The 57,671-nt window shown below is 52.9% G+C and carries 47 protein-coding genes, 1 pseudogene and 1 CRISPR repeat array (1 of these 49 running past the window's edge); of the genes and pseudogenes, 11 read left to right on the top strand and 37 right to left on the bottom strand.

Features of this window, described 5'->3' with window-relative positions; genetic code table 11:
• Positions 1-2,576: retention module-containing protein (locus tag M2374_RS07465; protein WP_259154343.1), on the bottom strand; the 2,576-nt coding region annotated here is incomplete at its 3' end.
• A 331-nt stretch (positions 2,577-2,907) separates the two neighbouring features.
• Here M2374_RS07465 and M2374_RS07470 point away from each other — a divergent pair.
• The 3 genes from M2374_RS07470 (at position 2,908) to M2374_RS07480 (ending at position 7,891) form a co-directional block, all read left to right on the top strand.
• Positions 2,908-4,251: a TolC family outer membrane protein gene (locus M2374_RS07470; protein WP_181688818.1), complete on the top strand. Its 1,344-nt coding sequence runs from the start codon at positions 2,908-2,910 to the stop codon at positions 4,249-4,251.
• A gap of 75 nt (positions 4,252-4,326) precedes the next feature.
• The gene (locus tag M2374_RS07475) at positions 4,327-6,531 is read left to right on the top strand and encodes a type I secretion system permease/ATPase (protein WP_174361386.1); all 2,205 of its coding nucleotides are present in this window, start codon (positions 4,327-4,329) and stop codon (positions 6,529-6,531) included.
• Complete coding sequence (locus M2374_RS07480) at positions 6,518-7,891, top strand: HlyD family type I secretion periplasmic adaptor subunit (RefSeq protein WP_096755933.1); 1,374 nt, start codon at positions 6,518-6,520, stop codon at positions 7,889-7,891. Before M2374_RS07475 ends, M2374_RS07480 begins: the two co-directional genes overlap by 14 nt.
• 41 nt (positions 7,892-7,932) lie before the next feature.
• Here the strand turns inward: M2374_RS07480 and M2374_RS07485 are convergent, their stop codons facing one another.
• Positions 7,933-8,538, bottom strand: coding sequence for a helix-turn-helix domain-containing protein (locus tag M2374_RS07485; protein WP_096755932.1), 606 nt, complete (start codon positions 8,536-8,538; stop codon positions 7,933-7,935).
• 503 nt (positions 8,539-9,041) lie between these two features.
• On the opposite strand from M2374_RS07485, the gene M2374_RS07490 reads away from it, so the two are divergent.
• From M2374_RS07490 to mutS, 3 genes are all read left to right on the top strand, one after another.
• Complete coding sequence (locus M2374_RS07490) at positions 9,042-9,830, top strand: winged helix-turn-helix domain-containing protein (RefSeq protein WP_174361387.1); 789 nt, start codon at positions 9,042-9,044, stop codon at positions 9,828-9,830.
• Complete coding sequence (locus M2374_RS07495) at positions 9,830-10,348, top strand: hypothetical protein (protein ID WP_181688817.1); 519 nt, start codon at positions 9,830-9,832, stop codon at positions 10,346-10,348. Before M2374_RS07490 ends, M2374_RS07495 begins: the two co-directional genes overlap by 1 nt.
• Before the next feature lie 206 nt (positions 10,349-10,554).
• Positions 10,555-13,122, top strand: a complete 2,568-nt coding sequence (gene mutS, locus M2374_RS07500; RefSeq protein WP_259154358.1) for a DNA mismatch repair protein MutS — start codon at positions 10,555-10,557, stop codon at positions 13,120-13,122.
• 93 nt (positions 13,123-13,215) lie between these two features.
• Here mutS and M2374_RS07505 read toward each other — a convergent pair whose 3' ends face one another.
• Genes M2374_RS07505 through M2374_RS07515 form a run of 3 tightly spaced genes read right to left on the bottom strand, consistent with a single transcriptional unit; the run spans position 13,216 to position 15,483 of the window.
• Positions 13,216-13,452 (bottom strand): non-oxidative hydroxyarylic acid decarboxylases subunit D, encoded by a 237-nt coding sequence (locus M2374_RS07505; RefSeq protein ID WP_096755928.1) that lies wholly within the window; start codon positions 13,450-13,452, stop codon positions 13,216-13,218.
• A gap of 10 nt (positions 13,453-13,462) precedes the next feature.
• A complete protein-coding gene (locus tag M2374_RS07510) occupies positions 13,463-14,890 on the bottom strand; it encodes a non-oxidative hydroxyarylic acid decarboxylases subunit C (RefSeq protein WP_181688801.1) in 1,428 nt (475 codons plus the stop codon).
• On the bottom strand, positions 14,890-15,483 hold the full coding sequence (locus tag M2374_RS07515) for a non-oxidative hydroxyarylic acid decarboxylases subunit B (RefSeq protein WP_117343153.1): 594 nt from the start codon (positions 15,481-15,483) through the stop codon (positions 14,890-14,892). Before M2374_RS07515 ends, M2374_RS07510 begins: the two co-directional genes overlap by 1 nt.
• Positions 15,484-15,643: 160 nt before the next feature.
• Between M2374_RS07515 and M2374_RS07520 the strand changes: the two genes are divergently transcribed.
• Positions 15,644-16,048 (top strand): MarR family winged helix-turn-helix transcriptional regulator, encoded by a 405-nt coding sequence (locus M2374_RS07520; protein ID WP_117343152.1) that lies wholly within the window; start codon positions 15,644-15,646, stop codon positions 16,046-16,048.
• Between the two features lie 72 nt (positions 16,049-16,120).
• Here M2374_RS07520 and rpoS read toward each other — a convergent pair whose 3' ends face one another.
• The 12 genes from rpoS to cysD all read right to left on the bottom strand — a co-directional run bounded on the left by rpoS (position 16,121) and on the right by cysD (position 26,041).
• Positions 16,121-17,113, bottom strand: a complete 993-nt coding sequence (gene rpoS / locus M2374_RS07525; protein WP_000081498.1) for an RNA polymerase sigma factor RpoS — start codon at positions 17,111-17,113, stop codon at positions 16,121-16,123.
• 63 nt (positions 17,114-17,176) lie between these two features.
• Positions 17,177-18,259, bottom strand: coding sequence for a murein hydrolase activator NlpD (gene nlpD, locus M2374_RS07530; protein WP_310471111.1), 1,083 nt, complete (start codon positions 18,257-18,259; stop codon positions 17,177-17,179).
• Between the two features lie 186 nt (positions 18,260-18,445).
• Positions 18,446-19,072 carry a protein-L-isoaspartate O-methyltransferase gene (gene pcm, locus M2374_RS07535; RefSeq protein WP_096755923.1) on the bottom strand — a complete coding sequence of 209 codons (627 nt, stop codon included), beginning with the start codon at positions 19,070-19,072 and terminating at the stop codon, positions 18,446-18,448.
• A complete protein-coding gene (gene surE / locus M2374_RS07540; protein WP_181688800.1) occupies positions 19,066-19,827 on the bottom strand; it encodes a 5'/3'-nucleotidase SurE in 762 nt (253 codons plus the stop codon). The genes pcm and surE overlap by 7 nt, the downstream gene beginning before the upstream one ends.
• Positions 19,808-20,857 carry a tRNA pseudouridine(13) synthase TruD gene (truD, locus tag M2374_RS07545; protein ID WP_181688799.1) on the bottom strand — a complete coding sequence of 350 codons (1,050 nt, stop codon included), beginning with the start codon at positions 20,855-20,857 and terminating at the stop codon, positions 19,808-19,810. Before truD ends, surE begins: the two co-directional genes overlap by 20 nt.
• Positions 20,854-21,333, bottom strand: coding sequence for a 2-C-methyl-D-erythritol 2,4-cyclodiphosphate synthase (ispF, locus tag M2374_RS07550; RefSeq protein ID WP_181688798.1), 480 nt, complete (start codon positions 21,331-21,333; stop codon positions 20,854-20,856). Before ispF ends, truD begins: the two co-directional genes overlap by 4 nt.
• Positions 21,334-21,472: 139 nt before the next feature.
• Positions 21,473-22,168, bottom strand: a complete 696-nt coding sequence (gene ispD, locus M2374_RS07555) for a 2-C-methyl-D-erythritol 4-phosphate cytidylyltransferase (protein ID WP_181688797.1) — start codon at positions 22,166-22,168, stop codon at positions 21,473-21,475.
• Between the two features lie 18 nt (positions 22,169-22,186).
• Positions 22,187-22,498, bottom strand: coding sequence for a cell division protein FtsB (ftsB, locus tag M2374_RS07560; RefSeq protein WP_003034163.1), 312 nt, complete (start codon positions 22,496-22,498; stop codon positions 22,187-22,189).
• Positions 22,499-22,717: 219 nt separating this feature from the next.
• The gene (locus tag M2374_RS07565; RefSeq protein ID WP_117343149.1) at positions 22,718-23,041 is read right to left on the bottom strand and encodes a DUF3561 family protein; all 324 of its coding nucleotides are present in this window, start codon (positions 23,039-23,041) and stop codon (positions 22,718-22,720) included.
• Positions 23,042-23,090: 49 nt separating this feature from the next.
• Positions 23,091-23,696: an adenylyl-sulfate kinase gene (gene cysC / locus M2374_RS07570; protein WP_115257610.1), complete on the bottom strand. Its 606-nt coding sequence runs from the start codon at positions 23,694-23,696 to the stop codon at positions 23,091-23,093.
• The gene (gene cysN / locus M2374_RS07575) at positions 23,696-25,123 is read right to left on the bottom strand and encodes a sulfate adenylyltransferase subunit CysN (RefSeq protein WP_135911492.1); all 1,428 of its coding nucleotides are present in this window, start codon (positions 25,121-25,123) and stop codon (positions 23,696-23,698) included. The genes cysC and cysN overlap by 1 nt, the downstream gene beginning before the upstream one ends.
• A 9-nt stretch (positions 25,124-25,132) precedes the next feature.
• A complete protein-coding gene (gene cysD, locus M2374_RS07580) occupies positions 25,133-26,041 on the bottom strand; it encodes a sulfate adenylyltransferase subunit CysD (RefSeq protein WP_003034152.1) in 909 nt (302 codons plus the stop codon).
• A gap of 254 nt (positions 26,042-26,295) precedes the next feature.
• Between cysD and M2374_RS07585 the strand changes: the two genes are divergently transcribed.
• Entirely contained in the window at positions 26,296-27,342 is a 1,047-nt protein-coding gene (locus M2374_RS07585; protein ID WP_181506627.1) for an aminopeptidase, read from the top strand.
• Between the two features lie 93 nt (positions 27,343-27,435).
• Positions 27,436-29,905: a CRISPR direct-repeat array (repeat unit 29 nt; unit sequence CGGTTTATCCCCGCTGACGCGGGGAACAC).
• A 96-nt stretch (positions 29,906-30,001) separates the two neighbouring features.
• On the opposite strand, the gene cas2e is transcribed toward M2374_RS07585, so the two are convergent.
• The 8 genes and pseudogenes from cas2e to cysJ form a co-directional block, all read right to left on the bottom strand.
• Positions 30,002-30,295 (bottom strand): type I-E CRISPR-associated endoribonuclease Cas2e, encoded by a 294-nt coding sequence (cas2e, locus tag M2374_RS07590; RefSeq protein WP_181506626.1) that lies wholly within the window; start codon positions 30,293-30,295, stop codon positions 30,002-30,004.
• On the bottom strand, positions 30,295-31,215 hold the full coding sequence (cas1e, locus tag M2374_RS07595) for a type I-E CRISPR-associated endonuclease Cas1e (protein ID WP_181517889.1): 921 nt from the start codon (positions 31,213-31,215) through the stop codon (positions 30,295-30,297). The genes cas2e and cas1e overlap by 1 nt, the downstream gene beginning before the upstream one ends.
• Complete coding sequence (cas6e, locus tag M2374_RS07600; protein ID WP_259154655.1) at positions 31,212-31,811, bottom strand: type I-E CRISPR-associated protein Cas6/Cse3/CasE; 600 nt, start codon at positions 31,809-31,811, stop codon at positions 31,212-31,214. The genes cas1e and cas6e overlap by 4 nt, the downstream gene beginning before the upstream one ends.
• Before the next feature lie 10 nt (positions 31,812-31,821).
• Positions 31,822-32,361: pseudogene (casA, locus tag M2374_RS07605) on the bottom strand (type I-E CRISPR-associated protein Cse1/CasA); the annotation flags it as partial.
• Between the two features lie 11 nt (positions 32,362-32,372).
• Positions 32,373-35,036 carry a CRISPR-associated helicase Cas3' gene (cas3, locus tag M2374_RS07610; protein WP_181688794.1) on the bottom strand — a complete coding sequence of 888 codons (2,664 nt, stop codon included), beginning with the start codon at positions 35,034-35,036 and terminating at the stop codon, positions 32,373-32,375.
• 230 nt (positions 35,037-35,266) lie between these two features.
• Positions 35,267-36,001 carry a phosphoadenosine phosphosulfate reductase gene (gene cysH, locus M2374_RS07615; protein WP_181688793.1) on the bottom strand — a complete coding sequence of 245 codons (735 nt, stop codon included), beginning with the start codon at positions 35,999-36,001 and terminating at the stop codon, positions 35,267-35,269.
• 83 nt (positions 36,002-36,084) lie between these two features.
• On the bottom strand, positions 36,085-37,797 hold the full coding sequence (gene cysI, locus M2374_RS07620; protein ID WP_115257607.1) for an assimilatory sulfite reductase (NADPH) hemoprotein subunit: 1,713 nt from the start codon (positions 37,795-37,797) through the stop codon (positions 36,085-36,087).
• Positions 37,797-39,596: an NADPH-dependent assimilatory sulfite reductase flavoprotein subunit gene (gene cysJ, locus M2374_RS07625; RefSeq protein ID WP_181688792.1), complete on the bottom strand. Its 1,800-nt coding sequence runs from the start codon at positions 39,594-39,596 to the stop codon at positions 37,797-37,799. The genes cysI and cysJ overlap by 1 nt, the downstream gene beginning before the upstream one ends.
• A gap of 305 nt (positions 39,597-39,901) precedes the next feature.
• Between cysJ and queD the strand changes: the two genes are divergently transcribed.
• On the top strand, positions 39,902-40,264 hold the full coding sequence (queD, locus tag M2374_RS07630) for a 6-carboxytetrahydropterin synthase QueD (protein WP_096755909.1): 363 nt from the start codon (positions 39,902-39,904) through the stop codon (positions 40,262-40,264).
• 94 nt (positions 40,265-40,358) lie between these two features.
• On the opposite strand, the gene queE is transcribed toward queD, so the two are convergent.
• From queE to M2374_RS07645, 3 genes are all read right to left on the bottom strand, one after another.
• The gene (queE, locus tag M2374_RS07635; protein WP_137400259.1) at positions 40,359-41,030 is read right to left on the bottom strand and encodes a 7-carboxy-7-deazaguanine synthase QueE; all 672 of its coding nucleotides are present in this window, start codon (positions 41,028-41,030) and stop codon (positions 40,359-40,361) included.
• A gap of 71 nt (positions 41,031-41,101) precedes the next feature.
• Positions 41,102-41,791 (bottom strand): N-acetylmannosamine-6-phosphate 2-epimerase, encoded by a 690-nt coding sequence (locus M2374_RS07640; RefSeq protein ID WP_135911489.1) that lies wholly within the window; start codon positions 41,789-41,791, stop codon positions 41,102-41,104.
• A complete protein-coding gene (locus tag M2374_RS07645) occupies positions 41,791-43,347 on the bottom strand; it encodes a PTS transporter subunit EIIC (protein WP_181491024.1) in 1,557 nt (518 codons plus the stop codon). The genes M2374_RS07640 and M2374_RS07645 overlap by 1 nt, the downstream gene beginning before the upstream one ends.
• A 165-nt stretch (positions 43,348-43,512) precedes the next feature.
• On the opposite strand from M2374_RS07645, the gene M2374_RS07650 reads away from it, so the two are divergent.
• Positions 43,513-44,337 (top strand): MurR/RpiR family transcriptional regulator, encoded by an 825-nt coding sequence (locus tag M2374_RS07650; RefSeq protein WP_115257600.1) that lies wholly within the window; start codon positions 43,513-43,515, stop codon positions 44,335-44,337.
• Between the two features lie 182 nt (positions 44,338-44,519).
• On the opposite strand, the gene M2374_RS07655 is transcribed toward M2374_RS07650, so the two are convergent.
• The 8 genes from M2374_RS07655 to rlmD form a co-directional block, all read right to left on the bottom strand.
• Positions 44,520-44,768 carry a hypothetical protein gene (locus tag M2374_RS07655; protein WP_249418296.1) on the bottom strand — a complete coding sequence of 83 codons (249 nt, stop codon included), beginning with the start codon at positions 44,766-44,768 and terminating at the stop codon, positions 44,520-44,522.
• A gap of 4 nt (positions 44,769-44,772) precedes the next feature.
• A complete protein-coding gene (locus M2374_RS07660; protein WP_181491023.1) occupies positions 44,773-45,558 on the bottom strand; it encodes a DUF4225 domain-containing protein in 786 nt (261 codons plus the stop codon).
• 12 nt (positions 45,559-45,570) lie between these two features.
• Positions 45,571-45,885, bottom strand: coding sequence for a hypothetical protein (locus M2374_RS07665; protein ID WP_181597036.1), 315 nt, complete (start codon positions 45,883-45,885; stop codon positions 45,571-45,573).
• Positions 45,886-46,086: 201 nt separating this feature from the next.
• Positions 46,087-47,385, bottom strand: a complete 1,299-nt coding sequence (gene eno / locus M2374_RS07670; protein WP_115257599.1) for a phosphopyruvate hydratase — start codon at positions 47,383-47,385, stop codon at positions 46,087-46,089.
• An 86-nt stretch (positions 47,386-47,471) separates the two neighbouring features.
• On the bottom strand, positions 47,472-49,109 hold the full coding sequence (gene pyrG, locus M2374_RS07675) for a glutamine hydrolyzing CTP synthase (protein WP_096755904.1): 1,638 nt from the start codon (positions 49,107-49,109) through the stop codon (positions 47,472-47,474).
• 224 nt (positions 49,110-49,333) lie between these two features.
• On the bottom strand, positions 49,334-50,125 hold the full coding sequence (gene mazG / locus M2374_RS07680; RefSeq protein WP_117343141.1) for a nucleoside triphosphate pyrophosphohydrolase: 792 nt from the start codon (positions 50,123-50,125) through the stop codon (positions 49,334-49,336).
• 95 nt (positions 50,126-50,220) lie between these two features.
• Complete coding sequence (gene relA / locus M2374_RS07685; RefSeq protein ID WP_115257597.1) at positions 50,221-52,455, bottom strand: GTP diphosphokinase; 2,235 nt, start codon at positions 52,453-52,455, stop codon at positions 50,221-50,223.
• A gap of 98 nt (positions 52,456-52,553) precedes the next feature.
• Positions 52,554-53,852, bottom strand: coding sequence for a 23S rRNA (uracil(1939)-C(5))-methyltransferase RlmD (gene rlmD, locus M2374_RS07690; protein WP_181491022.1), 1,299 nt, complete (start codon positions 53,850-53,852; stop codon positions 52,554-52,556).
• A gap of 57 nt (positions 53,853-53,909) precedes the next feature.
• Between rlmD and barA the strand changes: the two genes are divergently transcribed.
• Positions 53,910-56,666: a two-component sensor histidine kinase BarA gene (gene barA / locus M2374_RS07695; RefSeq protein WP_181491021.1), complete on the top strand. Its 2,757-nt coding sequence runs from the start codon at positions 53,910-53,912 to the stop codon at positions 56,664-56,666.
• A 42-nt stretch (positions 56,667-56,708) separates the two neighbouring features.
• Here barA and M2374_RS07700 read toward each other — a convergent pair whose 3' ends face one another.
• Positions 56,709-57,671, bottom strand: the 3' portion of a protein-coding gene (locus M2374_RS07700; protein ID WP_181688791.1) for a glycerate kinase. Its footprint extends 180 nt past the window's final position; only the last 963 of its 1,143 coding nucleotides appear in the window; the start codon falls outside the window, past its right edge; it ends in the stop codon at positions 56,709-56,711.

The following is a 57,671-nucleotide window of genomic DNA, read 5'->3' on the forward strand; positions in this document are numbered from 1 at the left end:
AGCGCCCCGTGTTCATCAGTCACCACCACGCCGTTGAAGGTCTGGCCGTTCACCTGCACCGCCACCGGGTCACCCGGCTGCGCATCCCCGGTCACCGCACCAGAAATCAGCGTCGGCATACGGGACTCGCTGCGGTTGACGATATTGTCATCCGCCACCGTATCAATACTGATGGCGTTTTCCGCCACGGTATCCAGCGTCACCGTGGTGTTCTGCACCGCCACCGCGGTGTTGCCTGCCGTATCGACGCCGGTGACGGTGACCTGCACGTCGTTGCGCCCTTCGTGGAGGGCTGAGGTCGGCACCGCCACGTGATAGCGCAGCGCCCCGTGTTCGTCGGTGACCACCACGCCGTTGAAGGTCTGGCCGTTCACCTGCACTGCCACCGGGTCACCCGGCTGCGCGTCCCCGGTTACCGCGCCAGAAATCAGCGTCGGCATCCGGGACTCGCTGCGGTTGACGGTGTTGTCATCTGCCACGGTGTCGATGCTGATGGCGTTTGCCGCCTGGGTATCCAGCGTCACCGTGGTGTTCTGCACCGCCACCGCGGTGTTGCCTGCCGTATCCACGCCGGTGACAGTGACCTGCACGTCGTTGCGGCCTTCGTGGAGGGCGGAGGTCGGCACCGCCACGTGATAGCGCAGCGCCCCGTGTTCGTCGGTCACCACCACACCGTTGAAGGTCTGGCCGTTCACCTGCACCGCCACCGGGTCACCCGGCTGCGCATCCCCGGTTACCGCGCCAGAAATCAGCGTCGGCATACGGGACTCACTGCGGTTGACGGTGTTGTCATCTGCCACGGTGTCGATGCTGATGGCATCCGCCGCCTGGGTATCCAGCGTCACCGTGGTGTTCTGCACCGCCACCGCGGTGTTGCCTGCCGTATCCACGCCGGTGACGGTGACCTGCACGTCGTTGCGGCCTTCGTGGAGGGCGGAGGTCGGTACCGCCACGTTATAGCGCAGCGCCCCGTGTTCATCGGTGACCACCACGCCGTTGAAGGTCTGGCCGTTCACCTGCACCGCCACCGGGTCACCCGGCTGCGCATCCCCGGTCACTGCGCCAGAAATCAGCGTCGGCATACGGGACTCACTGCGGTTGACAGTGTTGTCATCTGCCACGGTGTCGATGCTGATGGCGTTCGCCGCCACGGTGTCCAGCACCACGTTTTTGTGTGTGACGGCAGTCGCTTCGTTACCCACATCATCATGGCTAACCACCTTCACCTGCACATCATTGACGCCTTCTTTAAGCGTTCCCCTTGGCACCTCAATTTCGTACCGGAGTTGACCATGATCGTCGAAAACCGTGCCGTGGAATTCTTTTCCCTGAACAGTCAACGTCACCGGATCGCCCGCTTTGGCATCGCCACTGGCGACGCCGGTAATCAGCGTTGGCATGCGGTTTTCACTGGCGTTAACAACATCATCATTCGCCACTGTCTCGATGGTCACAGCATTCTGTGCCAGCAGATCGCTCTCGACATGATGCTCCGTAGAAACAGTCGTGGTATTCCCGGCATCATCGGTTGACGTTAACGTGGCGTGGAAAGTTGGGTCATTCAGCAACCCGTGAGTTAATACCGGGATGTTATACGTCAGCGGGCCATTGCCAGGATCGGTCACAATGCCGGTATATTCTTTGCCATCGACCAGTAAGGTCACGATATCGCCAGGTTTGGCGTCGCCGCCTACATGCCCATGGATGATGGTTTGCGTATGGAGAGATTCTTCGTAGTTAATCAGGTTGTCTGGCGTGACGTTATCTACCGTAATATCGATGCGTGGGCCGGTGATATCAATCAGCGCATTGTCGAAAGTTTGTGCCGTTCGACCCGACACATCGGTGGCCGTTGCCACCACGGTGACGTTCCCTGGCTGTAATCCACCCAGATCGGTATCGATAAACCAGTGACCGTTCCTCACAGGGACATCGACGGTGAATGTGTTTTTTTGGCTATCGGTGAAGGTCAGCGTGACGTGGTTCTGGTTACTGGTGCCGCTTAAATGCGTCCGGTGGAATTCATTCTTGTTAATGTAGCCGTCGTTGCCTGCAAACTCCGCAATAGTCACTTCTGGTGGGAAAAGACTGGCAGACCCGGACAGGATCCCCGCCACCGGCAGGTTGATATCGCCGTTTGGGCTACCCAGTCCCTTGGTGTCAAAACCCGCAGTAGGATCAACCACCTGCCCGGTCAGTTCAAGCTGAACCCGCGTGTGACCGCCACCGCCACCTTCCATCGGCACCGGTTCGTCGTTGCCCGCTGCGGTCGCGTCAAGTATCTGCGTCGGATCCGCACCATCGGCGATGGCTTTTTGTACGGCGGCAATATCCTGGGCATCATGATTCGGATTATGGCTTACCTGTATCCCGTGCTCTCCCCAGTGGCTATTACGCCCAATATCTACCGTCTGCCCGTTAGGTAGAGAGATACTGACCGCGCCGCCGGCACCGGTCACAATTTCTTCACCGAGAGAGATCCTGTCGCCTTCATGAACAAGTCGTTGTGTGCCATTGGCTTCAACAACATAGACCTGTCCAATAATTGCTTTGATCACACCGAGTAATTTGCTCACCGTAACCTCACTTAAATACCATCATTATTTTTATAAACTCGTTAATATATTAACGAACAAAAAACACATTCTTTTAATGTAAACATTAATATTCAATGTGGAAAAAAACACATTTTTTAGAATGCATATACATGAGACTTGACTGGCAAATGAATATAATAAAAAATAACCAAAAATAAAACACGATGTGACAAAACATATCTCTGAATAGCTGATTGCAAGCGTCAATTAAGATAATTCATATTTGTTAATTAATATAACGTGTTTGTGAAAATGGATGATGGCGACGACAACTGGATGTCATAACCGTGTGATATAAGGCATTCCTGTCATGAAGAAGTTTTTCGTTTTTCTGCTTTCATGGTTTTCAATAAATTCCGTGTATGCAGAAGACTTACACAATACCGTTAAAGACGCATTAGCTAATCACCCTGAAGTTAATGCGGCTATAAATAGTCGCTATTCAGCAGAAAAAGAACTCCGTGCGGCACAAGGTGGATATTTACCCGCATTGAATTTAAATGCCGAAACCGGGCGTAAAAATATTGATGATGCGACCACCCGTGCCGCAGGCAGCACAAACGGGCTGACTCAATCCCCCAATGGCGCGACGCTCAGCCTGGAGCAAAATGTGTTTAATGGTTTTGCCACCCATAGCGACGTTGCACGACAAAAAGCGACCGTTGATTCACGGGCATTTGGCGTGATGAACACCAGCGAAAGCACCGCTTACACGGTAATTCAGGCCTATTTTGATGTGCTGCAGCGCGAGGAGTTTGTTCGCCTGGCAGAAGATGATCTCGCTAACCACGAGCGCATTTACGACCAGATAAAACTGCGTACCGATCAGGGCGTGGGCCGCTCCGGCGACTTTATGCAAGCGGAAGCTCGTCTGGCGCAGGCACGGAACAATTTGCTCACCGAGCAAACCAACCTGGAAGACGCGAAGACCACGTTTGTCAGTGTAAGCGGTCAAGATCCTGAAGGGTTAAGCCTGCCGGAAAGCATTGACGCGCAGCTCCCGACCTCACTTGCCGACGCCAAAAACCGGATGGAAAACAACAACCCGTTACTGAAGTCTGCCAACGCCGACATCGAAGCCGCACATCAGCAGTATGAAGCGTCAAAATCGACCTTCTACCCGCGTGTCGACGTTGAGCTGTCTCGGGGTATCAGCAATAACACCGATACCACCCGCGCGCACACTGAAGAGTGGGAAGCGATGGTAAAGCTGCATTACAACCTGTACCAGGGCGGCAGCGACAAAGCCAACATGGAATCTCGCGCCTACCTGCATAAACAGGCTCAGGATGTGCGCAATAACACCCTGCGCCAGTTGAATCAGGAGCTGCGCCTGGCGTGGACTGCATTACAAAATGCGCGCGCCCAGCTGCCGTCGGCGAAAGAATATGCCGACCGAAGCGTGAAAGTTCGCACCGCCTATCAGGACCAATTTAGTCTGGGTGAACGTACGCTGCTGGATTTACTCGACAGTGAAAATGAAGTGTTCTCCTCTAAACGTCGTCTGGTTGAATTACGTTACCTGGCCATGACCAGCGGGTATCGAATTAGCGAACGCACCGGTGAATTAATGAGTATTCTAAAAATCGCACCGCCGCCATCGGGGCAACCTGTAGATACCGCAGCAGGAAATAACCTGCCGGAACTTCATTAATCATTATTTATACAAATAAACATCTGAGCTGCACACTTATTATTAGCATGCTATTTTTAAGTCGTGCAGTCAGAAATGGTTGCTAAAATGAGTGCACAAGCTGAATTATTAAATGAAGTCCCGGAGAATTCTGATAGCACAAATTCTCAATATCATGATCCCCGTAGCTATAATGACGACCCTTTATTAGATAGCTTACTCATTCTGTGTTCTTTGCACGGTAAACCCGCCAGTCGAGCAACATTAAGCAGCGGCCTGCCATTAGAAAACGATCGGCTCACACTGAATATATTCCCCCGTGCCGCTGCACGCGCCGGTTTAAAAGCCCGGGTGGTGACGCGCGCGCTCGATAAAATCCCCGCCATGTCCCTGCCCGCCGTTCTGTTACTGCGCTCCGGGGGAACCGGGGTGTTACTGGGCTGGAATGATGACGGTAGCGCCCGCTTTATGCCCAGCGAAAGCGAAGGAGGCGAAATCACCGTCGATGCCACCACGCTTGCGCAGAACTATGCCGGCAAGGTAATTTTTGCTCACCCGCGCCACGAATTCGATTTGCAGGCAGAAGCATTTTTACCGCGTACTAAATCCTGGTTTAAAGATACGCTCAAGCTGTCGCGCTTTCTGTATATGGATGCCGTGCTGGCCAGTCTGCTGATCAACCTGATTGCGCTCGGCACGCCGCTGTTTACCATGAACGTCTACGACCGCGTGGTGCCGAATCAGGCGACGGTAACCCTGTGGGTGCTGGCGGTCGGTATCTGCCTGGCTTTTGTCTTTGATCTGATCTTAAAAATGCTGCGCAGCATCTGCCTGGATATTGCTGGCAAAAAAAGCGATCTCATTATCTCCTCGACCCTGTTTGAACGCATTATCGGTATGGAGATGAAGGAGCGCCCTGCGCGCGTGGGCAGCTTCGCGCAAAACATCCACGAGTTTCAGTCGCTGCGCGATTTTCTCTCCTCGCTCACCCTGACAACCATTATTGACCTGCCCTTTACCCTGCTGCTGCTGGTTGTCATCGGCATTATCGGCGGGGCGCTGGCGTGGATCCCGGTCCTCACGCTGCCGGTTGCGCTGCTGTGCAGCTGGGCATTGCAAAAACCGGTTAACGCCGCGGTGGAAAAAACCATGAGCCTGGCCAGCGAACGCCAGGCGCTGCTGATTGAAACATTAAGCAGCCTGGATGCCATCAAAGTGAATAATGCCCAGAGCGAGCGCCAGTATCTGTGGGAGCAAACGCTGGGTAGCCTGAGCCGTCTGGAACTGCGCGTGAAAACCTTGTCCAGCCTGGCAAGCAACCTGACCGGCTGGTTCCAGCAGATCTCTGGCGTGGTAATGATCATCGTCGGCGTATACATGATAATCGGCGGCAAGCTGAGTATGGGCGGCCTGATCGCCTGCTACATGCTCAACGGTCGCGCCTTAATGCCGCTGGGCCAGTTAACCGGCCTGATTGCCCGCTATCAACAGGCGAAGCTGACCATCAAAAGTACCGAGAAAATGATGTCGCTGGCGCAGGAACGCCGGGCGGATGAAACGCCGCTCAAACGTGAACAACTGCAGGGCAGCATAGAATTTCGCGATGTGGACTTCAGCTACCCGGAACAAAAAAGCCTGTCGCTCAACAAGATCAACCTGACCATTTCGCCCGGTGAGCGTGTAGGCATTATCGGTCGTAGCGGCTCCGGTAAAAGCTCACTGAGTAAATTGATCGTTAATTTGTACCCGCCCAGTGCCGGTAACATCCTGATCGACGGTGTCGATGCGCGCCAGCTGGATGTCAACGATCTGCGCCACAGCATCGGCTACGTCCCGCAGGACATCCAGTTATTTAGCGGAACGCTACGCGACAACTTGCTTTGCGGCGCGCGCTATGTCGATGACGAAACTATGCTGCGCGCGGCAGAACTGGCGGGAGTGAACGACTTCGCCCGCCTGCACCCTGACGGCTATAACCTGCAGGTCGGCGAGCGTGGCTCGCGGCTTTCTGGCGGGCAACGCCAGGCCGTCGCGCTCGCACGTGCGTTATTACTCGATCCCCCTTTGCTGCTGCTGGATGAACCCACCAGTTCGATGGACAACACCAGCGAAGAGCAGATTAAACACGCGCTGGCCCCCTGCATTGCAGGTAAAACGCTATTACTGGTTACTCATCGCGCCTCAATGCTTTCGCTGGTTGACCGCCTGATTATTGTTGATAAAGGACGCATCATTGCCGACGGCCCGAAAGCGGTCGTGATGGATGCGTTAAAAAAGGGGCAGATAAATGCGTCTCGCTGATTTCCTGGCTCGCGCCCGCCGCTCTGTACAGCCCTACTTTCGTGCCCGCGATGAAAATCAAACTGACAGTATCAATGACGTCAGCCACGCCATTATTGATGACGCCCCGAGGGTGATTCGCCTGACGCTGTGGGTGATTCTGGCGTTGGTGCTGCTGGCCTTCGTGTGGGCGGGCTTTGCCAGCATTGACGAAGTGACGCGCGGCGAAGGTAAAGCGATCCCCTCGTCAAAACTGCAAAAGATACAGAACCTGGAAGGCGGGATTGTTACCGAGCTGTACGTGCATGAAGGACAAATCGTTAACGCCGGTACGCCACTGTTGCATCTCGACGATACCCGTTTTGCCTCTAACGTCGGTGAAACAGAAGCCGATAAACTCGGCCTGCGGGCGAAGGTGGAACGCCTGACGGCAGAGGTTGAAAACCGGGACTTTGTTATCTCAGAAGAGATAGCCAGCAAAGCACCGGACGTCGCCCGCGGAGAAACAGAACTGTACAACAGCCGTCGCGCGCAATTTCACAACGAAATCTCCGGACTTGAAGAGCAGTTGGTACAGAAGAAACAGGAACTGCGCGATGTTGAATCAAAAGAAGATCAGTTTAAGCGCAGTCTCGGGTTAATTCGCCAGGAAATCAAAATGTCCGAGCCGCTGCTTGCCTCCGGGGCGATCTCGAAAGTCGAGCTGCTGCGTCTGCGCCGTACTGAAGTAGAAACCGCCGGGCAGTTAAATTCTATCAGCCTGACGTTGCCTAAAGTCGCTTCAGAAATAAAAGAGATTGAGAACAAAATTGGCGAAAGTCGCGGTCGCTTTCAAAGCGATGCGCTGGCCCAGTTAAACGAAGCCCGTACCAATCTGAGTAAGGCGCAGGCCAGCGTCAAAGCACTGGAAGACCGCGTGAATCGTACTATGGTCACCTCGCCGGTCCGCGGTATCGTCCAGCAGGTCATGGTGAATACCATCGGTGGGGTGATTCAACCCGGTAGCGATCTGGTGGAGATCGTCCCGCTTGATGACAAGCTGTTGGTTGAAGCCAAAATACAACCGCGCGATATTGCCTTCCTTCATCCGGGCCAGCACGCGATGGTGAAATTTACCGCCTACGACTACACCATCTATGGTGGCCTGCAAGGTGAAGTGGTACAGATAAGCCCGGATACGGTTACGGATAAACAGGGGCGGAGTTTCTATATTGTCCGTTTGCAAACGGATAAAAACTATCTGGGGACGAAAGAGCACCCGATGTTGATTATTCCCGGTATGGTGGCCAGCGTCGATATTCTCACCGGTAAAAAGACGATTCTTAGCTATCTACTCAAACCGATTATCCGCGCACGTGCGGAAGCACTGAGAGAACGTTAATGGCTCTGCGCCCCCAGTCCTAGCCCTGGGGGCGTACGCGGTTATGATGGGATATAAGAAGTGAGCTTTCCGCGATTCAGGCTAATTTTTCCGTCGCTAACTAGTTCCTGTAATACCTTGTGGATGGCGCTGCGCGAGATATGGTTACGCGCCAGAATAAAGGTATACACTGACGTTTTTTCGCGCACCTCAGGTGCCATCGCCCAAATATACTTCACATGCTCAATAATCAGCTCGCGAATAGTACGGTGCGATTGCAGGGTCTCGCGCTGAAAATAGCGTTGCAGATGGTGCGTTAAGATATCAAACGCCTGCTTCCATAAATTTTTAGCGGTGAACAGGAGATCGGCATTCTGCACGCTCATTGCCCACATTTCACAATCGGTGTCACAGCGTAAATAATGTCCTGCCACTTCGGTGCGCATTTGCGGTAGCCCGAGAATAGCGGGTGCTGAAATACTGACCGTAACCAGGTCATTTTCTACACGATACACAGAGACCGTCCCTTTCTCCAGAAATAAGATATGTCCATCGACCTTCAGGTCAATACGCTGGCGTTTTTTCCGTAAGGAGAGCCAGGCGTTATCTGATTTCTTAATTTCATCACCAATAAGTACTACCGACTTCTCTATTTCATTCTGGAACATGGATATCTCTGCTACAAATTTATGCCTGACAAAAAAACAGAAACAAAAATAAATGCCAGCTTAATAACATGCTGACATTTATTTCCGTTTATATTTTTATGTTAATCCGGATGCTACGCACTACAGGTACGACAAACATCGCAACCATCATGGTTTCACCACCCGCATTCCCAGGTACTTTGGCGCGTTTTCGGTGTGAACCGTGTTCTCGCGTGGTGATGCCGAACAGTATATTGCGCAGTCCAAAGAGAATTAATGCTTATCGCCTTTGTCATCATTATTTCTTCTTTCTCTTCTTTTCGCAATAGCCAGAAAGATACAATTATTTGATTCCTATATGTTTTATTTTCATTAACAAACCATTACTGTTGTTGTGCTATGATACTAAATTGCAACATTTCGCGGTTCTGGCTGCAGAATCTGACAGACATTGGTGGTCCTGATGGCCGGGATGTTTTTAATGCCACCCCACCAATGAAAGCATCATCAAGAGTAGAGACATCATGTCTGAGACTGGTAACATCAGTTATCTGATTGAAAGAAAAATCATCTTTACACCAGCAACTCAATGCCTGGCGAGAGTGGATCAACCCGAGCTACAGATAAAGCTCAAGCACTCAGCATCATTATGTCTTTTATTACTCATCCAAAATCACGGAAAAGTGGTTTCGCAAAACGAACTACTGGAATTTGGCTGGGGTGAAAACCATCGTCAGGCAAGCTTCAATGCTTTTTATCAGAGTATTCTCTCGCTGCGTAAAAGTTTACTTCAGTTAGAACTGGAAGCATCCTTTATCACAACCATTACCCGTAAAGGGCTGATCATCCAGGACACATTTAGCATTGAGGAAATTGACACGCCGGAGAATTGCCCTGCGGCAATAGAAGAAGATTGGCCGCCCAATACCGACCTCACTGAGTTTTCAGATAATACCGCACATAAAACACGGATCACCAGGACAGAATCTGTACTGGTCTTACTGACTATTATCATCTGCGGTCTGATACTGTATCCGTGGAACACCCGTGATAATTATTTTTCCGGTTATATTGCCACCCAAAATACCCACTCAAACTGTAAGTATTATTTTAATAACGATGCCAGCGATTTCTCCCGACACACTGCTTTTATCGATAAGAACCCAGGGTTGTGCCAGGACAATAAATTTATCTATATAACGACGTATCCTGAGTCCAAAAAACTGTCAGTGATCCAGTGTCGCTCCCCTATAAACGGAGAGCAGAAGAAGAATACCTGTCAGTCGGTCTATTACCCACGGTACGATAGCTAATGAACTTACCTTCCCGCGCGCCCAAAATCAGAACACAAACAGGTATTATCCTGCTGCTTTGTCTTGTGGTTATCAGTATTGTGAGTTTTTGGCAGCAGGGTAAAAATCATAGCCATCTACATAATCTAGCCTGTCGCGCTACGATCGAGATCGTACGCGATACAGCCTCGTTTCGCGGGATCATCGATATCAAAAGTGGGGACAGTAAAGGTATTGTGAATATTGATGGCATCATCAAAGATGCAAACAACAGCGAGCAAACCGTGCAACGCATGGTGTTGTTTACCCACTCCAGCTATGGCTCAAGCCCGGTATGGGTATCGCAGAACATCCATATATCAAATCGTGAAACCGCCCCTGTCAATATCATCCAGCAACTCCTGCCCGATTTCTTCCTGACCAATACCAGCGTCTCTAATGTCGATCTTTTCTCTCTGAATAAAGAAACCTACCTGATCACTAAAGAAGGCATCCCCTACCTGTACTGCCAGAATTATGACTTGCCCGAGAGTGAATAGTGACACCGTATTTTTGCGCCAAAGTGACGGGTGAATGTCTGGGGTAGTCGGTGATAAGATACTCTATTGTGGCTGAACTGAGGCTTGCCGTTGCAGCCCTTCAGGCTGCTTTCGATAGTGAAATTTATGGGTTTGTGTGAGTCTACAGGGGGTTCACATGAGACTGCCCGAGTACCTAAAAATATTAAAAAACGAGCATAATCAATATGAAAGAGTCACTTGATACGGACTTCACCAACCACACCCCCATGATGCAGCAGTATCTTAAGCTGAAGGCTCAGCACCCGGAGATCCTGCTGTTTTACCGCATGGGCGACTTTTACGAACTGTTTTATGACGATGCCAAACGCGCGTCGCAGCTGTTGGATATCTCGCTGACCAAGCGCGGCGCATCCGCGGGCGAACCGATCCCGATGGCGGGCATTCCCCACCACGCGGTAGAAAACTACCTCGCAAAACTGGTGAATCAGGGGGAGTCGGTTGCCATTTGCGAACAAATTGGCGACCCTGCCACCAGCAAAGGTCCGGTTGAGCGCAAAGTTGTCCGCATCGTCACGCCCGGTACCATCAGCGATGAAGCGTTGTTGCAGGAGCGTCAGGACAACCTGCTGGCCGCTATCTGGCAGGACAGCAAAGGCTACGGCTATGCCACGCTAGACATCAGCTCCGGGCGCTTTCGCGTCAGTGAACCAGCCGACCGTGAGACCATGGCGGCAGAATTACAGCGCACTAACCCGGCAGAACTGCTGTATGCCGAAGATTTCGCCGAGACCTCGCTGATCGAAGGCCGTCGCGGACTGCGTCGCCGTCCGCTGTGGGAATTTGAAATTGATACCGCCCGCCAGCAACTTAACTTACAGTTTGGCACGCGGGACCTGATTGGCTTTGGTGTCGAAAACGCACCGCGCGGCTTATGTGCCGCAGGCTGTCTGCTGCAATATGCGAAAGATACCCAGCGCACCTCGCTGCCGCATATTCGTTCCATCACCATGGAGCGCCAGCAGGACAGCATCATTATGGATGCCGCCACACGCCGGAATCTGGAGATTACCCAGAATCTGGCCGGCGGTATCGAAAATACGCTGGCCTCGGTGCTCGACTGCACCGTCACCCCGATGGGCAGCCGTATGCTTAAGCGCTGGCTGCATATGCCGGTTCGCGACACCAAAATCCTCACCGAACGTCAGCAGACGATCGGCGCCCTGCAGGATGTCACCAGCGAATTACAGCCGGTTCTGCGTCAGGTCGGCGATCTGGAGCGTATTCTGGCTCGCCTGGCACTGCGTACCGCGCGTCCACGCGATCTGGCCCGTATGCGCCACGCCTTTCAGCAATTACCTGAACTGCGTGCACAGCTGGAAGGCGTCGACAGCGCGCCGGTACAGATGCTGCGCGAGAAAATGGGCGAGTTCAGCGAACTGCGTGAACTGCTGGAACGCGCCGTCGTTGAAGCCCCGCCGGTACTGGTACGCGACGGTGGCGTCATTGCGCCAGGCTATAACGATGAGCTGGACGAGTGGCGGGCGCTGGCCGATGGCGCGACCGACTATCTTGACCGACTGGAGATCCGCGAGCGTGAACGCACCGGGCTGGACACACTTAAGGTTGGATTTAACGGTGTACACGGTTACTACATTCAGATCAGCCGCGGTCAAAGCCATCTGGCGCCCATTAACTACGTGCGCCGCCAGACGCTAAAAAATGCCGAACGCTACATCATTCCTGAACTCAAAGAGTACGAAGACAAAGTCCTGACCTCGAAGGGTAAAGCGTTGGCGCTGGAAAAACAGCTGTACGACGAACTCTTCGACATGCTGTTACCACACCTGGCGGATTTACAGCAGAGCGCCAGCGCGCTGGCCGAGCTCGACGTGCTGGTCAATCTGGCCGAACGGGCTTATACCCTGAATTACACCTGCCCGACCTTCACCGATAAACCCGGCATTCGTATTACCGAAGGCCGTCATCCGGTGGTTGAAAAGGTGCTGACCGAACCGTTTATTGCCAACCCGCTGAATCTTTCACCTCAGCGCCGGATGTTGATCATCACCGGGCCGAATATGGGCGGTAAAAGTACCTATATGCGCCAGACCGCACTGATCGCCCTGCTGGCCTACATCGGCAGCTATGTTCCGGCGCAAAAGGTTGAGATAGGTCCGATCGATCGCATCTTTACCCGCGTGGGCGCAGCGGATGACCTGGCGTCCGGTCGTTCGACCTTTATGGTTGAGATGACCGAAACCGCCAATATTTTGCATAACGCCACCGAGAACAGCCTGGTGTTGATGGATGAGATTGGGCGCGGCACCTCCACCTATGACGGTCTGTCGCTGGCATGGGCGTGCGCAGAAAATCTTGCCAATAAAATCAAGGCATTGACGCTGTTCGCAACCCACTACTTTGAACTGACTCAGTTAGCAGAGAAGATGGAAGGCGTTGCCAATGTGCATTTGGACGCATTAGAGCACGGCGATACGATTGCCTTTATGCATAGTGTGCAGGATGGTGCGGCAAGCAAAAGCTATGGTCTGGCCGTCGCTGCGCTGGCCGGTGTGCCGAAAGACGTTATCAAACGTGCACGGCAAAAACTGCGCGAACTGGAAAGCATTACGCCAAATGCCGCCGCGACCCAGGTAGACGGGACGCAAATGTCGCTACTTTCAGCACCGGAAGAAACGTCTCCCGCTGTAGAAGCGCTGGAAAATCTCGACCCGGATTCCCTGACACCGCGTCAGGCGCTGGAATGGATTTATCGGTTGAAAAGCCTGGTGTAACACTCGTTGTGCCCGATGTCGCTGCGCTCATCGGGCCTACAAAATATCGCTATATGCAAGCCGGGCAAGGCAAAGCCACGCCCGGGATTTTGATTAGCGCTTACCTTCCGCCAGCAGCGGCGGGATGCTCGGCACCATTGGCGCGTCATCGATATCTTTTTGCGTCATGCGAAACGCCTGCGGGTAATGTTCGCGACTGGTACGGCGTAGCGGCTCGGTATCACGCCAGGTGTACAGGCAGTGCTGGCACTGGTATACCGTCCAGACGCCTTTCACCGGCGAGGTTGCCATCACTTCAATATGTTCATCAGCACAACGTGGACAAATCATCTGCTACTCCTTATTTACGGTTAGCCAGCATGGCGGTCAGCTTTTCAGCCCAGGCTTTGGTTTCCGGTAAATCGCATACCGGCTGGCTGTAGTGACCACGGTTATCCGGTGCAACCGGGGTAGTGGCATCAATGATCAGCTTATCGGTGATCCCTGCCGGGCTGGAACCCGGATCCAACTCCAGCACCGACATGTTCGGTAACTGCACCAGATCGCCTGCCGGGTTGACCTTCGACGACAGCGCCCACATCACCTGCGGCAGGTTGAACGGGTCAACGTCCTCATCCACCATAATCACCATCTTCACGTAGCCCAGACCGTGCGGCGTGGTCATCGCCCGCAGGCCGACCGCGCGGGCAAAGCCGCCATAGCGTTTTTTAGTCGAGATAATCGCCAGCAGACCGTGGGTGTACATGGCATTCACCGCCTGTACCTCCGGGAATTCCGCTTTCAGTTGCTGATACAACGGCACACAGGTCGCAGGCCCCATCAGGTAGTCGATTTCGGTCCACGGCATACCCAAATACAGCGATTCAAAAATCGGTTTGGTGCGATAAGAAACTTTATCAATACGCACCACCGTCATATTGCGCCCCCCGGAATAGTGACCGGTAAACTCACCAAACGGCCCTTCGATTTCACGTTTGCGGCTTTCGATAACACCTTCGAGGATCACCTCAGAACCCCACGGCACGTCAAAACCGGTGAGCGGCGCGGTGGCGATCGGGTATGGGCTTTCACGCAGCGCACCCGCCATCTCATATTCAGACTGATCGTACTTCAGCGGCGTAGAGCCCATTAGGGTAATGATCGGATCGTTACCCAGGGTGATGGCAATCGGCAGATCTTCACCGCGTTCTTCGGCTTTATGCAGATGCAGCGCGATGTCGTGCATCGGAACCGGCTGTAGGCCAAGCTTACGTTTGCCCTTCACTTCCATGCGGTAGATGCCGACGTTTTGCTTGCCGAAGTTATCCGGATCCAGCGGATCGCGCGACACCACGCAAGCTTTGTCGAGATAGAAGCCCCCGTCGCCGTCGTTCAAACGAAACAGCGGCAGAATGTCGAACAGATTAATGTCTTCACCGTCGACGGTATTCTCAGCCCATGCCGGGTTCGCACGGCGCTCCGGGGCAATCGGAAATTTATCCCAGCGTCGGATAAACTCATCAATCTGTTTTCTGACCGGCGTATTGATCGGCAGCCCCATCGAAATGGCATGGTTTTGCCATGAGCCGATGGTGTTCATCGCCACACGGGCGTCGGTAAAGCCACGAATATTGTCAAACCACAATGCCGGTGCGCCATCGCCGATACGCCCTGTCGCATTAGCAGCCGCGGCCAGATCCGGCTCAGCGTTCACCTCTTCGCTGATTTTCAGCAATTGCCCCTGGTCGTCCAGCGCCTGCAAGAAACCGCGCAAATCATCAAATGCCATTATTCATTCTCCTGTGAAAAATTCTGCGCCGGTCGTAAACCCTGCCAGCGACGGGCGTTCGGATGTTCCAGACCAAACTGATCGAGTACGCGCGCCACAATGTGCTGCGTGATGTCGTCGATCGTTTGGGGATGGTTATAAAACGCGGGCATCGGCGGCACCATCGCGACGCCCATGCGGGAAAGTGCGAGCATATTTTCCAGATGGAGGGTACTCAGCGGCATTTCACGCGGCACCAGCACCAGTTTGCGCCCTTCCTTCAGCACCACGTCGGCAGCACGGCCCACCAGCCCTTCGGCATAGCCTGCGCGAATTCCGGCCAGCGTTTTCATGCTGCAGGGGATAATAATCATGCCGTTGGTGTGAAATGAGCCGGAAGAGATCGTCGCCGCCTGGTCCGCCGGGTTGTGGCAATAATCCGCCAGCGCAGACACCTCGCGGACGCTATAAGGCGTTTCCAGTTCAATGGTGGTTTTCGCCCACTTCGACAGCACCAGATGTGTTTCCACCTCCGGCATTTCCCGCAGCGCCTGTAGCAGCGACACACCAAGCGGTGCTCCCGTTGCACCGGTCATCCCTACGATCAGTCTCATTCAGCCCCTCAATATTTGTTCGTGTACGAACATTTTAGCTAAAATACGCTCTCGATACATTTCAGGCAAGGGTGACTCGCACAGATAGCTAAAGAAACGATCGTTAAAAAATGGCGCATTACCCGCTATGATAGAAGCCGACCGCGATCCCGGAGTCCCTATGCCGTTACGAAATAAAGCCTTTCACCTGTTACGTCAGCTTTTCCAGCAGCATACGTCACGCTGGCAGCACGAATTACCGGAGCTCACCAAGCCGCAGTACGCAGTGATGCGCGCTATTGCCGAGCATCCCGGCATTGAACAGGTTGCTCTCACCGAAGCCGCGGTCTGCACCAAGGCCACGCTTGCCGAGCTGCTGAGCCGTATGGAAAAGCGTGAGCTGGTCAGGCGTGAACACTTCCCGGCGGATAAGCGTCGTCGGTTTGTCTATTTGACTGAGCAAGGTGAGGCACTACTGGCAAGCGCAGCGCCGCTGGGCGATAGCGTTGATGATGAGTTTCTGGGCAGGTTGAGCGAGGAAGAGCGTGAACAGTTCACGCAACTGGTACGCAAGATGATGGGGTAATTCTGCCGGATGGCAATAAAGCAAGAAAAAGGCCAGCCTCACTGAGACTGGCCTTTCTTGATAGAACTGTGCTTACTCGCGGAACAGCGCTTCGATATTCAGTCCCTGTGTCTGCAGGATTTCACGCAGACGACGCAGACCTTCAACCTGAATCTGACGAACACGTTCACGAGTGAGACCAATTTCACGGCCCACATCTTCCAGTGTCGCAGCTTCATACCCCAGCAGACCGAAACGACGTGCCAGCACTTCACGCTGTTTGGCGTTCAGTTCGAACAGCCATTTGACGATGCTCTGTTTCATATCATCGTCTTGCGTGGTGTCTTCCGGACCGTTTTCCTTTTCGTCGGCCAGAATATCCAGCAACGCTTTTTCGGAATCGCCACCCAGCGGGGTGTCTACCGAGGTAATGCGCTCGTTGAGTCGGAGCATACGGCTGACGTCATCAACCGGTTTATCCAGTTGTTCAGCAATCTCTTCTGCGCTCGGTTCGTGGTCCAGTTTATGCGACAACTCACGCGCGGTACGCAGATAGACGTTCAGCTCTTTTACTATATGGATCGGCAGTCGGATCGTACGGGTTTGGTTCATAATCGCCCGTTCGATCGTCTGGCGGATCCACCAGGTTGCGTATGTTGAGAAGCGGAACCCGCGCTCCGGGTCAAACTTCTCGACGGCACGGATAAGCCCCAGATTGCCCTCTTCAATCAGATCCAGCAATGCCAGACCACGATTGCCATAACGACGGGCAATTTTAACCACCAGACGCAGGTTACTTTCAATCATGCGACGGCGAGAGGCTACATCTCCACGCAATGCACGACGCGCGAAATACACTTCTTCTTCGGCTGTTAACAGTGGCGAATAACCAATCTCACCAAGGTAAAGCTGAGTCGCGTCCAACACACGCTGTGTGGCCCCTTGCGATAACAGCTCCTCTTCAGCCAGGTCGTTATCACTGGGTTCCTCTTCACTCAAGGCTTTTTCATCAAAAGCCTCTACTCCGTTCTCATCAAATTCCGCGTCTTCATTTAAATCATGAACTTTCAGCGTATTCTGACTCATAAAGGTGGCTCCTACCCGTGATCCCTAAACGGAACAAGCAAGTGAAAGCCTGGTTCCGCCGAATTATCGCTGCGGTAAATAGCGCAGCGGGTTTACGGATTTCCCCTTGTAACGAATTTCAAAATGCAAGCGTGTAGAGCTGGTTCCGGTGCTACCCATGGTAGCTATTTTCTGCCCCGCCTTGATTTCTTGTTGCTCCCGAACCAGCATTGTATCGTTATGGGCGTAGGCACTCAGGTAATCATCGTTGTGTTTGATGATAATAAGATTACCGTAACCGCGCAGTGCGTTACCGGCATATACGACGCGTCCATCTGCGGTCGCGACAATAGCCTGTCCCTTACTGCCTGCAATGTCGATCCCTTTATTGCCACCTTCGGTAGCCGCAAAGTTTTCAATCACTTTACCGTCAGTCGGCCAACGCCAGGTGGAGATTGGCGCACTGGTAGACGTTGAGCTTGCAGTCGATTCGGTTGCGCTAACTGCTGGTGCCGTTACTGGCGCTGTGACAACTGTCCCAGCAGGCTTGTTGTTCGGCAACATTTTGTTAGCACTTTGTTCACCTGAATCCTCAGAATACGTAATTGTTGGTTTCGAAGCAACAGCGACGGTGGAATTTTGTGCAGGGTTGGTCACAACTCCTTGCTGTGCTGCATCCGCCTGGGTGATGGCATTGCCGCCGGTAATCGGCGCACCCGATGCGTTGCCCACTTGCAGAGTTTGTCCCACATTCAGGCCATACGGGGCCGGAACGTTATTGCGTTGTGCTAGGTCACGGAAATCGTTCCCGGTTATCCAGGCAATATAGAAAAGTGTGTCACCTTTCTTAACTGTATAGGTGCTGCCGCCGGTATAGCTCCCTTTCGGAATGTTCCCATACTTACGGTTGTACACAATGCGTCCGTTTTCCGTCTGCACTGGCTGTTCAGCAACGGGCTGAATTTGTGTTGACTGCGTGGTTGGACGCTGCACCGGTTGGATCTGCGGCGTTTGCTGTGCGGTCGCCGTCGTGCCCATTTTAGGTGGAGGCGTGATTAGCATGCCAGAATTGGTGTTCGTTGGCGCACCGCCATCAACAGAGTTGACCGGCGCAGGCGGATTCGAGGTGTTAGAACAGCCTGCCAGCCATAACGAAACCAGTGACAATGCCGCCATGCGGCGAACGGTAAATTTGTGGCTTCCCGCGCTCATTTATCCCCCAGGAAAATTTGGTTAACAACCAGTGACGTAATCACCGTGCAAGGCATCGGGCTGGACACTGGAAAACGTGACCACGATACGCTTACTAATTCCAGAATATCCAGGAAAACTCCAGGTATTCAGAACCTATATCTACGCTAATTCCCCTTTAACTAAGGGTACGAAGCGTACAGCCTCCACGGTATCGATAATAAATTCGCCTCCCCGACGACGCACCCGTTTCAAATACTGGTGCTCGTCGCCCACGGGTAAGACGAGAATGCCGCCTTCATCCAACTGCGTCATTAACGCGGTAGGGATTTCCGGCGGTGCTGCTGTCACAATGATGGCGTCAAACGGCGCTCGTGCCTGCCAGCCTTGCCATCCATCACCATGACGGGTTGAAACATTATGTAAATCAAGCTGCTTCAGGCGACGACGCGCCTGCCACTGCAAACCTTTAATGCGCTCGACAGAACACACATGCTGCACCAGATGCGCCAGAATCGCTGTCTGGTAACCGGAACCGGTGCCGATTTCCAGCACCCGCGATTGTGGCGTCAGCTCAAGCAACTCGGTCATACGTGCGACCATATAAGGCTGCGAAATCGTCTGCCCCTGACCAATGGGCAAGGCGATGTTTTCCCAGGCCTTATGTTCAAACGCCTCATCAATGAATTTTTCACGCGGCACGGCGGCGAGCGCATCAAGTACAAGCTCATCTCTGATGCCCTGCGCACGTAATTGTTCAAGAAGAGTGTGTACGCGTCTGCTTACCATTGCGTGTCGACTCCCACGCTGTCTAACCAATCAGAAACAACCTGATGCGCGCCGTATGCGGTTAAATCAACATGCAGCGGCGTGACAGAAACATAGCCTTTATCGACGGCAGCAAAGTCCGTATCCGGCCCGGCATCGCATTTTTCGCCCGGCGGCCCAATCCAGTACAACGTGTTACCGCGCGGGTCCTGCTGTGGAATAACCTGATCCGCCGGATGGCGACTGCCGCAGCGGGTAACGCGAATACCTTTAATCTGATCCAGCGGCAAGTCCGGGACGTTGATATTCAGAATGCGCCCGGTACGCAGCGGTTCGCGGCTCAGCGCACGTAAAATGCGGCAGGTAATCGCGGCTGCGGTATCGTAGTGTTTATGACCATCCAGTGAGACCGCCAGCGCGGGAAAGCCCAGGTGCCGGCCTTCCATCGCTGCCGCAACGGTTCCAGAATAGATAACATCGTCACCCAGATTAGGACCGGCGTTAATCCCGGAAACTACGATGTCCGGACGCGGACGCATTAATGCGTTTACGCCCAGATAGACGCAGTCGGTAGGCGTGCCCATTTGCACGGCGATATCACCGTTTTCATAGGTGAAGGTGCGAAGCGAAGATTCCAGCGTCAGCGAGTTAGACGCGCCACTGCGGTTACGATCCGGGGCAACTACCTGTACGTCAGCAAACTCACGCAGCGCTTTCGCCAGCGTTTGTATACCGGGCGCGTGGACCCCATCATCGTTACTCAGCAATATACGCATAATCACCCGTTGTGTTAATAAGTTCCCTTACTACACTGGTGGCAAAGCTACCTGCCGGTAGCCAGAAGCGTAACTCAACGGTTACGTCATCCCACCAGTTCCAGCTTAATTGTTGTGGGTACAGCAGCATAGCGCGACGCGATGCGTCGACTTTCTCACGCAATAATAAAGACTGCAGCACGCTTTCATCGGCAATGGCGGCCTGTTCAAACGCCAGCGCATCGCGCTGAGTTCCCCACTCACCGCAGCCGGGTAATGCAGCTGTAATCATTAACTCTCTTTCATTAACGCGACGCTGTAATTCAGCCTGTTCTTCAGGAGTGGCAACAAACCAACTTCCGCGTCCAGACAATTGTAGCGCATCGCCGTCAACAACTTGATTAAAGTCTGTTTTTTTCAATCGTTCATTGACTATTTGATTAAACAACGCGCTACGGGCTGCCGACAACCAAAAACTGCGTTTATTGCGATCGCGCACCGGTGCATCGCTTTGCGCCCAGCGCAGCGCCCCTTGCAGGTTACTGCCGGCGATGCCAAAACGTTGGGCACCAAAATAGTTCGGTACGCCGCGCTCGAGAATAGCCTGCAAACGTGCTTCAACGTCAGCGCGATCGTTGACTTCACGCAGCACCACCGTAAAGCCGTTACCTTTCAGGGCACCTAAACGCAGCTTACGCTTGTGACGGGCGTACTCCAGCACTTTACAGCCTTCAAGCTCAAATTTGCTTAAATCAGGCATGACATTGCCCGGCACGCGCGCGCACAGCCACTGTTCAGTGACCGCATGCTTATCTTTCTGCCCGGCGAAGCTGACTTCACGGGCATGAATTTTCAAAAACTTTGCCAGTGCATCGGCGACAAAACGAGTGTTACAGCCGTTCTTCAGGATGCGTACCAGAACGTGTTCGCCTTCTCCGTCCGGTTCAAAGCCTAAATCCTCGACCACCACAAAGTCTTCTGGATTCGCCTTCAATACGCCACGGCCCTGCGGTTTACCGTGGAGATACGTCAGATTTTCAAACTCTGTCATTTTGCAGCCTTTATGAGTAACGCCACCGATTCACAGGCAATCCCTTCCCCACGCCCGGTAAAACCGAGTTTCTCCGTGGTGGTCGCTTTCACGTTAACATCATCCATATGACAGCCAAGATCTTCGGCAATAAACACGCGCATTTGTGGAATGTGCGGCAGCATCTTCGGTGCCTGCGCAATAATGGTCACATCCACATTGCCGAGCGTGTAGCCTTTGGCCTGAATACGACGCCAGGCTTCACGTAATAATTCGCGGCTATCTGCCCCTTTAAAGGCCGGATCGGTGTCCGGGAACAGTTTACCGATATCGCCCAGCGCTGCCGCGCCCAGTAGCGCATCAGTCAGCGCATGTAACGCGACGTCGCCATCAGAATGCGCCAGCAGCCCCTTTTCGTACGGGATGCGCACGCCACCAATGATAATTGGGCCTACGCCGCCAAAGGCGTGTACATCAAAACCGTGTCCAATTCGCATTATGCATTCTCCTGATATACACATCATCCTTCAAGCGGCCTCTTTGTTGGCTGCCTTTGTTCACCCCAGTCACTTACTTATGTAAGCACCTGGGGATTCACTCAGTAGCCGCCTCGATGCAGCTTGAATGATTTTGTGTCTAGATTCTTCGAGTCAGATAAAATTCCGCAAGCGCCAGATCTTCCGGACGAGTAACTTTAATATTATCAGCGCGTCCTTCGACAAGCTGTGGATGAAAGCCGCAATATTCCAGCGCCGAGGCCTCATCAGTAATGGTCGCGCCTTCGTTGAGTGCTCGGGCCAGGCAGTGGTGTAATAACTCGCGGGGGAAAAACTGCGGCGTCAACGCGTGCCATAAGTCAGTGCGATCGACCGTATGGGCAATGTCAGTTTTGCCCGGTTCCGCGCGTTTCATGGTATCGCGCACCGGTGCGGCAAGGATCCCACCTGTACGACTGGTTTCGCTTATCGCCAGTAAACGAGATAAATCGCCCTGATGCAGGCACGGTCTGGCTGCATCATGCACCAGCACCCAGCGGGCATTTCCGACGGCCTGCAAACCGGCCAGCACTGAATCGGCGCGCTCATTGCCGCCATCCACCACGGTGATTTGCGGGTGCGCTGCCAGAGGAAGTTCTGCAAAGCGGCTGTCGCCAGGGCTGATAGCAATGACGACATGCGTCACCCGGGGATGCGCCAGTAGCGCAGCAACCGAGTGTTCAAGAATGGTTTTATTGCCGATGGAGAGATACTGCTTAGGACACTCCGATTGCATTCGGCGGCCAAATCCGGCAGCCGGTACCACGGCGCAAACGTCCAATAAAGTGGCTGCCATGTTAAATCCTTGGCTGGTTTATCGATTGTTTTGCCCTGCAGTCTGAGCGCGTTTAGACGCGTCAGGCACCAGACGATAAAAGGTTTCGCCCGGCTTGGTCATGCTGAGTTCGTTGCGCGCACGCTCTTCAATCGCTTCCTGACCGCCATTGAGATCGTCAATTTCGGCAAACAGCTGATCGTTACGCGCTTTAAGTTTCGCATTTGTCGCTTGCTGCGCAGCCACATCATCGTTGACGCGGCTATAGTCATGTATGCCGTTCTTACCGAACCACAGCGAATACTGAAGCCAGACCAATAAAGCCAGCAACAGCAGCGTTAGTTTACCCATCCTGCCCCCTGAAAAACGGCATCATCATCCCAAAACATCCGCAGACGACTCTCCGTCTACAGGCGGGAATACCGCGACAACGCGGGCAAATGTACCACATTTGCTCGTTGTTACGTATACCCCGTGTAAGGAGAACATAATCTCATTGTTGGTTACGGTTTGAATTATGACCAGTCCGCGTTTCAGCCTCAGTAGCCATATAAAGAGAAGGGAGATAACCTAGCCCAGCAGCCACATAAACAATGCCCCAAACATCAGCCCCACCGTCAGCAGGGTACACGTCATGCTCAGGAACAATCGTCCCTTCAATAACGAGTGCAGGGCTATTCCCGCCACAATCGCGACAGGCAGCAATGCAAGGAAAAACGGCCAGGTATAGAGGAAGAAAAACAGCGTGTTAGGGCCATACATAAGACATGGAATGCCCAGCGCCAGCAACCACGCCACAAAACCGACCACGGCCCCCGGTAGTGACCAGATGGTTTCGTCGTCGGCATTGAAGGTGTCTGACTCTGCAATAGTAATGTTATGGCTGTTACGCATAGCTAATCCTGTGACCTTGACTGACCAAGCCGATAAGCTCGGGGATGTCTCAGGATCTGATAATATCTTGCTGCCTCAGCAGGTCTAATAATTGAGGAACCAAATTTGTTACCAATTGTTCACCATCAAGGTGAATCTCTGGCGATTCAGGCGCTTCATACACCGCGTCAATTCCGGTGAAATTGCGCAGTTCACCCGCTCGCGCTTTTTTATACAGCCCTTTCGGATCGCGGGCTTCGCATGTCGCCAGCGGCGTATCGACAAACACCTCGATAAAACGCCCCTCGCCGACGCGCTCGCGGACCATTTGCCGCTCAGCGCGATGCGGGGAGATAAATGCCGTCAGCACCACCAGCCCGGCATCCACCATCAGACTAGCGACTTCCCCCACCCGCCGGATGTTCTCTTTGCGATCGGCGTCGCTAAAACCCAGATCGCTGCACAGGCCATGGCGCACGTTGTCGCCATCCAGCAGATAGGTACTGACGCCCAGATTGTACAGCGCTTCTTCCAGCGCCCCTGCCACCGTCGATTTACCCGAGCCGGAGAGCCCGGTAAACCACAGCACAACACCACGGTGACCGTGGCGTTGCTCTCGCTGTTGCGGCGTAACGGGATGGGCATGCCAGACGACGTTTTCGTCATGCTGCGCCATTACTTTCCTCCCAGCAAATCGCGTGCATTCCAGTGCGGGAAGTGACGACGCACCAGTGCATTCAGTTCCAGTTCAAACGCGCTGAAGGGGGATGTCGTGGCCTGTTGCTGCTCGATGGGTTCGCGGATCAGTCCCGCACCCACGGTGACGTTGGTCAGGCGGTCAATAATAATCAGGCCGCCCGTCACTGGGTTATGCTGATAGGTGTCCAGTACCAGCGGTTCATCAAACGTCAAATTAACCAGGCCAATACCATTCAGCGGCAACGCGTCGACCTCACGCTGAGTCAGGTTATTGATATCGACCTGATACTGCACGTTATCTACGCGGGCACGCGTCTTCTTGCCCGCGACTTTGATGTCATAGCTCTGACCTTCCGACAGCGGTTGTTCCGCCATCCATACCACGTCAACGGCAGCATGCTGTACCGCAGGCAACACTTCGCGAGCATCCAGCAACAGGTCGCCACGGCTGATGTCGATTTCATCTTTCAGTACCAGTGTAATCGCTTCGCCCGCATGCGCTTCCTGGAGATCGCCGTCAAAGGTGACGATCCGCGCGACGCTTGATTCAACGCCAGACGGCAGCACTTTGATTCGCTGGCCTACCGTTACGCGACCGGAGGCCAGAGTTCCGGCATAACCACGAAAATCCAGGTTCGGGCGATTCACATACTGTACCGGGAAACGCATCGGTTGGGTCTCAACAGCCCGCTGGATCTCTACCGTTTCCAGTACCTCCAGCAGCGTCGGGCCGCTATACCATGGCATGTTTTTACTCTGGGAGGCCACGTTGTCGCCTTCCAGCGCAGAAAGTGGCACAAAGCGAATATCCAGATTGCCCGGCAACTGTTCGGCAAAGGTCAGATAATCTTCGCGAATGCGGGTAAATGTTTCTTCGCTGAAGCTCACCAGATCCATTTTATTGATCGCCACCACCAGATGTTTGATCCCCAGCAGCGTGGAGATAAAACTGTGGCGGCGAGTCTGGTCCAGCACACCTTTACGTGCATCAATCAGCAGGATCGCCAGGTCGCATGTGGACGCACCGGTGGCCATGTTCCGGGTGTACTGCTCGTGCCCTGGCGTATCGGCAATAATAAATTTGCGCTTCTCGGTGGAGAAATAGCGGTAGGCCACGTCGATGGTGATCCCCTGCTCACGCTCAGCCTGTAACCCGTCAACCAGCAGCGCTAGATCCAGTTTCTCACCCTGGGTACCATGACGTTTGCTGTCGTTATGCAGCGTTGAGAGCTGATCTTCGTAAATCTGGCGCGTGTCGTGCAGCAGTCGGCCAATCAGCGTACTTTTCCCGTCATCCACGCTGCCGCAGGTTAAAAAGCGCAGCAGGCTTTTGTGTTGCTGGGCAACCATCCAGGCTTCAACGCCGCCTTCATTAGCAATTTGTTGTGCAAGTGTCGTATTCATGGCGGCTCCTTAGAAATACCCCTGACGTTTCTTCAGCTCCATGGAGCCCGCCTGGTCGCGGTCAATCACGCGGCCCTGACGTTCACTGGTGGTTGAGACCAGCATTTCTTCGATAATTTCCGGCAGCGTCTGCGCGTTTGACTCCACGGCGCCGGTAAGCGGCCAGCAGCCAAGCGTGCGGAAACGCACCATGCGTTTTTTGATAACCTCACCGGGTTGCAGATCGATCCTGTCGTCATCGATCATCATCAGCATGCCATCACGTTCCAGCACCGGGCGCTCCGCGGCCAGGTACAGCGGTACAATGTCGATATTTTCCAACCAGATGTACTGCCAGATATCCTGTTCGGTCCAGTTCGAAAGCGGGAACACGCGAATGCTTTCGCCTTTGTTAATCTGCCCGTTGTAGTTGTGCCACAGTTCCGGACGCTGGTTTTTCGGGTCCCAGCGATGAAAACGATCGCGGAAGGAATAAATTCGCTCTTTGGCACGCGATTTCTCTTCATCGCGGCGGGCACCACCGAACGCGGCGTCAAAGCCGTATTTGTTCAGCGCCTGCTTCAGTCCCTCGGTTTTCATGATGTCGGTATGCTTGGCGCTGCCGTGGACAAACGGGTTAATCCCCATCGCCACCCCTTCCGGGTTTTTATGCACCAACAACTCGCAGCCGTAAGCCTTGGCTGTACGGTCACGGAATTCATACATCTCGCTGAATTTCCAGCCGGTGTCCACATGTAGCAACGGGAACGGCAGCGTGCCGGGATAAAACGCTTTGCGCGCCAGATGCAGCATTACGCTGGAGTCTTTGCCGATGGAATACATCATCACCGGATTAGAAAACTCGGCGGCCACCTCACGAATAATATGGATGCTTTCCGCTTCCAGTTGCCGCAGGTGGGTAAGTCGTTTTTGATCCATAACCGTTCCTATGTAATGCCGTTATTGTTCTAACGATGCTCAGATAACTCGACTATAGGGAGGGCAAGAGAACGAATGAAATTACGAATTGGAATGAGTAGTTCCTCAAAGGAATAACGATCTGGAAAAGCAAATATCAAAAAGTGCTTAAGCCGCCGGATTTCGGGCATTTAGGAGCAAATGAAATTGTTTTACCCCGATCACGGTTTCATACTAGCGGGTAAAAATTTATGCTTGGTATTTAAGGACTCACTATGTTTTCCGCATTGCGCCACTTTCCTGCTGCCCTGGCGCTCGGCGTGTGCTTTATCCTTCCCGCACAGGCAACCTCTTCGAAGCCCGGAGATATCGCCAACTTCCAGGCCCGCCATATTGCAACGTTTTTTCCTGGCCGCGTGACGGGCTCGCCTGCAGAAATGTTGTCTGCCGATTATTTACGTCAGCAGTTTCAGCAGATGGGATACAGCAGTGATATTCGGACGTTTAATAGCCGCTATGTGTATACCGCCAAAAATAACCATAAAAACTGGCATAACGTAACGGGTAGCACGGTAATTGCAGCACATGAAGGTAAGGCACCGCAGCAGATTATTATTATGGCGCACCTTGATACCTACGCGCCGCAAAGCGATGCCGACTCCGATGCCAATCTCGGTGGATTAACGCTGCAAGGGATTGACGATAACGCGGCGGGTCTCGGCGTGATGCTGGAACTGGCAGAAAAACTCAAGAATGTCCCGACCGAGTACGGCATCCGCTTTATCGCCACCAGCGGAGAAGAAGAAGGCAAGCTCGGCGCAGAGAACGTACTCAAACGCATGAGCGCCGCCGAGAAGAAAAATACGCTGCTGGTGATTAATCTCGATAACCTGATCGTCGGCGATAAGCTCTATTTCAACAGCGGGCAAAAAACACCTGAAGCGGTTCGTAAGCTCACGCGCGACCGGGCGCTGGCTATTGCACGCAGTCGCGGTATCTCCGCCAGCACTAATCCCGGTCTGAACAAGAACTACCCGAAAGGCACTGGATGTTGTAACGATGCGGAGGTGTTCGACAAAGCGGGGATTGCCGTGCTCTCCGTCGAAGCCACCAACTGGAATCTGGGTAACAAAGACGGCTATCAGCAGCGAGCCAAAACCGCCTCATTCCCTGCAGGCAACAGCTGGCACGACGTTCGACTTGATAACCAGCAGCATATTGATAAAGCGTTACCCGGCCGTATTGAGCACCGCAGTCGCGACGTGGTTCGCATTATGCTGCCACTGGTCAAAGAGCTGGCAAAGGCTGAAAAAAACTCATAGTTTTTATGAAATCAAATTATTGAATGTTGCGCTGTTTATCTCCCGCTGACGCGGGGAACACTGGCTGATTCCATCGTTTCTATCGGGCTGTTGCGGTTTATCCCCGCTGACGCGGGGAACACGCTATCGCCAACCATGCGAACGCCTAGAGAGCCGGTTTATCCCCGCTGACGCGGGGAATACATCAAAGACGGCACCCTGCCAAAAAGCAAACTCGGTTTATCCCCGCTGACGCGGGGAACACCGCTCACCTATCCAGCGCATCACCGGCACGGCCGGTTTATCCCCGCTGACGCTGGGAACACACAAAAAGCGCACTCTGTTTACTCACCACACCCGGTTTATCCCCGCTGACACGGGGAACACAACACTCTGGCGGTATAGCGGCCTACAATCAGCGGTTTATCCCCGCTGACGCGGGGAACACATCACGCCGATAAAACAAAGCCCCTTACGGGGCGGTTTATCCCCGCTGACGCGGGGAACACTCACCAATTGCCTTTGTGCGTTCAGCTGTTGGCGGTTTATCCCCGCTGACGCGGGGAACACCTGAATCAGGTCTGGATACGCCCTTACCTGACCGGTTTATCCCCGCTGACGCGGGGAACACATTGCCGCAAGCGTGTTCTCCCCGTGCAACTCCGGTTTATCCCCGCTGACGCGGGGAACACGCCGGATCCGGCAGGTTCAGGTGATTGCTGTTCGGTTTATCCCCGCTGACGCGGGGAACACGACGTGGGGAGGTATGCCGTTATGCAGCACATCGGTTTATCCCCGCTGACGCGGGGAACACCCTGTTCGCAGTCAACCTGGACAAACAGGTAGCGGTTTATCCCCGCTGACGCGGGGAACACAGAACCACTTGAGCAGGAATCGTGGCAACCGGCGGTTTATCCCCGCTGACGCGGGGAACACTCAGCGGCGGTTGAGCTGGAGATTGACGGGGCCGGTTTATCCCCGCTGACGCGGGGAACACAGAAACAGATAAGCTGTTGCGGCTGGTGGACGCGGTTTATCCCCGCTGACGCGGGGAACACTGGACGCTCTGCGTCGTGCCGTAAAATAAATTCGGTTTATCCCCGCTGACGCGGGGAACACAATATCAACAATGCGCTCTATCGGCTCGTTATCGGTTTATCCCCGCTGACGCGGGGAACACCGCCCTGTTCTGGTGTTGCCGTCACTGCCACACGGTTTATCCCCGCTGACGCGGGGAACACATATCCGACCCGGTGAAAACGTAGTTGTACCCCGGTTTATCCCCGCTGACGCGGGGAACACTTCTGTTCATCTGCTTTGATTCCTAGTAAATCCGGTTTATCCCCGCTGACGCGGGGAACACGCCGGATGAGGCCCCAGCCGTACCCGCCCCCACGGTTTATCCCCGCTGACGCGGGGAACACTGCCTTGGCTCTGGTCGCCCGGTGCGCCGCTGCGGTTTATCCCCGCTGACGCGGGGAACACAAACACCCCTCTGCTGTTCTCACGTCTAACTCCGGTTTATCCCCGCTGACGCGGGGAACACGACTCTTGCGCCTGCTGGCGAAGACTTTCCTCCGGTTTATCCCCGCTGACGCGGGGAACACCTCTAACTCTGTGCCGTAGGTGCTTTCAAACGCGGTTTATCCCCGCTGACGCGGGGAACACGGTAGCAGCACGCGAAGCGCAGGCGCAAAAAACGGTTTATCCCCGCTGACGCGGGGAACACTCAATGCCGCCTCTTGCGCCTGCTGGCGTAGACGGTTTATCCCCGCTGACGCGGGGAACACGCTGTTGCTGTTTATCTTTCTCATCATCATCGCGGTTTATCCCCGCTGACGCGGGGAACACGACGTATCGTTACGCGCACCCAACGGTATGGACGGTTTATCCCCGCTGACGCGGGGAACACCTGCCATGTTCACGGATTGCACTTCCCGTAACCCGGTTTATCCCCGCTGACGCGGGGAACACTAGTCTCCGCTCTGTTGGTCGTCGCCCCGGCACGGTTTATCCCCGCTGACGCGGGGAACACTTGCCGGGTGCACAAAATACCCGGTAATACCGCGGTTTATCCCCGCTGACGCGGGGAACACCCCGCAACCCGTTCGAAGTACCTGATGACGCTCGGTTTATCCCCGCTGACGCGGGGAACACCGTAGCTGTGATGCGCTCATTGGTGCGCTAACCGGTTTATCCCCGCTGACGCGGGGAACACTTGCGCATGAAGTCCCGCGCTTCGCTCACTGACGGTTTATCCCCGCTGACGCGGGGAACACGTCAAAACCAACAATTTTATTGCTGGCATCCAAGGTTTATCCCCGCTGACGCGGGGAACACTGGTGGGGGTGGGTATTTTTAATCGTGGTGTGCGGTTTATCCCCGCTGACGCGGGGAACACTTTTGTGGCTACCGCGATAATGTCCCCGATATCGGTTTATCCCCGCTGACGCGGGGAACACAAAATCAGACCAGCATATAGAGATTGAGCAGCCGGTTTATCCCCGCTGACGCGGGGAACACTCAATCAGCGTCATGCAGTCCAGAATTACCAGCGGTTTATCCCCGCTGACGCGGGGAACACTCTAAATATATATAACTGTTTTCTAATATATTTTTTAGCAAGCAACAACCTACCAACTTATAATTAACAAATCCATTTTATTAAAGAACAGACAACCTACTGATTTTCAACAGGAAGAAAGGAAACCAATCTGAGCCCATCCAAATCCACCGGAATACGTCGATTCTCACCCCAGGTTTGAAACTCAAAACCGGACTCCGTATTCGTAGCCCAGGCCATCACAACGTTTCCAGCACCACCCAATTGTGTAATCTGCTGCCAGACCATTTCTCGCACACGTTTTGAAATGTCGCCGACGTACACACCGGCTCGAATTTCCAGTAACCAAATCGCAAGACGCCCTCGCAGACGCGGCGGTACATTTTCCGTCACAACCACCACCATACTCATCAGCCATGCCCCCGATGTCCGCCATCACCCAGCAACTGCGGCTCGGGTATAGCGGGTGGTAGCATATCTGGCGCGGGCTGTGGCGGTTCGATCTCACCGGCTGCCAGCACTTCTTCAATCAACGGAATGAGTTTTCCCGTTAGCTTCGTACTGCGAAAAATATCGCGGCAGGCCAACCTGACTTCGCGATCGGGTTCGGAAGGTGAGCGAGCGGCAATTTCAAATGCTTTTGGCACGACTGACTCAAATTTAATGATGTCCGCGATGTCATAAACAAATGACAGCGGTTTGCCGCTGTGGATAAAACCGATTGCTGGCGCATAGCCTGCCGCCAGCACCGCCGCTTCAGAAATCCCGTACAGGCATGACGTCGCAGCGCTAATGCACTGGTTCACCACATCTCCCTTTTCCCAGTCCTTAGGATCGTAGTTTCGACCATGCCACTTCACGCCATACTGTTTGGCAAGCAGCGCATAAGTCTGGCGCACGCGCGAACCTTCAATACCGCGCAGTTGTTCGATGGAACGACGCGCTGGTGGTGGTTCACGAAAACGCAGTTCATACATTTTGCGCACCACTTTCAGACGTAAATCATCATCCAACGCCAACTTCGCCTGATACAACAGTTTGTCCGCCCGCGCACCGCCAGGCTGACCGGAGGAGTAAACGCGCACGCCGGCTTCCCCAACCCATACCAGCAGCGTCCCGACCGTAGAGGCCAGACGCACCGCCGCATGAGAAACCCGCGTTCCCGGCTCCAGCATGATGCAAGCCACCGAGCCCACGGGAATATGCGTGCGGATCCCCGTTTTATCGATCAACACAAACGCACCATCCAGTACGTCTACTTGACCGTACTGGAGAAAAATCATCGACGTGCGATCTTTTAAGGGGATCGGGCTGAGTGGAACAAACGTCACTCGCTGTCTCCAGGTTTGATCAACATTAATCCACAGCCAAACGCCCGGCTTTTGCCGTATCCCTGAATCAAACGTTGCAGAAATAATGCCGGTTCATTAACCATCAGCACCCCGGAGTAGTCCACACTACTGAACTGGATCATCTGGCGGGATTTCGTCCTCACCACCTGCTGTTGCCGATAAGCATCCACGTTGACTTCATGCAGCGAAAACCCATTTTGCTCGCCCTGACGCGCCAGCCAGTCTTGCGCTGCCTGCTGCTGATGCGACCAGATATCCGGGCCATCTACCTGCCCTCGCGCCTGATGTTTCGCCTCCATTAACACGTCGTGACGTTTACCGGCCTTACATACCGTTGGGTTGGCGCGCAGGCTAAAACGCAGGGTCTGCCCTGTTCGTAATGTCGGTGAAAACGCCCGGTATTGAATGTCGAAAATTTCACTTTCAGCAGGAGGTTGAATAGAAAGCACGAAGAAGCGAAATGCCCCTTGTAGCTCTTCACGACGATAAAGAAACTGCCGATCCTGCCCTCCGGGAAAGAGTTCCCAGAGCCACTGATGCATCACATATTCACCGCGATCCACCAGTTGCAGCAGTTGAGCGGGTAAGCGTAGTCATCGGCCCACCGCCACGTAGCCCGGTGCGATAACCTTTGCCGCCCGATGGCGCATTAAGCTGCAACGAGAATAACGCCAGCGCCGCGCAGTACGGGCAGAAGCGCTCGGTGACGCCACGCTTAACAAAATGGTCTTTATTAAACTTGATTGTTTGCGCACCGGGGATTTCAGGTAACAGTGAAGCAATAGAGACTTTCTCCCCGCTTAACGGTTCGAAATCCTGCATAAAAGAAGGTGTGTCAGCACCAAACTGAAAAGCAGGCTCCAGCGGTGCCAGCGCTTGATGCAGCGTATCTGCACTCAGTCCCTCGAACCAGATATCCTCCCAGCGGGCAGAGTTTTTCGGCGCCATGCTACATTGCAATAAACCCAGTAGGAACTGCCAGGCCGCGCCCTGTAAATCCGCCCGCGCGGCGGCAATATCGACCACGTTTTCATCCGCCAGATTGGCGGGGGCCAACTTGCCCGTAGAACCGTCTTTAAACCGTACGGGAAGCCAGGGCGTAGTTAAAAGTGAGAAATTATTCATAGGGTTAGCTGCTAGACCTCCATTCTTCCGATTAATCCTTCACTGGCTGAATAACCACAGTCTTCAACCTCTGAGACGACAATCACCACGGCAAACTCTTGATTCTGATGCTGCTCAATGCACCATTTCCGCAGCGCTTCGCCCTCTACTCGTTCAAACTCATGCTGATGTTTTACCCACCAGCCCTGACGTATCCGCAGCATACTCATCTCCCAGGCATGCTCTCCCGGCGCATAAGGCTTAACGATCCCATCGATAATTTTCGCCAGCCACACCGTGATGGACTCTTCAGCGAGTCGCGTGGAGAGTTTTTCCGGCAGAAAATCGCTGCTTTCAGGGCCGTAGCCCGGCGCAAAGTTGAGGATGTTCTGCATGGCGAATGCCCGATCGCAGTAGTATTTCCCCTCCTGCAACTGCTCCGTTTTTGCGAATCCCTCTGGCATGTCGACCCCTTCGCCGTAAACGGACTCGATAAGCAGCCGGGCAGATTGCGGCATTCGAATTTCGCCCTGTTCACGCAGCACGCGTTGGGTCAACCACAGGCGACCATGATCGGGATAAACGTAGGCGCTGTTGCGCATGGCGCTGGATAGCCAGTCTTCTCGCGGCGAGTCATCCCATTGAGGCGCAAGGATCAGCAGTTCTGGCACATCGCGCTCATCCTGACCGGCGGTTTTTACCTGGCCACGACGGTCACGGATATGTCGTTGCAGACGCCCGGCCCGTTGGATCAGTAAATCAACTGGTGCTAAATCGGAGATCATCTCATCGGCGTCAATATCCAAAGATTGTTCAATAACTTGCGTAGCGATAATGATCTGACCCGCACGTTGACTCGCACTGTGTTTACCGAACAGATCCAGCGTTTGCGTTTCGATTCTCTGGCGGTCATGGAAGGAAAAACGGCTATGAAAGAGGGTCAAATTTTCAGGTGAAACAACGCCTCGGAAAATAAGTTGGCGATAGATGCTAATCGCGTCATCAACGGAATTACGTATCCAGGCGATACACCGGCCATTACGCACCGCCTGCTCAATGCGTTCGATACACGCCTGCTCACTGCATAACCAGCCGACGTTTACGCTGCGTTCGACTTCTTTGCGGGTCTCCACATGCTGAGAAAACACCGCCGAACCGGTCACCTGCGTCAGCCAGGGATAATCGTCATAGCCCAATAACGGCGCTTCTGTCCGGCTCTTTGCGCCCTTAGCAAAAGCGGCAACCAGCCGGTCTCGTTGCTGCTGCGATAGCGTGGCGGAAAGCAGAATCGTGATATTGCCGTCGCGGGCCTGCTTCTCGATCAGACACTCGAGGATCCGCGACATGTAATTGTCGTAAGCGTGAATTTCATCCGCCAGCAGGATCTTATGGCTCAATCCCAGCATCCGCAGGTTATTGTGCTTAAACGGCATCACCGCCATCATCGCCTGATCGAGCGTCCCCACGCCCACCTCAGCCAGCAGCGCTTTCTTATTGCTGTCGGCAAACCAGGCGGCGCAGCCCTGGCTGTACGGTTGCTTATCGTCTGGTTCTTCGGAGCCCGCTAAATCACCCAACCAGATTGACTGATTAAACCGGTCCATTAATCCGCGTGCGCTATGTGCTAAAACCAGGCTCGGCCGTGAGTCCGGCTGGTACAATGCCCGCCAGCTTTGCGCCATTCGATCGAACATGGCATTGGCGGTTGCCATCGTTGGCAAGCCGAAATACAGCCCTTGCGCCTTACCTGCAGCCATCAGGCGGTGAGTCAGAATAAGCGCAGCTTCCGTTTTTCCCGCCCCGGTGACGTCTTCCAGAATGAATAACTGCGCACCGTCAGAGCTAATATCCAGCTCCAGCGCTTTATGTTGTAAAGGGGTGGGATGCTGAATAAAAGGAAACAGTGCCGTTACGCCGGAAAATTCGGCAATATCCGCAGACGGAGGGAAAACTGAAATGGCCTCTTTTGCTTTGATAAGCGCCTGCTTCCAGTAACGGTCAATTGGCATTTTTTCGGCCATGCGGGGAAAAAAGCAGGTTGACGATCCCGTCCAGTCAGCAAGTACCACCGCCGCAGAGATAAACCAGGAAAGATGTTTAACACATTCAATCCCTTCGTCATCGTCCCAGTATTCAGGGATCTCAACCAACGGGAACAACGGTTTTATTTTCTGAAGAAAATCGCGGGCCGCTTCTTTGTCCTGCTGGCGGAAATTATTCATTTCCTGAATAACTTCTGGTGGGCGACCGTGATGCCCTGTCGCCAATGGCAGCCAGAGCGCAATGGCACGCTTAAGTTTGCGGGCTGATAGCGCGGATTGCGGAAACAGTTCTGAACATTCACTTAAATAATTATTCCACAACCAGTAGCCTAACGTTGCGTGGGATATTTTTTCATAATTATGTAATTTTTCATTTTCGGAGGTGAAATCTTTGTGACGATACAGCTGTTGAAACGAGTGGGAGAACTTACCGACATCGTGCCAACACAAGAGCCAGGAAAAAAACTGTGCAGCCTGTTCCGTATTATTTAAGCCTGATTTTTTGAGATGGCTGTCGATACAATAAATATTATATTTCACCATCCAATAACCGACAGCCGCAACGTCCAGCAAATGCCAACACAGCAGATGATAATCGTCGCCGCCATCTTTATCTCTCTGGCGACTTTTACCCCAGTAATTGAATATCACCATGAATCCTCCACCAGCCTACAAGGATTCCGATATCATCTCTTTTATTTAAGAATTAAGCCAACAATGGAAATGTTTTTACATAATTACACAATGATAATTACACTATTGATTTTAAATAATAGCGTGAGAATAAAATATATATTCATCAAATCTATTATTAAATAAATCAATCGCCAGCAAACTATAAAATTCATATTGCTGGCGATCGATTTACTACAATCCCATTACTTTCACCCTTCGTGCAATCCGCACTCCCGCTTCAGTCCGAAGAAGCGCGTCTCTTCTTCCGCCATGCCCGGTTCCCATTTACGGGTGGTGTGGGTATCGCCTACCGACAGATAGCCTTGCTCCCACAGCGGATGATACTTCAGCCCGTGTTGTTGCAGGTACTGGTACACCGTGCGGTTGTCCCAGTCGATGATCGGCAGCAGTTTGAACACGCCACGCTGGATAGCCAGTACCGGCAAATGGGCACGACTGCCGGATTGCTCACGACGCAGGCCGGCAAACCAGGTTTGCGCATTGAGTTCTTGCAGCGCCCGGTTCATCGGCTCGACTTTGTTGATGTCATTGTATTTCTCAATGCCTTCAACGCCCTGTTCCCACAGTTTGCCATAGCGCGCTTCCTGCCAGGCGGCACTCTCTTTTGCCCGGTAAACCTGCAGATTAAGTTTGAGCGTGTCCGTTAACTCGTCAATAAACTGGTAGGTTTCAGGGAACAGATAGCCGGTATCGGTAAGGATCACCGGGATATCCGGGCGAATCTGATTCACCAGGTGCAGGCTAACCGCCGCCTGAATACCAAAGCTCGAAGAGAGCACGTAGTCGCCAGGCAGATTCTCCAGCGCCCACGCCACACGATCCTGCGCGCTCAGTTTTTCCAGCTGGCTGTTGGTTTCCGCCAGCGCCATGACGCGCTCAACTTTTGGTAGTGCGTTCAACGCGTTGAGATCGAGTTTGGACATAAATTCCTCGCTGTTTGCCTTGCCTGATGGCGCTACGCTTATCAGGCCTACAAATTCAGTAGACCCAATAAGTCAGTTTCACATTATTCCCAGAAATCCCGGGCGGGATCGAGCACCGGGCGAATAATGCCCGCACGCACCGTAAAATCGCCGAAGCCTTCACCCGCTTCACGCTCTTTTGCCCAGCGCCCAATCAGTTCATCCAGCAAGGCCAGAATTTCTGTCTCGGTGATGTTCTCTTTGAACATCCGTGGAATACGCGTCCCGATACGGTTACCCCCCAGGTGCAGGTTGTAACGTCCCGGCGCTTTCCCGACCAGGCCGACTTCTGCCAGCATGGCACGACCACAACCGTTCGGGCAGCCCGTCACGCGCAGCACAATGTTTTCGTCGCTCAACGCGTATTTCGCCATCAGAGCGTCAATGCTGTCGATAAACGTCGGCAGGAAGCGCTCTGCTTCCGCCATCGCCAGCGGACAGGTCGGGAACGAGACGCAGGCCATCGAGTTTTCACGCTGCGGAGTCACGGCATTCATTAAGCCGCTCTGCTGCGCAATTTTCTCGATCTTCGCCTTTTCACTTTCCGGCACACCGGCAATGATCAGGTTCTGGTTGGCGGTAATACGGAACTCGCCTTTGTGGATCTTTGCTATCTCCAGCAACCCGGTTTTCAGCGGACGTCCCGGATAATCCAGAATACGGCCATTCTCAATAAACAGCGTCAGGTGCCATTTTTTGTCGATACCCTTCACCCAGCCGATACGATCGCCGCGACCGGTAAACTCATACGGGCGAATCGATTCAAATTTGATACCCGCCCGGCGTTCAACTTCTGCCTTAAAGGTCTCAACGCCGACGCGCTCCAGCGTGTATTTGGTTTTGGCGTTTTTACGGTCGGTACGATTACCCCAGTCACGCTGGGTGGTCACCACTGCTTCCGCAACGGCCAGCGTGTGCTCCAGCGGCAAATAGCCAAATTCACTGGCGGTTCGCGCGTAGGTTTTCTTGTTACCGTGCTCAATAGACAGCCCACCGCCAACCAGCAGGTTGAACCCCACCAGTTTGCCGTTTTCTGCCACCGCGACGAAGTTCATGTCGTTAGCATGCAGATCGATATCGTTCTGCGGCGGAATAACCACCGTCGTTTTGAACTTACGCGGCAGATAAGTTTGACCGAGGATCGGCTCTTCATCGGTGGTGGCGACTTTTTTCTGATCCAGCCAAATCTCTGCATATGCCCGGGTGCGCGGCAGCAGGTGTTCAGAGATTTTCTTCGCCCACTCGTAGGCTTCCGCGTGTAACTCGGACTCGTACGGGTTGGAGGTACACAACACGTTACGGTTCATGTCGTTGGCGGTCGCCAGCGCGTCCAGTCCGACCGAGTTGAGCATCTGATGCACCGGCTTGACGTTCTTCTTCAGAATGCCGTGGAACTGAAAGGTCTGACGGTTGGTCAGACGGATGCTGCCGTAAATCGTGTTGTCATGAGCAAACTTATCGATCGCCTGCCATTGTTTAGTGGTGATGACCCCGCCCGGCAGACGGCAGCGCAGCAGCATCGCATGACGCGGCTCCAGCTTCTGCTCGGCGCGCTCGGCGCGAATATCACGGTCATCCTGCTGGTACATACCGTGAAAACGGATCAGCAGAAAGTTATCACCTTTAAAACCGCCGGTGAGGCCGTCATTTAAATCTTCCGCAATGGTGCCGCGCAGATAGTTGCTTTCCAGCTTCATACGTTCAGCGTCGGACAGCTTACCTTCGACCACCAGTGGCCCTGGATGTTTTTCACTCATTAGTAGACATCTCGCTGATAACGGCGCTCAACGCGCAGCTCACTTAAAAATTCATCCGCCGCTTCGGTATCCATCGCACCGAATTCGGCAATCACTTCCAGCAAAGCCTGCTCAACGTCTTTCGCCATGCGATTGGCGTCGCCGCAGACATAAATGTGCGCCCCGTCATTAATCCAGCGCCACAGTTCCGCACCTTGTTGGCGCAGTATATCTTGTACGTAGACTTTTTCTTTTTGGTCGCGTGACCAGGCGAGATCGATCCGGGTAAGTACGCCCTCTTTGACGTAGCGCTGCCACTCCACCTGGTAGAGAAAATCTTCGGTAAAGTGCGGATTGCCAAAGAACAGCCAGTTTTTACCCGTCGCTTCATCGGCAGCACGCTGCTGCATAAAGGCGCGGAACGGTGCAATTCCCGTCCCCGGCCCAATCATAATGACCGGTGTTTCAGGATTGGCTGGCAGGCGGAAGTTGTCGTTATGTTCAATGAACACACGTACTTCACCTTCTTCACCCACGCGATCGGCGAGGAAGCTCGAGGCTCCGCCGGCACGCGCACGGCCTTCGACGTCAAACCGCACGGCACCGACGGTCACGTGTACTTCGCTTTCGACTTCCGCCTGTGAGGAGGCAATTGAGTACAGGCGCGGGGTCAACGGACGCAGCAGAGCGATTAACGCTTCCGCGTCCAGTTGCGCCGGAGAAAAGCGCAGCATGTCGACGATAGGCGTGGTGGCGGCATAGTGTTGCAACTGCGCTTTATCGCCCACCAGCGGCAGCAACGTTTCACTGCGCGTTAAGGTGGCGTAATTTTCTACAATATTGGCTGTGTTAACCGTCAGTTCGAAGTGCCACTGCAGCGCGTCGGTAAGCGGTAGCAATTTGCCATCAACCGTGACCGGCTCGTCGCCTTTCAGCCACAGCAGTTCAACAATCTCTTTGACCAGCGCCGGATCGTTTTGATACCACACACCGAGCGCGTCGCCGGGCTGATAGCGCAGGCCGGAATCGCCCAGATCGATTTCGATATGACGCACGTCTTTTTCGGAGTCACGACCGGTGATTTTCTGATTCACGGAAAGCGACGCGCTAAGCGGCGCTTCTTTAGTGTACGGACTGGTATGCACCTCGTTAATCGCACCGCTCGCAGCGGCCTGTACAGAAGGTGCAGCAGGCGCTCGTGCCTTCAACACATCAACCAGACGGGCGCGCCACTGCGCAGCTGCCGGTTGATATTCAACATCTGCATCTACACGATCCAGCAAGCGTTCACCGCCAAGCTCCGCCAGTTTGCTGTCGAAGTTTTTGCCAGACTGGCAGAAAAACTCATAAGAGGTATCGCCAAGGCCAAACACGGCGAAGGCGGTATTTTCAAGTTTCGGCGCTTTTTTAGAGAACAGGAATTTATGCAACGCCACCGCTTCTTCCGCCGGCTCACCCTCTCCCTGCGTCGAGGCCACCACGACCAGCAATTTCTCGTTGGCAATATTTTTAAATTTATAGTCGCCGGCATTGATCAGGGTGACATTGAGCTTCGCGGCAATAAGATCGTCACGCAGGGCTTCCGCCACGCGGCGCGCATTACCGGTCTGCGAGGCGGAGATGAGCGTGATCCCCGGCATTTCGGCAGCAGGTGCAGGAATAACCGCATTAGCGCCCGGCTGCTGATTCAGCACGCCCCAGAAATAGCCAGAAACCCACGCAAGCTGCGCGGGCGAGAGATCGGTCGTGGCCGCCTGAAGGCGTGCCAGCTGTTCCGGGTTTAGCGGAAGCAAAGCGGAAAGTGGGGCCTGTGTCGTCATGCGTTGTCATGTTCCAGTAAGCAAAGCGGATTTAAGCAATAAAACCCAAACTGAAGATAAGGTTAACGGCGAGAATAGTAACAATTAAAGAAGGGATAGAAATAACAAATAACCAAATGGACTAACCTGTTTTAGCTATAGTTATTAACGGCAAAACAGATTTAATAACCATATGATATATAACTAGTTATTTGATATTGATTGCATGAATGCACTGTCAGGATACTCAGCGCCCGTTTAACTAATGATAAAATTCGTATTATAAGGTACCCTACGGCGGTTTTTTGCATTCTTGAGAGTAGATAATGTCCACCACCCTGTTTAAAGATTTCACCTTCGAAGCCGCTCACCACCTGCCGCACGTACCAGAAGGGCACAAATGTGGCCGTCTGCATGGTCACTCATTTATGGTGCGTCTTGAAATTACGGGTGAAGTCGATCCCCATACCGGTTGGATTATGGACTTTTCCGAGTTAAAAGCGGCATTTAAGCCGACGTACAATCGCCTTGATCACTACTATTTGAATGATATTCCGGGTCTTGAGAATCCGACCAGTGAAGTACTGGCGAAGTGGATCTGGGATGAGATGAAACCGCTGGTTCCGCTGCTGAGCGCGGTGATGGTAAAAGAGACCTGCACGGCGGGCTGCGTCTATCGCGGCGAGTGATTCAGAGTCATTGCCGGATGGCGGAGCGTCTTATACGGCCTACACGTATCTACAAGCGTAGGCCGGGCAAGCGAAGCGCACCCGGCAAAATTTATCAGGCAATATTCAGATATTTATGCGTTTGCATCGACAGACGCCAGTTACGCGCAATGCAGGTATCAATACACAGGCGCGTGGCATCATCCTTCTGACTGATCGGCTGTAAAGCAATGATGCGCGGCTTATCATCGGTCAACGTCGCCAGCAGTTCATCCAGTGCTTCAATGTCGCGAACACGCCCCACCGGGTGCTTGATTTCATTGGCGCGTTCCAGCGCCTGAGATAACACGTCATAGCCGCCGCGCATATTCACCTTGGGAGAGACAGTCACCCAGGTGTTCGGCGTACAGCGGACTTCATGCGTGCCGCTGGTTTCAATCTGGCAGCTAAAGCCATTCTTTTCCAGCAAGTCGGTCAGCGGCATCAGGTCGTGAATGCAGGGTTCACCACCGGTGATCACCACATGGCGGGCGGTATAGCCCTGACGCTGAATCACAGCCAGCAGATCTTCGCTGCTCGCCGCGCCCCATTTATCGCTCTCTTTAGTCTTGGCCAGGATGCTGTAAAGCGAGACTTCCCGATCCTCAAGCTTATCCCAGGTGTGTTTGGTATCGCACCAGGCACAGCCAACCGGGCATCCCTGTAAACGAATAAAAATGGCGGGGACGCCGGTAAAATAACCCTCACCTTGCAGGGTCTGGAACATCTCATTAATCGGGTACTGCATAGTCTTCTCAATGTGGGGATAAACGATAATTATCGCAGATCCCCGCCAAAGTATCATGCCCGATCGTTGCTTTACGAGGCGATCGCCGTGACAAAGCGTGCCGTTATTTGTTGCGGACGGGTGATCGCCCCCCCAACCACTACGGTGTGCGCGCCTAATGCCAGACAGTGTGCGGCCCGTTCAGGGGTGTCGACATTCCCCTCTGCCACTACCGGCAGGCTGACTGCAGCCAGTACCTCACGTAAAAAACCACAGTCGTTATCCGCGAGCACATGTCCACGCGTCTCTGCCGTGTAGCCATAAAGCGTCGTACCCACGCAGTCAAAACCCAGTCGTTCTGCGGTGACGGCTTCGTCTACGCTGGCGATGTCCGCCATCAACAGCACAGATGGGTAGCGCGCGCGAATCTGCATAACCAACGCGTCCAGCGTTTGCCCACCGGGACGTGGGCGCGCAGTCGCATCAAGGGCAATAATTTCCGGCTCAACGGTCATTAACTCATCCACTTCCTTCATAGTGGCGGTGATAAACACGTCGCTACCCGGATAATCACGTTTGATGATCCCAATGATCGGCAGTGCGACGCTTTCTTTAATGGCGCGAATGTCCACAACGCTGTTCGCACGGATACCGACAGCCCCTCCCTGTGCTGCCGCCAATGCCATCCGTGACATGATAAACGGGCTGTGCAGAGGCTCATTTTCCAGCGCCTGACAGGAGACAATTAACTTACCTTTCAGCGTATCCAGTACAGTTTTCATTACGATAAAATCTCTTCAACTTCATTTTTGATAATGGTGACGTGCGGGCCATAAATCACCTGAACACCATTGCCACGAATAATCACGCCACGCGCCCCGGTTGCTTTCAGTGCGGTTTCATCAACCTTGCTGCCATCTTTCACCGTCACGCGTAGTCGCGTGGCGCAACAATCCACCTCTTCCAGATTCTCTTTGCCCCCCAGTCCGGCAACCACTGCTGCGGCACGTTCGCTTTGAGGCAACGCATTTTCTACTAACGTTGCGTTCTCACGGCCCGGCGTCAGCCAGCCAAAGCGGTTGATCAAATAGCGGAAGGTGAAGTAGTACAGGAAGAACCACGGCACGCCCACCATAGGCACGTACATCCAGTTGGTTTTCGCTTCGCCCTGCAATACGCCAAAGAGGATGAAATCGATCAGTCCTCCCGAGAAGGTTTGCCCGATGGTGATATGTAAAATATGGGCAATCATAAATGCCAGGCCATCGAAGAAGGCGTGAATGACATATAACACGGGTGCCACGAACAGGAAGGAGAACTCAATAGGCTCAGTGATGCCGGTCAGGAAGGAAGTCAGCGCAGCAGACAGCAGCAGACCCGCGACAACTTTTTTGTTCTCTGACTTCGCCGTGTGGTACATCGCCAGACATGCCCCAAGCAGACCGAACATCATGGTAATGAAGCGCCCGGACATAAAGCGCGAGGTACCCACATAGAACTGCTGAGTGTTCGGTTCGGCAAGCTGAGCGAAGAAAATACGTTGTGTGCCTTCCACTAATTGGCCGTTAACGATTTCACTGCCACCGAGTGCCGTCGTCCAGAATGGCAGATAAAAGATATGATGCAGACCCAGTGGACCAAGCATACGCAGGATAAAACCATACAACAGCGTGCCCAGATAACCCGTTGCATCAACAAGGCCACCCAGTCCAAATATGAGTTTCTGGAAATGGGGCCAGACCACCGTCATTGCGGCACCGACTGCAATCGCCGCAAGCGAGCTAATGATCGGAACAAAGCGCGAGCCGCTAAAGAAACCCAGAAACTGCGGTAGCGAGACTTTATTAAAGCGACTGTGCAGCGCGCAGGTAACAAGGCCTATCACCACACCACCAAACACACCCGTTTCCAGCGTCTGGATACCCAGCGTCATTCCCTGACCAACAGCACCTGGGTTCTCATGCGCCAGCGTCCCGTTCAGGATCAGCAAAGCGTTGATAGTGGCATTCATCACCAAAAACGCCAGCAGCGCGGCAAGCCCCGCAGTGCCTTTATCCGTCTTCGCCAGGCCCACTGCTACACCAACCGCAAAAAGCACCGACAAGTTGGCGAACACAATGGATCCCGCGCTGGTCATGATAGTGAAGATAGCCTGCAACCAGTCAACATCTAAAAACGGGTAGGCCGTCAACGTATTGGGGTTTGATAATGCACCACCAATACCCAGTAACAGCCCCGCAGCAGGTAATATCGCAATTGGCAGCATAAACGATTTGCCAAACCGCTGTGCCTTTTCAAACCACGTCCCTGACGACGCGCCGCTAAACATATTCATCATTTTTTCATTCCCCTGGCAATTGATGAAAATTTTTACCACAAATAATTTTATAAATGAAAATTATCATCAAAATTCTGGAAGTCGATCATACTTTTTTGAAATGACTGGCATCTCTCCCCCGCTTTCCGCCACACTATCGCCAGAGAAACGTATTAAGGATTTTGCATGCCTGAAAATGAAAACCTGCTGCTGAGACTGCGCCAGGGCGTAGACGGATACAGCCGTACACAGCAGAAGCTGGGTGAGTTTGTGCTGAGCGATCCGGCAAAAGTTGTCTATCTAACGATTACCGAACTGGCGCGCGAAAGCGACACCAGCGAGGCCAGCGTCACGCGTCTGTGCCGCACGCTAGGATGTAAGGGCTATAACGAATTTAAGATGGCGCTGGCGCTTGATCTCCAGCACGGACAGCCGATCGAACACGGCGGCGATGAGATTGACAATGTGGTCAATGAATCCGTACAGGCCTTGCAGGACACCGCAAAATTACTCGACAGGACATTACTCGAAGCCGCCGCCCTCGCGCTGCACCAGGCCCAGTCGGTACAGATTTATGGCGTGGCGGCCAGTGCGATTCTGGGGGAATATCTGCATTACAAACTGTTGCGTCTGGGCAAGCCCGCACAACTGTTCAGCGACATGCATCGTGCCGCCATGAATGCCACTACGCTTTCCAAAGACTCGCTGGTGGTGGCAATTTCCAGTTCAGGCTCCACTCGCGATCTGCTTCATGTCGTTAAACTTGCGCGTAAGCATGGCGTCCCCGTACTGGCGCTGAGCAACACGCCGCGCAGTCCGCTGGCCTCACTGAGTGATATCCAACTGGTTGCAGCCAAACCCGAAGGGCCCCTGAGTGCTGGGGCGCTCAATGCCAAAGTGGGCGTAATGTTATTAGTTGAATTGCTCACCACATCGCTTATCGCGCTGGATGAAAAGTACAGCGATGTGAGTCAGCAAACCGCCAGTGCGACGCTGCCGCTGCTACTTTAAAGACATAAAAAAACCGCCGCAGTGCTGAGGGCTCCCCACAAACTCAGCACGACGCTGTTTAAGGTAACCCCCCCCTGTTCTCATTTAAATCCCTCGTAACTTGATATAAATTTTCCATACTTTAAAATAATTTTTGTGAAACCGACAGGTTAACTCAATAACAAAAAACAATAACCCGAATATTAAAAAAAAGCCCATAGTTCCCTAGAGTATTCTTGTGCAATCGAAAATACAAAAAAAGATATAACTAAAAACAGGATAATATCAACTTTAATGACATTTGCATCTGTCAACAAATAGGCTTTTTGTATATTTACTTTGTTTTCATTAGCAAAGCGAATAAGTTTCTGTACTTTATACTCACTTAAACCCGCAAGTTTAACACTTTCAATTAAATCCTTATCATTCTGATCATATATTTTGAAGAACATTTCCTTACTCCCTCAATTCGGCCCAGTTAGTACTTTCTCCTCCAAGAAGTTGATAAATAGTGAATCCGCTAACTGCATCGCCGATTAACTCATTAGTCCCCCCAACAGCTCCCAGGGTTCTCCCGCTGCGAATATAATCTTCCTGTATATAGCGGAATAATTTCCATGAATCTGTTCTCAACGTCCGCGTTGAGGCTGAACTGAAAGAAAGAACAAGATCTCCCGTTGAAAAAGCAATATCACCATCCTTGTCATCCCCACCCAACAACTTTGCTGCCTGGCGATAGGCATACCTCAAAGGCATTTTTTTGGGGTCTTCATGATATAGTAAATAATAACCATTTTCCCATACATTCTCGGTCCCCTGTATCATTAAAGGAACTCCATAATTTTTACATGCAGCACCAAGGCTTGCTTTACATAAACCAAAGCCACCTATAACTTGCATTGCTCCACTAATGAATCCAACTCGTTTTAATGTTATGGTAAGTGTAGAATGCTGTTCTCTTTCACGCTCAGCTATTACATATAATTTAATACTCCCCATCCTTAATTGCATATGATATTTAGTTAAAGACATATGATATTCACGCAATCTATCCATAGCCCTGCCGAAATCTATTTTTCCATACCGATATTCATCAAGGTAATATGATGTAACTCTACGTTCCTCGATCATATATTTTGAACGAGTAACCGGATCATGGAGATATTGAGAACAGATATCATAGACAAGCCGGTCAATCTTTTCTTTTTCACGTTGCAAATTCATTAACCCATAACTACTCAAAATAACCTCCTGTTATTTCCCGAGCAATTTATATTGAATCTTAATACTCCAAATTAAATTGAAGACAAAGGGTGTAAAGAAAAGTGAAACGAGGGCTACAGCCATACAGAAGAGAACGTTTACTACAAAGAACTCTATCCCCTCCGAAAGCGATGAAAAAATTACTGCCAATAGTAAAACTAAACTCCAGGCATAATATTTCCAGGCATAGAGGAAAAATGCACGACTTAAGCTGATATTTTTCACTTTTGCCAATTTAATCAGGATAGCGGCATCTTTTTTTTTCATACCTGCTTTCGCCAGTATCTCTTCCAATTCATTATTCATTCAATATTTCTATTATTTTTTAATGATAAATATAAAAAAGTATACATACAGGAAATAATCACACATTTAAACTACTCTTAGTGAAACAATAACAAAGTGACAAAGATCAAATCGTTCATTAAAATTTTCAATTAAGAATAAATTACAGACATAAAAAAACCCGCCGAAGCGGGTTTTTACGTTAAGAGCTAAAGAGCAGGATTACGCCTGACCTTTGATCTCTTTACGACCGTTGTACGGAGCTTGTTCACCCAGAGCTTCTTCGATACGAATCAGCTGGTTGTACTTAGCAACGCGGTCAGAACGGCTCATAGAACCGGTTTTGATCTGGCCTGCAGCGGTACCAACAGCCAGGTCAGCGATGGTTGCGTCTTCAGTTTCGCCAGAACGGTGAGAGATGACAGCCGTGTAGCCAGCGTCTTTCGCCATTTTGATCGCAGCCAGAGTTTCGGTCAGAGAACCGATCTGGTTGAATTTGATCAGGATGGAGTTAACGATGCCTTTGTCGATGCCTTCTTTCAGGATCTTGGTGTTGGTTACGAACAGATCGTCACCAACCAGCTGGATTTTGTCGCCCAGTACTTTAGTCTGGTATGCGAAACCGTCCCAGTCAGACTCGTCCAGACCATCTTCGATGGACACGATCGGGTACTGTTTGGTCAGTTCTTCCAGGAAGTGAGTGAATTCTTCGGAGGTGAATGCTTTGTTGCCTTCGCCAGCCAGAACGTATTTACCGTCTTTGTAGAATTCAGATGCTGCACAGTCCATCGCCAGAGTGATGTCTTTGCCCAGCTCGTAGCCTGCTGCTTTAACCGCTTCAGCAATAACAGCCAGAGCTTCTGCGTTGGAACCCAGGTTCGGCGCGTAGCCACCTTCGTCACCAACTGCAGTGTTCATGCCTTTGGCTTTCAGAACTTTAGCCAGGTTGTGGAACACTTCAGAACCCATACGTACGGCTTCTTTCAGGGATTTAGCGCCAACCGGCTGAATCATAAATTCCTGGATGTCGACGTTGTTGTCAGCGTGCTCACCACCGTTGATGATGTTCATCATCGGAACCGGCATAGAGAATTTGCCCGGAGTACCGTTCAGTTCTGCGATGTGTGCATACAGCGGCAGGCCTTTAGCAGCAGCTGCTGCTTTGGCGTTCGCCAGGGACACAGCCAGAATGGCGTTTGCACCGAAGTTGGATTTGTTTTCAGTACCGTCCAGATCGATCATGATCTTGTCGATGCCAGCCTGATCTTTAGCATCTTTACCCAGCAGAGCCTGAGCAATTGGGCCGTTTACCGCGCCAACCGCTTTCAGTACGCCTTTACCCATGAAACGGGATTTGTCGCCATCGCGCAGTTCCAGTGCTTCGCGGGAACCAGTAGAAGCACCTGACGGCGCTGCTGCCATACCAACGAAACCACCTTCCAGGTGTACTTCGGCTTCAACAGTCGGGTTACCACGGGAGTCGATGATTTCACGACCGATGATTTTAACGATTTTGGACATTAGGTTTTCCTCAGTACAAGTTAAACTAAAACTCCAGACAAACAATGCACCCGGATGGGTGCATTGCCGTTCTAACTTTTTACTTCTTACTTCGCCTGACGCTTCTGATGTTCACTGGCGGCTTTCACAAAGCCGGCAAACAGCGGGTGCCCATCACGTGGCGTGGAAGTAAATTCCGGGTGGAACTGACAGGCCACGAACCACGGATGATTCGGTACCTCAATGATCTCGACCAACTGATCATCACCGGAGCGGCCTGCAACACGCAGACCCGCAGCTTCAATTTGTTTCAACAGCATATTGTTGACTTCGTAGCGGTGGCGATGGCGTTCAACAATTGTCGGCGTGCCGTACAGCTTACGCACCAGACTCTCGTCGTCCAGCTGACACTGCTGCGCACCAAGGCGCATCGTGCCGCCCAGATCGCTCTTCTCGGTACGGACTTCGACGTTGCCGTCTTCATCACGCCATTCGGTAATCAGGGCCACCACCGGGTACTTACAGTCTGGCACAAATTCCGTGGAGTTGGCGTTGTCCATACCCACGACGTTACGAGCAAACTCAATCAACGCTACCTGCATACCCAGGCAAATGCCCAGATAAGGAATATTGTTCTCACGCGCAAAGCGTGCCGTCGCGATTTTACCTTCAACACCACGGTAGCCGAAGCCGCCTGGGATCAGGATAGCGTCGAGGCCTTTCAGGATCTCAACACCGCGCGTTTCAACATCCTGCGAATCGATCAGCTTGATGTTGACGGTGACACGATTCTTCAGACCACCGTGCTTCAGCGCTTCGATAACTGACTTATAGGCATCCGGCAGCTCAATGTACTTGCCAACCATACCGATAGTCACTTCGCCTGCCGGATTGGCTTCTTCGTAGATAACCTGTTCCCATTCTGACAGATTTGCTTCCGGACAGTTCAAGCTGAATCGTTTACAAATATAATCGTCCAGCCCCTGAGATTTCAACAGGCCTGGAATTTTATAGATAGAATCGACATCTTTCAGAGAAATCACCGCTTTTTCCGGGACGTTACAGAACAATGCAATTTTTGCACGTTCATTAGCCGGAACAGCACGATCGGAGCGGCAAATCAGAATATCAGGCTGAATACCGATAGAAAGCAGCTCTTTTACAGAGTGCTGAGTCGGTTTAGTTTTGACTTCACCTGCCGCTGCCATGTAGGGAACCAGCGTCAGATGCATAAACAGCGTATGTTCGCGGCCAATTTCCACGGCCATCTGGCGAATCGCTTCAAGGAACGGCAGAGATTCGATATCCCCAACGGTTCCGCCGATTTCGACCAGAACAACATCATGACCTTCACCGCCTTCCAGAACGCGTTCTTTGATCGCATTCGTGATGTGCGGGATAACCTGAACGGTTGCGCCCAGATAGTCGCCACGACGTTCTTTACGCAGAACGTCAGAGTAAATACGACCGGTGGTGAAGTTGTTGCGGCGGCTCATTTTGGTGCGGATGAAACGCTCGTAGTGACCCAGGTCCAGATCGGTTTCAGCGCCGTCTTCGGTAACGAACACTTCCCCGTGTTGGATTGGGCTCATAGTACCTGGATCGACGTTGATGTACGGATCCAGTTTCATCATGGTTACATTGAGGCCACGGGCTTCAAGAATGGCTGCCAGGGAGGCTGCGGCAATGCCTTTTCCCAGAGAGGATACGACCCCGCCGGTCACAAAAATATAGTTCGTTGTCATGCTGGACCTGAGAAGTTAGGGTGAAACGATGGAATTACCAAGACGGGAAAGTAGTATACCCGAACATGGCGAGCGCCACAAACTTTCATTATTCCTCCTCTTCACCAGGCTCACATTAACATCGGGAGTGAGAAAATAGCCCCTTTGGGGTAAATGTTTTTGACGTAAATCAATCGCTTGTTATTTAAAAAATCACACAAATCGCCCTTGACCGACGAAACCCCTTAGAGATCAATTTCCTGGCGTTTTACCTGTTGCCAGACTTCTTCCATAGTTTCCAGATCAACACCAGTCATTTCCAGACCGCGTTCAGCAACAATCCGTTCAACTTCACGAAAACGTCGCTCAAATTTTTCGTTCGCTTTCTGTAATGCGGTCTCGGCTTTTGTGCCTAAATGGCGGGCCATATTGACCGTGGCAAACAGCAGGTCGCCCATTTCCTCCTCCAGTTTAGCCTGGTCGACGACGGCCTGCTTCGCTTCGAACATGACTTCATCGATCTCTTCATAAACCTTGTCGACCACCGGTCCTAACGTCTTCCAGTCAAAACCAACATTTGAGCAGCGTTTCTGGATTTTTTGAGCGCGCATCAGCGCCGGTAAACTACGGGGAATATCGTCCAATGCGGAATGTTGGGCTTTCTGCGCACGTTCTTCGCTTTTAATTTGCTCCCAACGGGTTAACACCTCAGTGCTGTTGCTGGCGGAAACATCGGCAAAAACATGCGGATGACGGCGTTCAAGTTTATCGCTGATGGCCGCACAAATATCATCAAAATTAAAGCGCCCTTCTTCCTGTGCCATCTGCGCGTAAAACACCACCTGGAACAGTAAATCCCCCAACTCTCCGCGCAGATCGTCGAAGTCTTCACGCGCAATGGCATCGAGCACTTCATAGGTTTCTTCGAGGGTATAGGGGGCGATGGTGGCGAAAGTCTGCTCTTTATCCCACGGACAGCCGTTTTCCGGGTCGCGCAGGCGCTGCATAATACCGAGCAGTCGGTCGATTTGATTCATTACAAGATCCTGAAAACGTAGGCCCGATAAGCAAAACGCCATCGGGCATGGTGATATTGCCGGATGGCGGCACGCCTTACCCGGCCTACAAATGATTAATTACCGTGCAGACGACGTGCGTCGATCACATCCGGCACCTGATTGAGCTTGCCAAGTACGCGCCCGAGCACCTGCAGGTTATAGATTTCGATGGTCATGTCGATGGTGGCAAGCTGCTGTTTGGTATCGCTACGACTGGCAACCCCCAGCACGTTCACCTTCTCATTGGCGAGGATGGTGGTGATATCGCGCAATAAACCGCTACGATCGTTCGCCTGGACGCGGACCACCAGCGAATACCCCGCCGAGTAGCTTTCGCCCCAAACCGCATCGACGATACGCTCCGGCGCATGAGAACGCAGTTCTACCAGCTGTTCGCAATCCGCCCGGTGCACGGATATACCGCGCCCCTGAGTGATGAACCCCACAATCTCATCGCCAGGAATCGGCTGGCAGCAGCGTGCGATGTGGTGCATCAGGTTACCTACCCCTTCAACCACCACGCGACCATCATCTTTACGGCGGTTTTGTGGCGCATGCGTTTTCTGCTGCAACTGCTTCAGCGCGGCGGCATCCTGCTCGGCGGCGCTCGGCTTGTTAAACTGCGATTGCAGGAAGTTCACCATCTGGTTAAGACGGATATCCCCACCGCCAATCGCCGCCAGCAGCTCTTCCAGCTCGTTAAAGTTGTAGCGCGGCAGCAGATGCTTTTCGGCTTCTTTCAGACTAATGCCTAAGTGCGCCAGTTCATCATCAAGGATTTGTCTGCCCGCGAGGATATTCTTGTCGCGATCCTGCTTGCGGAACCAGGCATGGATCTTGGAGCGCCCACGGCTGGTGGTCACGTACCCGAGGTTAGGGTTCAGCCAATCGCGACTTGGGTTTGGCTGCTTCTGGGTGATGATTTCAATTTGATCGCCCATCTGCAACTGGTAGGTAAACGGCACAATACGCCCACCAATTTTGGCACCAATACAGCGATGACCGACATCACTATGGATATGGTAAGCAAAATCAAGCGGCGTCGAGCCCGCCGGTAAGTCCACCACATCGCCTTTTGGCGTAAAGACGTAAACTCTGTCATCAAAGACCTGGCTACGCACTTCATCGAGCATCTCACCGGAGTCTGCCATCTCTTCCTGCCAGGCGATCAGCTTACGCAGCCAGGCAATTCGGTCTTCATGACCCGAACGCGCTGCACCTGAAGCGGTACCTTCTTTGTACTTCCAGTGCGCCGCGACACCCAGTTCGGCATCCTCGTGCATCTGTTTAGTGCGGATCTGGATTTCGATGGTTTTACCACCCGGCCCCAACACAACCGTATGGATTGATTGATAACCGTTGGGTTTGGGATTCGCGACGTAATCATCGAACTCGTCCGGCAGATGCCGATAGTGAGTATGTACTATCCCCAGTGCGGCATAGCAATCCTGTAACCGCTCGGCGACGATGCGCACGGCGCGCACATCGAACAGTTCATCAAAAGCCAGCTGCTTTTTCTGCATTTTGCGCCAGATGCTGTAGATGTGTTTCGGACGACCGTACACCTCGGCCTTCACGCCTTCGATTTTCATCTCTGAACGCAGGTGACCGACGAACTCATCAATGTAGTGTTCTCTGTCGATACGGCGTTCGTGCAACAGCTTGGCGATTCTCTTGTATTCGTCCGGATGCAGGTAGCGGAAGCAGTAATCTTCCAGCTCCCATTTTAACTGCCCGATACCTAATCGATTGGCCAGCGGCGCATAGATATTGGTGCACTCTTTTGCCGCCAGTACACGTTCGTCTTCTGGTGCGTCCTTGACTTCGCGCAGGTGCGCGATACGCTCCGCCAATTTAATGACCACACAGCGGAAGTCGTCGACCATGGCCAGCAGCATGCGGCGGACGTTATCAACCTGTTCGGAAGAGACCGAATCGGTATGCGTGGCTTTCAGCTGACGTATCGCCGCCATATCACGCACGCCATGGATAAGATTGACGATTGACTTCCCCGCGTTCTCGCTCAGGATGTCTTCGCTGACCACGTTGGCATCCGCCAGAGGGAAAAGCATAGCGGCCCGCAGCGTGTCCATATCCATACTCAGCATAGAGAGAATTTCTACCATCTCCACACCGCGCCACAACAGCAACTCCGCATCCGGATGCCCCTGTGTCTGCTGCAGGCAATACGCCCAGGTTTCGGCTAAGCGTTCACACGACTGCTGGCTGGTGATCCCCAGACTGGCGATCCATTTTTTGGGATCAAACTCACCAGCTTTATTAATATGTGCACTTCTTACCGCAACCATCGTCCTCTCCTTAAGGGGCCTGGCCTGTCGAAGTCGACAAGCCGTACCCATTGGGTTTCAGGCTACTGCGCGCCGAAATCCAGTGGGTATAAGATTCATTACCTATGCTCAAACAGGACCATTGACTCCAGGTGTCCGGTGTGCGGGAACATATCGAGCATCGCCAGTCGCTGAATGGTGTATCCCGCGTTGAGTAACGCTTCGCTGTCACGAGCCAGCGTAGCAGGATTACAGGATACATAAACAACGCGACCCGGTTTTAATTTTATAATATGTTGCATCACGCCTGCAGCACCTGCACGCGCGGGATCGAGTAAAACTTTGTCAAATCCGTTCTTTGCCCACGGCTGCCGGGTGACATCCTCCTCAAGATTCTCATGAAAGAATGTCACATTGTGTAATCCGTTATTCAGGGCGTTCTCGCGGGCTTTATCCACCAGCGCAGGCACGCCTTCAACGCCCACCACGCTTGCCGCACGGGTTGCTAGCGGCAGCGTGAAGTTACCCATGCCGCAAAACAGATCGAGCACCCGATCTTCAGGTTGTACATCCAGCCATTCCAGCGCTCGGGCAACCATCTGTTGATTTACCCCAGCATTCACCTGGATAAAATCACGCGGGCTGAAGGTTAAACGTAGCCCATTTGAGTCATACCAGGGTGATTCTCCTGAAACGCGTTCCAGTATCTCGCTTTGCGGGGCCAGAAACAAAGACAGTCCCTGAGAATGCGAAAAGCATTCCAGTTTTTCTTTATCAGCAGTATTTAGCGGCGACGTATGGCGCAAAATCATCACCGTACCGTTGCCAGCCTGCACTAATTCAACATGGCCAAGATGGCGTAACCCTTGCAGACTTTCCAGGCATGCCCTGATATCGGGCAGCAGCGCCTCAAGTTGGGGCACCAAAACGGGGCACTGCTTCACGTCGATAATGTCACTGGAGCCAGATTTACGAAACCCCATCTGCAACTGCTTTTCTTTCGCCCGATAGTTCAGGCTTAAACGCGCACGACGGCGATAGCCCCATGGCGTGTCGGCAATAACCTCTGACACTTCACATTTCATTAAGCGTGACAGCGCCGCGCTTTTGCTATGTTGCTGTAAAGAAATGCTGGCATGCTGCTGCTGGCAGCCACCACATACGCCAAAGTGTGGGCAACGCGGCACTTCACGGTCTGGGCTGTCGTTTAAACGACGTTTGACTTGCGCGCGGGCGAACTGTTTTTTATCTTCGGTGATTGCCACCTCAGCGCTTTCCTGGGGCAGTAATTCCGGTATAAACAGGGTCTTCCCGTTATGGCGAGCGACGCCCTGACCAAAAGGATCGAGGTCATTGACGGTAACGGTTATGATCTGACGCGTCGTCACGCGTCGTTTTGCAGAGTAGAATTGCGCCATCGACGAGAGTTTTCTCTATTTAACAGTGTGACCCTAATTGTCCCATAACGGAACTCCATGACCAACTACAGCCTGCGCGCTCGCATGATGATTCTGATCCTGGCACCGACCGTCCTGATAGGTTTGCTGCTCAGTATCTTTTTTGTTGTGCATCGCTATAACGACTTGCAGCGTCAACTGGAAGATGCTGGTGCCAGCATCATTGAGCCACTCGCAGTCTCCAGCGAATATGGCATGAACCTACAAAATCGGGAGTCTATCGGCCAGCTTATTAGCGTGCTGCACCGTCGCCATTCCGAAATTGTGCGGGCGATTTCGGTCTATGATGAAAATAATCGGCTGTTCGTCACGTCAAATTTCCATCTCGATCCATCAGAAATGCAGCTGCCTGCCGGTGCGCCGTTTCCCCGAAAACTGAGCGTCATCCGCCAGGGGGATATCATGATCCTGCGCACCCCAATTATATCGGAAAGTTATTCTCCGGATGAGTCTGCGGTCAGCGACGCGAAAAACACAAAAAATATGCTGGGGTACGTGGCGCTTGAGTTAGATCTTAAATCGGTGCGGCTACAGCAGTACAAAGAAATCTTTATTTCAACCGTGATGATGCTGTTTTGCATCGGTATTGCGTTAATTTTTGGCTGGCGTCTGATGCGCGACGTGACCGGCCCTATCCGCAACATGGTGAATACCGTTGACCGGATACGACGAGGGCAGCTCGACAGTCGAGTAGAAGGCTTCATGCTGGGCGAGCTGGATATGCTGAAAAACGGCATCAACTCGATGGCGATGTCGCTGGCGGCATACCATGAAGAGATGCAGCACAATATCGATCAGGCCACGTCTGACCTACGCGAAACGCTGGAGCAGATGGAGATCCAGAACGTTGAGCTGGATCTGGCGAAGAAACGCGCCCAGGAAGCGGCGCGTATCAAATCCGAGTTTCTGGCAAACATGTCGCATGAGCTGCGTACGCCGCTCAATGGCGTGATTGGCTTTACCCGCCTGACGCTAAAAACCGAGTTGAACACCACCCAGCGCGATCACCTGAATACCATTGAACGCTCCGCCAACAATTTGCTGGCCATCATCAACGACGTGCTCGACTTCTCCAAACTGGAAGCAGGCAAGTTGATTCTGGAAAGTATCCCGTTCCCGCTACGCAGCACGCTGGACGATGTGGTGACGCTGTTGGCGCACTCCTCCCATGATAAAGGGCTTGAGCTAACGCTCAATATCAAGAACGACGTGCCAGACAATGTGATTGGCGATCCACTGCGTTTGCAGCAGGTCATCACCAATCTGGTCGGCAATGCCATCAAATTTACCGAGAGCGGCAATATCGATATTCTGGTGGAGAAACGCGCCCTCAGTAACACCAAAGTGCAGATTGAAGTGCAAATCCGCGATACCGGTATCGGCATTCCGGAACGCGATCAGTCGCGCCTGTTCCAGGCCTTCCGCCAGGCGGATGCAAGTATTTCGCGACGCCACGGCGGCACCGGGCTGGGCCTGGTGATTACGCAAAAACTGGTCAACGAAATGGGTGGGGATATCTCCTTCCACAGTCAGCCCAATCGTGGATCAACCTTCTGGTTCCACATCAGCCTTGACCTCAATCCTAACGTACTCAGTGAACGCTCACCTACCCGCTGTCTGGCCGGCAAACGACTGGCCTACGTAGAACCCAACGCCAATGCGGCACAATGTACGCTGGATATCCTGAGCGAAACGCCGCTGGAGGTGATTTATAGCCCGTCATTCTCCGCGTTGCCGGCTGAACACTACGATATTCTGCTGCTTGGCGTACCGGTGACGCTGCGCGAACCGCTCACCATGCAACATGAACGGCTGGCAAGCGCCCGGGCAATGACCGACTTCTTGTTACTGGCGCTGCCTTGCCATGCGCAAATTAACGCTGAGAAATTAAAACAAGGCGGCGCTGCGGCGTGTCTGTTAAAACCGCTCACGTCAACCCGCCTGCTGCCTGCCCTGACGGAGTATTGTCATCTGAACCAAAGCAACGAGCCGTTGCTGGTCGACGAGAGCAAAATTGCGATGACCGTCATGGCGGTAGATGACAACCCGGCGAATCTCAAACTGATCGGCGCATTACTGGAGGATATGGTACGCCACGTCGAACTTTGCGACAGCGGGCATCAGGCGGTGGATCGCGCCAAACAGATGCAGTTTGATCTGATTTTGATGGATATTCAGATGCCGGATATGGACGGTATTCGCGCCTGTGAACTGATCCATCAACTCCCTCATCAACAGCAGACGCCGGTGATTGCGGTTACCGCACACGCCATGGCCGGGCAAAAAGAGAAACTCCTCAGCGCCGGGATGACTGACTATCTGGCAAAACCGATTGAAGAAGAGAAGCTGCACAATCTGCTGCTGCGCTACAAACCTGGTACTGGTACAGCCATCCGGGCTATTGCCACAGAGCCTCTTGAGCCGGTGGTCAACCCGAACACGACGCTCGACTGGCAACTGGCGTTGCGGCAAGCCGCCGGAAAAAATAATCTGGCGCGCGATATGCTGCAAATGCTGATCGATTTTCTGCCGGAGGTGCGTAATAAAATCGAGGAACAGCTGGTCGGTGAAAACCCGGAAGGGCTGGTCGATTTGATCCACAAACTGCACGGCAGCTGCGGCTACAGCGGCGTTCCACGCATGAAGAACCTGTGCCAGCTCATCGAACAACAACTGCGCAGTGGAACCCAGGAAGAAGATCTAGAGCCTGAGTTTTTAGAGCTGCTTGATGAGATGGACAACGTGGCACGCGAAGCGAAACGGATATTGGGGTGATGTTCGCCGGATGCGGCGTAAACGCCTCATCCGGCCTACAACTCAGCGTAACTGCAGCCCTGCATTGAGGGTTGCAGCCACGTTGCGTGCCGTCATGCGGACATTTTCTTTCGCATTCTTCAGCGCATCTTCCAGCGTACAGATGGTATAAATCACGCTAAAAACAGCATCAATACCATGGTCATGCACAATGCCCACATCCGGGGTCAGGCTGCCGGCAATACCGATAACCGGTTTGTTATAACGCTTCGCAACGTTCGCTACACCAACGGGGACTTTGCCATGTATGGTCTGGCTGTCGATACGCCCTTCACCGGTCACCACTAAATCGGCATCTGCGACCCAGGCATCAAGATGTAACGCATCGGTCACGATCTCAATACCGCTACGCAACTGCGCGCCGCAAAATGCATACAGTGCCGCGCCCATGCCCCCGGCGGCACCGCCGCCAGCCAGTTCCAGAACGTTAACGTCCAGATCGCGGGAGATCAGCTGAGCATAATGGGTTAACGCTCGATCCAAACGGGCAACCACTTCTGGCGTGGCCCCTTTTTGCGGGCCGAATACCGCCGACGCGCCCTCTTTACCGGTAAGCCGGTTCGTCACGTCGCAGGCTACTTCGATTTGACACGCGGCAAGGCGCTCATCTAACTGCGAGATATCAATCCTGGCAAGCGCTTCCAGCCCCGCACCACCATGGGCAATATCGTTATTCTGCGCATCCAGTAATCTTGCACCCAGTGCCTGCACCATCCCCGCGCCGCCATCGTTGGTTGCGCTACCGCCAATGCCAATGACGATATGCTCTACGCCCGCGTCCAGCGCGTGACGTATCAGCTCTCCAGTTCCCCTGGAGGTGGTTTTTAGCGGGTCACGTGAATCCACGGGTACCAGCGCCAGCCCGCTGGCTGCAGCCATCTCAATAAATGCCGAGCGCGCATCTCCCGATAAACCATAAAATGCCTGAACACTGCTCCCCAGAGGGCCTGTAACATCAACATGAAC

This window comes from Citrobacter sp. JUb117 (assembly GCF_024809055.1).
Classification (GTDB): Bacteria; Pseudomonadota; Gammaproteobacteria; order Enterobacterales; family Enterobacteriaceae; genus Citrobacter; species Citrobacter gillenii.

What these genes read in the sequence shown, in the direction of transcription:
- M2374_RS07470 (WP_181688818.1), top strand. Translation starts at nt 2,908, where the DNA reads ATGAAGAAGTTTTTCGTTTTTCTGCTTTCATGGTTTTCAATAAATTCC.
- M2374_RS07475 (WP_174361386.1), top strand. Translation starts at nt 4,327, where the DNA reads ATGGTTGCTAAAATGAGTGCACAAGCTGAATTATTAAATGAAGTCCCG.
- M2374_RS07480 (WP_096755933.1), top strand. Translation starts at nt 6,518, where the DNA reads ATGCGTCTCGCTGATTTCCTGGCTCGCGCCCGCCGCTCTGTACAGCCC.
- M2374_RS07485 (WP_096755932.1), bottom strand. Translation starts at nt 8,538, where the DNA reads ATGTTCCAGAATGAAATAGAGAAGTCGGTAGTACTTATTGGTGATGAA.
- M2374_RS07490 (WP_174361387.1), top strand. Translation starts at nt 9,042, where the DNA reads ATGTCTGAGACTGGTAACATCAGTTATCTGATTGAAAGAAAAATCATC.
- M2374_RS07495 (WP_181688817.1), top strand. Translation starts at nt 9,830, where the DNA reads ATGAACTTACCTTCCCGCGCGCCCAAAATCAGAACACAAACAGGTATT.
- mutS (WP_259154358.1), top strand. Translation starts at nt 10,555, where the DNA reads ATGAAAGAGTCACTTGATACGGACTTCACCAACCACACCCCCATGATG.
- M2374_RS07505 (WP_096755928.1), bottom strand. Translation starts at nt 13,452, where the DNA reads ATGATTTGTCCACGTTGTGCTGATGAACATATTGAAGTGATGGCAACC.
- M2374_RS07510 (WP_181688801.1), bottom strand. Translation starts at nt 14,890, where the DNA reads ATGGCATTTGATGATTTGCGCGGTTTCTTGCAGGCGCTGGACGACCAG.
- M2374_RS07515 (WP_117343153.1), bottom strand. Translation starts at nt 15,483, where the DNA reads ATGAGACTGATCGTAGGGATGACCGGTGCAACGGGAGCACCGCTTGGT.
- M2374_RS07520 (WP_117343152.1), top strand. Translation starts at nt 15,644, where the DNA reads ATGCCGTTACGAAATAAAGCCTTTCACCTGTTACGTCAGCTTTTCCAG.
- rpoS (WP_000081498.1), bottom strand. Translation starts at nt 17,113, where the DNA reads ATGAGTCAGAATACGCTGAAAGTTCATGATTTAAATGAAGACGCGGAA.
- pcm (WP_096755923.1), bottom strand. Translation starts at nt 19,072, where the DNA reads ATGGTAAGCAGACGCGTACACACTCTTCTTGAACAATTACGTGCGCAG.
- surE (WP_181688800.1), bottom strand. Translation starts at nt 19,827, where the DNA reads ATGCGTATATTGCTGAGTAACGATGATGGGGTCCACGCGCCCGGTATA.
- truD (WP_181688799.1), bottom strand. Translation starts at nt 20,857, where the DNA reads ATGACAGAGTTTGAAAATCTGACGTATCTCCACGGTAAACCGCAGGGC.
- ispF (WP_181688798.1), bottom strand. Translation starts at nt 21,333, where the DNA reads ATGCGAATTGGACACGGTTTTGATGTACACGCCTTTGGCGGCGTAGGC.
- ispD (WP_181688797.1), bottom strand. Translation starts at nt 22,168, where the DNA reads ATGGCAGCCACTTTATTGGACGTTTGCGCCGTGGTACCGGCTGCCGGA.
- ftsB (WP_003034163.1), bottom strand. Translation starts at nt 22,498, where the DNA reads ATGGGTAAACTAACGCTGCTGTTGCTGGCTTTATTGGTCTGGCTTCAG.
- M2374_RS07565 (WP_117343149.1), bottom strand. Translation starts at nt 23,041, where the DNA reads ATGCGTAACAGCCATAACATTACTATTGCAGAGTCAGACACCTTCAAT.
- cysC (WP_115257610.1), bottom strand. Translation starts at nt 23,696, where the DNA reads ATGGCGCAGCATGACGAAAACGTCGTCTGGCATGCCCATCCCGTTACG.
- cysN (WP_135911492.1), bottom strand. Translation starts at nt 25,123, where the DNA reads ATGAATACGACACTTGCACAACAAATTGCTAATGAAGGCGGCGTTGAA.
- cysD (WP_003034152.1), bottom strand. Translation starts at nt 26,041, where the DNA reads ATGGATCAAAAACGACTTACCCACCTGCGGCAACTGGAAGCGGAAAGC.
- M2374_RS07585 (WP_181506627.1), top strand. Translation starts at nt 26,296, where the DNA reads ATGTTTTCCGCATTGCGCCACTTTCCTGCTGCCCTGGCGCTCGGCGTG.
- cas2e (WP_181506626.1), bottom strand. Translation starts at nt 30,295, where the DNA reads ATGAGTATGGTGGTGGTTGTGACGGAAAATGTACCGCCGCGTCTGCGA.
- cas3 (WP_181688794.1), bottom strand. Translation starts at nt 35,036, where the DNA reads ATGGTGATATTCAATTACTGGGGTAAAAGTCGCCAGAGAGATAAAGAT.
- cysH (WP_181688793.1), bottom strand. Translation starts at nt 36,001, where the DNA reads ATGTCCAAACTCGATCTCAACGCGTTGAACGCACTACCAAAAGTTGAG.
- cysI (WP_115257607.1), bottom strand. Translation starts at nt 37,797, where the DNA reads ATGAGTGAAAAACATCCAGGGCCACTGGTGGTCGAAGGTAAGCTGTCC.
- cysJ (WP_181688792.1), bottom strand. Translation starts at nt 39,596, where the DNA reads ATGACGACACAGGCCCCACTTTCCGCTTTGCTTCCGCTAAACCCGGAA.
- queD (WP_096755909.1), top strand. Translation starts at nt 39,902, where the DNA reads ATGTCCACCACCCTGTTTAAAGATTTCACCTTCGAAGCCGCTCACCAC.
- queE (WP_137400259.1), bottom strand. Translation starts at nt 41,030, where the DNA reads ATGCAGTACCCGATTAATGAGATGTTCCAGACCCTGCAAGGTGAGGGT.
- M2374_RS07640 (WP_135911489.1), bottom strand. Translation starts at nt 41,791, where the DNA reads ATGAAAACTGTACTGGATACGCTGAAAGGTAAGTTAATTGTCTCCTGT.
- M2374_RS07645 (WP_181491024.1), bottom strand. Translation starts at nt 43,347, where the DNA reads ATGATGAATATGTTTAGCGGCGCGTCGTCAGGGACGTGGTTTGAAAAG.
- M2374_RS07650 (WP_115257600.1), top strand. Translation starts at nt 43,513, where the DNA reads ATGCCTGAAAATGAAAACCTGCTGCTGAGACTGCGCCAGGGCGTAGAC.
- M2374_RS07655 (WP_249418296.1), bottom strand. Translation starts at nt 44,768, where the DNA reads ATGTTCTTCAAAATATATGATCAGAATGATAAGGATTTAATTGAAAGT.
- M2374_RS07665 (WP_181597036.1), bottom strand. Translation starts at nt 45,885, where the DNA reads ATGAATAATGAATTGGAAGAGATACTGGCGAAAGCAGGTATGAAAAAA.
- eno (WP_115257599.1), bottom strand. Translation starts at nt 47,385, where the DNA reads ATGTCCAAAATCGTTAAAATCATCGGTCGTGAAATCATCGACTCCCGT.
- pyrG (WP_096755904.1), bottom strand. Translation starts at nt 49,109, where the DNA reads ATGACAACGAACTATATTTTTGTGACCGGCGGGGTCGTATCCTCTCTG.
- mazG (WP_117343141.1), bottom strand. Translation starts at nt 50,125, where the DNA reads ATGAATCAAATCGACCGACTGCTCGGTATTATGCAGCGCCTGCGCGAC.
- relA (WP_115257597.1), bottom strand. Translation starts at nt 52,455, where the DNA reads ATGGTTGCGGTAAGAAGTGCACATATTAATAAAGCTGGTGAGTTTGAT.
- rlmD (WP_181491022.1), bottom strand. Translation starts at nt 53,852, where the DNA reads ATGGCGCAATTCTACTCTGCAAAACGACGCGTGACGACGCGTCAGATC.
- barA (WP_181491021.1), top strand. Translation starts at nt 53,910, where the DNA reads ATGACCAACTACAGCCTGCGCGCTCGCATGATGATTCTGATCCTGGCA.